A 55,577-nucleotide genomic window follows, 5' to 3' on the forward strand; every position below is an offset into this window, starting at 1 on the left:
GCTGAAATCGCGTGGGGACGACGAACCATCCTACGGGCTCGATTACGACCCGCACACCTTGTCGAGCCCCCAAGTCTTCCTCTTTTCCATGCTGGTGTTTCTGGCGATTGCCGGCTTCGTTGCGGCAATCCTTTACCGGCAGATCGCTTCCGCCTTTCAGACCAATCCGGGGCTGAACGGGCTCATTCTCGGCGTTCTGCTGATCGGCATCCTGCTCGCTTTCATGCAGGTGATCCGCCTGTTCCGCGAGGTACGGTGGGTCAATTCCTTCCGCGCCGGCACGGATGCGGCCGATCCGGTCCTTCTCGCACCGATGAAGGCGCTTTTGAGCCGGGCCTCTTCGATGGCGCTGTCGACCAGCTCCATGCGCTCGATCCTCGATTCCATCGCCACCCGCCTCGACGAGAGCCGCGACATTTCGCGCTACCTGATCGGCCTTCTGGTCTTTCTCGGCCTGCTCGGCACGTTCTGGGGCCTGTTGCAGACCATCGGGTCCATCGGTGACACCATCCAGTCGCTCGACCCCGCATCGGGCAATGCCAACGACATTCTCGACGCGTTGAAATCCGGCCTGTCAGCCCCGCTGGAAGGCATGGGCACGGCGTTCTCCTCCTCGCTGTTCGGTCTTTCAGGCTCGCTGATCCTGGGCTTCCTCGACCTTCAGGCGGGCCGCGCGCAGAACCGTTTCTATACCGAGCTGGAAAACTGGCTTTCGTCCGTCACCGACCTTGGCTCCGACATCGCAGACAGCCGCAGCGGCGCGTCCAGCGAAATGCAGCAGCTGGCCGACAAGCTGCGCGCGGTTCAGGAGGATGGAACCTCCAATCCGCGCCTTGCGGCCTCCATGGCCAATCTGGCCGAGGGCATTTCCGGTCTTGTGAAGAACATGCGCAGTGAACAGCAGATGATGCGCGACTGGGTGGAATCCCAGGCGGAAGAGCAGCGCGCCATGCGCGCCACACTTGAAAAGCTGGCGACGACGCTGAAGAAGCGGGACAGCTGACATGGCGCTTGCCCGTGGACGCCGCAACGACCGCCACGTCGACTACTGGCCGGGTTTCGTGGACGCCATGGCGACGCTTCTGCTCGCCATCATGTTCCTGCTCTCGGTCTTCGTGCTGGCGCAGTATTTTCTGAGCCAGGAGATCACCGGCAAGGACGCCGTGCTCGACCGGCTCAATGCCCAGATCAACGAGCTGACGCAGCTTCTGGCGCTCGAACAGGCCAACAGCCAGGACGCCGAGGACACCATTGCCAGCCTGCGCGCCTCGCTGGAAGACATCCGCGCCGACCGTTCCCGGCTGGAAACGCTGCTGGCCAGTGGCAGCGGCCAGAGCGAGCAGGCGGAAGCCCGCATTGGCGAGCTTTCGGGCGCGCTCGACGAGGAGCGCCTGGTCAGCCAGCGGGCGCTTTCGCAGGTGGAGCTGCTCAACCAGCAGATTTCGGCGCTGCGCAAGCAGATCGGCGCGCTGGAAGCCGCGCTTGAGGTTTCCGAAGCGCGCGACCGGGAGTCCCGCACCAAGATCGCCGATCTTGGCCGCCGCCTGAACGTGGCGCTGGCGCAGCGCGTGCAGGAACTGAACCGCTATCGCTCGGATTTCTTCGGCCGGTTGCGCGAAATCCTCTCCGACCGCGAAAACATCCGCATTGTCGGCGACCGTTTCGTCTTCCAGTCCGAGGTTCTGTTCCCGTCGGGTGCGACGGAGATCAATCCGAACGGGCAGGACGAGATGCGCAAGCTTGCCGACGCCATTCTCGAACTGCAAAAAGAGATCCCGCCGGAGATCAACTGGGTTCTGCGCGTCGACGGCCATACGGATGACGTGCCGCTTTCGGGCACCGGTCGCTTCCGCGACAACTGGGAGCTTTCCACGGCCCGCGCCACGGCGGTCGTCAAGTTTCTGATCGAGAACGGCGTCCCCGCCAACCGGCTCGTTGCGGCCGGTTTCGGCGAGTATCAGCCGCTCGACACGGAAGACACGCGGGAAGCGCGTGCCCGCAATCGCCGCATTGAGCTGAAGCTCACCGAGCGCTGACGACACGGCTTGCGAAGCCGCCCGGCTTCGTGTCCCCTCCTTCAAACAATCGACGCCTGCATCTGCGGGCGTCGTTCCTCCCAATGCCCCGACGAGGTGTTCCATGTCCTTTCAGAAACTCGATGAACTCGGCCACAGGATCGAAGCGCTCAATCACGCGCTGGCGATCCTCGGTGCGGATGAGGCGACGCATATGGCGCCCGGTGGCGGCGAGGCCCGCGCCGAAGCCATGTCTGCCCTTGCCGGCATGGCCCACCGTCAGGCCGCAGCACCCGAGATTGCCGACTGGATCGACGCCGCCGAACAGGAAGACCTGAACGCAGAGCAAAAAGCGGCAATTTCCGAATTTCGCCGAAATTACGTCAACCTGACCTGCCTCCCGGCCGATTTCGTGGAGCGCCAGACGCGCACCCGCATGCGCTGCGAACAGCTGTGGCGCGAGGCCCGTGGCAAGGGCGACTGGGCGGGTTTTCTGCCGGCGCTGGAAGGGGTTATCGAGCTGGCGCGGGAGGAGGCGCAGATGCGCGCCGAGGCGCTTGGCCTTGCGCCCTATGATGCTCTGATGGAGCAATTCGACCCCGGAAACAGAACGGCGGAAATCGCCCCCGTTTTCGAGGATTTGAAATCGTTTCTGGTGGATTTCGTGCCAAATGCGCTGGAAATCCAGAGAACGAAACGCGCGCAAAATCCCCTGCGCCCGCTCTCCGGACACTACGCCGTCGAGAAGCAGCGCGAGCTTGGTCTCGCCATGATGGCGGCGGTCGGTTTCGACCTGACGCGCGGCAGCCTGTCGGTCTCGCATCACCCGTTCTGCGGCGGCGTTCCGACCGATGTGCGGATCACCACGCGCTACCGTTCGGACGAGTTTCTCTCTTCGCTGATGGGCATTCTGCACGAGACCGGCCACGCGCTCTATGAACAGAACCTGCCGCAGGCCTGGGCGCACTGGCCGCTTGGCAAGGCGCGCGGCATGGCAATGCATGAAAGCCAGAGCCTGTTCGTTGAAAAGCAGATCGGCCGCAACCCCGCCTTCTGGGAATGGGCGCTGCCGGTGGTGGCGAAGCATCTGGGCGAAGACTGGTCGATGGACGAGATCCTGCCCCATGTGCACCATGTGGAGCGCGGGCTGATCCGCGTCGATGCCGACGAGGTGACCTATCCGCTGCACGTGATCCTGCGTTTCGAGCTGGAGCAGGACCTGATCGCCGGCAAGCTGGAAGCCGCCGACCTGCCGGAAGCCTGGGACGCGAAGATGAAGGCCTATCTGGGCCTGTCGACCATCGACACGCCGCAGGACGGCCCGATGCAGGACGTGCACTGGCCATCCGCCGCCTTCGGCTATTTCCCCTCCTACACGCTCGGCGCGATGATCGCGGCGCAGCAATGGTCGGCCATCGAGAAGGATATCCCGGACGTGAACGCGCAGTTCGCCAAGGGCCAGTTCGATGCGGTGAACGACTGGCGGCGTGAACGGATCTGGTCGCAGGGCTCGCGCTGGTCGACCCCGGAGCTGATCGAACGGGCCACCGGCGAGTCGCTCAATGCCGCGCATTTCAAGAAGCATCTGGAAGCGCGCTACGGCCAATAGCGCCAAAGGTTCGGTCCTGTCTTGAAAACGAACCGGTGAGGTCGGGCTTGTCAGGACCATTGCCTGCGCACACTCTGACGGACATGGAAGAAACCGATTCCCGATCCACTGTAGAGACCGTGGCCGACGCGCTGACGGAAGCCGTGCGCGACGGGCGGCTGGCGCCAGGCCAGAGACTGACGGAGAACGCCTTCACCAGCCGGCTGGGCGTTTCGCGCTCCTCGGTGCGGGAAGCCTTTCGACGCCTGACGGCAGACGGGCTTTTGACGGCGGAACCGCATCGCGGCGTGATGGTGCGCCAGCTCTCGCGCAACGAGGTGGATAACCTCTTCCAGGTGCGCGGGGCGCTGGAAACGCTGGCGGTGAAGCTCGCCCTGCCAGTGCTTCACCAAGTACCCGAAACGCTTGTCGCGCTGCAGGCGGATCTGGATACCGCAGCCGAACAGGGCGACATGAACCGGTTCTCCGAACTCAACGCCCGTTTCCACCGGCTGTTTCGCGAGACAGCGGACAATCCCCTTCTGAACGAGACGCTGACGCGGCTTTCCAACTCGCTCTACTGGTTGCAGTTTCGCGTGCTGGTGGACCGGCGTGATGTGTTCGACACCAACCGGCAGCACAGGCAGCTGACGGATTGCGTGGTGGCCGATGACACGGCAGGCGCGGAAGCTGCGATGCTCGATCATGTGGAGAATGCGCGGCAGCTCATCCAGTCGCTGCCTGACGATCATTTCGCCGCACCGCCAGCGCCCGCAAAAAGCAAAGCAAAGGGCAACCAGCGCAACGCCAAGGCTTGACGCCGGAACCAGCCCATCTAGATTGTCCGACAATCTTATCGGACAAAATGGAGGAGACGTCCGCATGAGCGAAAAGGCCACACAGGAATACCGTCCGGTTCCACTTCCCGATTACAGGGAGCTTCCGGTCGAGGAGATGCGGGCCCGCGCACAGGCCTTCTATGACGAGATCCGCACACGCCACACCGTGCGCGACTTCTCCACCCGCCCCGTGCCGCGCGACATCATCGAAACCTGCATCAAAGCAGCAGGCACCGCGCCCAATGGCGCAAACCACCAGCCCTGGCACTTCGCGGTGATCGGTGATCCGGCGGTAAAGAAACAGATCCGCGAGGCGGCGGAGGCCGAGGAGAAAGCGTTTTACGAAGGACGCGCGGGTGAAGAATGGCTTCATGCGCTGGCCCCGCTCGGCACCGATGCAAGCAAGCCGTTTCTGGAAGAAGCGCCCTGGCTCATCTGCGTTTTCGGCGAACGCCGCAGCCGCTCGGCCGATGGCGTGAAGCGCAAGAACTACTACGTTCCAGAGTCCGTGAGCATCGCAACCGGCTTTCTGATTACAGCCCTGCACAAGGCAGGTCTGGCAACTCTTACGCACACGCCGAACCCGATGAGCTTTCTAAACGAGCTGTGCGGTCGCGACCCGCATGACAAACCCTATATCCTGATGGTGGTCGGCTATCCAAAGGAGGACGCCACCATTCCCGAACACGCAATGGAGAAGAAGCCGCTGGAGGAAATCGCCACGTTCATCTGAGCGTCGTCTCCAACGCGTACAGGCATCAGACAACAGAGCCATTCGGGGCGTTTCGGCTTTCCCGAAAGGCTCTTAACGAACATGGGTCCTCTCTTTGAGGATGACGAAAAGCGACGTGCAGGCTTCGCATCGAATGGCTGGCAAGGGGCTCGTGCCAGCCGCTCGATGGAACGGTGCACATGCCGCCTTTCGCCATGCCCGGCATGTCCGGGCACCCATGCCCTTCTCCAGAAGCAGGCTGACACCGGAGCCGATTTCCACTTCTTTGCCCGATGCAATAGGGTCAGCCCGTTTCTACGAAGCAATTCTGGAGGGAATGGTTTTGAGCACGACATATCTCGTTAAAAGCAGCGAAATTGCCGAGATGGAGGGTTTGAAGAAGACCCACTTTCTCAACCCCAATGCGCAGCGTCTGAACAAGTCTCTTGGCGACCTCACGGGTCTGAGCGGCTTCGGCTTCCACATCATCGAAGTGGAGCCCGGCTATGAAACGACGGAACACCACTGCCATTACCACGAAGACGAATGCGTGTTCGTGCTGGCGGGTTCCGCCACGGCCTTTATCGGCGATGAAGAGCACGCAATCGGCCCCGGAGACTTCATTGGCTACAGAAAGGGCGGGCTGGCCCATTCAATCAAGAACACGGGAAATGAAATGCTGCGCTGCATCGTCGTTGGCGAGCGGCTTGCGCATGATGTGGGCGATTACCCGAGGCTGGGCAAACGCATTTTCCGCGACAGGCAGATGCCCTGGGGGCTGGCCGACATCGACAGGATCGATGCGGTCGGCGGCAAGGTCGGCAAGAAGTAGAGCCGACCCCGCCCTCCGCGACTATTCCGCAGCGTCTCCGAGAGCCTCTGCGCCCGCCTGGAACTGAAGGCTGGCGAGTTCGGCATAGATGCCGCCCTTTGCCACGAGAGCGGCGTGTGTGCCCTCCTCGACGATGCGCCCCTCTTCCATGACGAGAATGCGGTCGGCTTTCAGAACCGTTGAGAGACGATGTGCGATGACGAGCGTGGTGCGGCCCTTCATCAGGTGCTCAAGCGCCTGCTGCACCAGCGTCTCGCTTTGCGAATCGAGGGCGGAGGTGGCTTCGTCGAGCAACAGGATCGGTGCATCGCGCAGGATCGCGCGCGCAATGGCCATGCGCTGCCGCTGACCGCCCGACAGGGTGACGCCGCGCTCGCCGACCGGCGTGTCGTAGCCTTCCGCCAGATCGGTGATGAAATCATGCGCAAGCGCGGCGCGGGCCGCAGCCTCGATCTCGGCGCGGGAGGCGTCAGGACGGCCAAAGGCGATATTCTCGGCCGCGCTGGCGGCAAAGATCGTCACGTCCTGCGGAACGATGGCCATGCGTCCGCGCAGCGCCAGCGGATCGGCCTCGCGCGCATCGACACCATCGACGCGCACCGCCCCGGAATCGGGATCGTAATAGCGCAGAAGCAGCGAGAAGACGGTGGTTTTGCCCGCGCCCGAAGGACCGACAATGGCGACGGTCTCGCCCGGTTTTACGGTGAAGGACAATCCATGAAGCGCAGAGCGATCCGGCCGCGTCGGATAGGCGAAGGAGACATTGTCGAACGCCACTTCGCCGCGCGCCGGCTGCGGCAGCGCTACGGGGCTGGCGGGCGCGGTGATGGCGGGCTCTTCCGACAGGAGCTCGCTCATGCGCTCGGCAGCGCCGGCGGCCTGCGAAAGCTCGCCCCAGACCTCTGACAGGGCGCCGAGAGCGCCAGCTGCCAGAACCGAGTAGAGCAGGAACTGACCGAGCGTGCCCGGCGTCATCTCGCCGGACAGAACGGCCCGCGAGCCGAACCAGAGAACGGCCACGACCGAACTGAAGGTCATGAAGATGGCGAAGAAGGTGAGGAAGGACCGCGCGAAGATGGATGCGCGTGCAGCAGAGAACGCCGTCTCGATGGCATCGGAGAATTTCTTGCGCACCACGTTCTCGCCGGTGAAGGCCTGAAGCGTGCGCACCGCGCCGATCTGCTCGCCCGCATAGGCGGTGGCATCGGCCAGCGTGTCCTGCGCAAAACGCGAGCGACGGCGCACCGAGCGGCCAAACGCAACCAGCGGCAGAACGATGACGGGGATGGCCGCCACCACGAGCAGGGAAAGACGCGGGCTGGTGACGACCATCATACCGACAGCGCCAAGCCCCATGATGACGTTGCGCAGCGCCTGGGAAATGGTGGCCCCGACAGCCGATTTGACCTGCGTGGCGTCGGCCGAAATGCGCGAAACGATTTCACCGGACTGGACCGTATCGAAGAAGCCGGGGGAAAGGCGCGTGACGTGATCGAAGACATCGCGCCGCAGGTCGCTGACAACACGCTCGCCCAGCGTGATGACGAAGAAATAGCGCCCCGCCGAGGCGGCTGCGAGGACTGCGGCGATGACCACCAGCATCGAGAAGTAATTCGCGATGAAGATGGAATCGGAATGGGAAAACCCGTGATCGATCATGCGGCGCACGGCCAGCGGCAGCGTGAGGGTCGCGATGGCTGCGAGCACCAGGAAAAAGGCCGCGCCAAGCGCCAGACCGCGATAGCGGCCGATATAGGGAAAGAGGCGTTTGAGCGGCTTTAACGACCGCCGCTTCGCCGCCTGTTCCCGCTCTTCGGACGCCCTTTGCCTGCGCGCCATCGCCTGCCCCTTCTCAATTCTCGTTCGGGAGCGGCAAAATGTGCGCCGCTCAAGCCTTGTCTTGTCGTCGTACCTGATGTATAGGCTCGCCAACCAATTCCGAAGCCGTAGCCTTCCTTGGCCGCGGCTTCAAGTTTTCAAGATGGGTGCAATTGCCGCAAGTGCGGATCAGATTGCCATCCCGCCAGAACTCAGGACAAGACGATGAAAGCCGAAATTCATCCCGACTACCACATGATCAAGGTCGTCATGACGGACGGCACCGAGTACGAGACGCGCTCCACCTGGGGCAAGGAAGGCGAGACCCTTCAGCTCGACATCGACCCGTCCACGCACCCGGCATGGACCGGCAACCAGCAGTCCCTGATGGACCGCGGCGGCCGCGTTTCCCGCTTCAAGCAGCGTTACCAGGGCCTCGGCATCTAAGGTATCCTGCGGCCGGATGGCGTCATCCGGCATTTGCGGACACCGAGAGGCAGAGCCGACCGGAACGCAAAAGCGTTTTTACAGAGACCCGTCTCATCAAGGCGGGTTTTTTGTTGTCTGCTTGCCTACTTGTCTATGTGGCCAAGATCGCGCTCGGGGTCGATCACGTCGCGCACACGCTGCTTCAGCGCCTTGGCGTCAGGAAAGCCGCCATCGTGCTTGCGCTCCCAGATGAGGATGCCGTTGCACGTGATCTCGAACACCCCGCCCGTGCCCGGACGCAGCGCGACTTCCGACAGTTCTGTGGAAAAAGTGGAGAGAAGCTCCTGCGCGAGCCATGCGGCGCGCAGGAGCCATTGGCACTGGGTGCAGTAGGTAATCGCGATACGATGCTGTTTCACGAGAACCTGTCCTTTGTTGCCAGACAGCCGAAAACTGCCGGGCCTGAAGCCCGGCAGAAGCGCAATCAGGCTGCGCTGAGTTTCGCGAGCGTTTCGTCGTCCACCTCGAAATTGGCGTAGACGTTCTGCACGTCATCGTCGTCTTCGAGGGTTGCAACGAGCTTGAGGATCGACTGGGCGCGCTCCTCATCGACCGGCGTGCCGGTCTGGGGACGCCAGATCGCCTTGACGGACTCGGCTTCGCCCAGAGCGCCTTCCAGCGCCGTGGTGACATCGCCGATATCTTCGAAGGCGCAGGTGATGACGTGGCCGTTTTCGTCCGACTGGACATCTTCGGCGCCGGCCTCGATGGCGGCTTCCATCACCGTGTCGGCATCGCCCTTGTCAGCCGGGTAGATGATTTCGCCAACGCGGTCGAACATGAAGGAAACGGAACCGGTTTCGCCAAGCGATCCGCCTGCCTTGGTGAAGGCGGCGCGGATGTTGGAAGCGGAACGGTTGCGGTTGTCGGTCAGCGCCTCGACGATGACGGCGACGCCACCGGGACCATAACCCTCGTAACGCACCTCGTCATAGTTCTCCGCATCACCGCCCGACGCCTTCTTGATGGCGCGTTCGATGTTGTCCTTCGGCATGGACTGGGCCTTGGCGTTCTGGATGGCCAGGCGCAGGCGCGGATTCATCGCCGGGTCGGGCATTCCCATCTTGGCAGCGACTGTGATTTCGCGCGCCAGTTTGGAAAACATCTTCGAGCGAACGGCGTCCTGCCGGCCCTTGCGGTGCATGATGTTCTTGAATTGGGAATGACCGGCCATGGGGCTCCTTCTCACGGTCTTTTGAAAGCAATGGAATACCGGGGCCTTATAGTGAAAATGCCGGCCAACGTCCAGAACCCGCGCACTGCAGCGATGGGGGCGGACATGTCGAGAGACATGGGGCCGACATGGGGCGGACATGGCGCAGAGCCGCGCTTTGCCCTACCATGGGCTCTTGCACACACGGGAGATGCCGATGACCGCCTTCCGACTGACCGCAGCCATTCTGACTTTATTGCTCGCTCCGCTGCCTGCAGCCCTTGCACAGACAAACGGGCAGATCGAGCGACCAAGCACCTGCCTCGCCATGGCGCAGGCGCTGCCAGGCGTGATCTACGCCTCGCTGATGATACCGGCCGCCGTGAGGGCCGACCCGGTGACCATCACCTATGCGGGCCATTCCACCTATCTGATCGAGACGCCCGCCGGCGTGACCATCGCCACGGACTTCGCGGGCATTTATGGCGCGAACCCGCCACCGCGCGTCGTGACCATGAACAGGGCGCATGGCACGCATTTCACGCGCAATCCCGACCCCGCCATAGAGCATGTTCTGCCAGGCTGGAACGAAGAGGGCGGGCCGGTGAAACACTCTCTGCTGGTTGAAGACGTCTATATCCGCAATGTGACCACCGACATCCGCCGCTATGGCGCGATGGAGCCGGACGCCAATTCGATCTTCATCTTCGAGGTGGCGGGGCTGTGCATCGGGCATCTGGGCCATCTGCATCACCGGCTGGACGACAGCCATTATGCGGCGATCGGCAGGCTCGACGTGCTGATGGTGCCCGTCGATGGCGGGCTGACGCTGTCGCTTGACGGGATGAGCGAGATTGCGCGCCGGCTTTCCTCGTCGATGATCCTGCCGATGCACCGGCATTCGACACCGCTCAGCGCCTTCACGGGCCGTATGGGCGGTGGGTTCGAACTGGATTTTCGTGAGGGACGGTCGATCACCGTGGCGCTGGATAACCTGCCACGGCGACCGACAATCGTTATTCTCGACGGGGTTTAGGGCTACTTGCCCGCCCCGCCCTGCAGCGCCTTGGCGCGCGCCCGCTTGCGGCGCGCCAGCATGTTGAGCGACTCGACCAGCGCCGAGAAACCCATGGCCGCGTAAATGTAGCCCTTGGGCACGTGGAAGCCCATGCCATCGGCGATCAGCGTCATACCGATCATCAGCAGGAAGGCGAGCGCCAGCATGACCACGGTCGGGTTGGCCGCGATGAAGCGCGACAGCGGCTCGGCGGCGATGAGCATGACGGTCACGGCCGAGATGACGGCGATGAACATGATGGCGAGCTCGTTGGTCATGCCAACGGCGGTGATGATGGAGTCGATGGAGAACACCAGGTCGAGCAGCAGGATCTGGACGATCGCCGCACCGGCGGACATCGTGACCTGACCCATCATGTTTTCCTTGCCATCGTCGGGATCGACCGAATGGTGGATTTCCTTCGTGGCCTTCCATACGAGGAAGAGGCCGCCGGCGATGAGGATAAGGTCGCGCCAGGAGAAGCCATGGCCGAACAGCTCGAACACCGGCTCGGTGAGCTGGACGATGATCGAGATCGTGCCCAGAAGCGCCAGACGCAGGATCAGCGCGGCGCTGATGCCGATGCGCCGCGCACGCGCCTGCTGCTCTTTGGGCAGCTTGTTGGTGAGGATGGAAATGAAGATCAGGTTATCGATGCCGAGAACGATCTCGAGCACCACCAGGGTCACGAGCGCGACCCAGGCTTCCGGGTGGGAGACAAACTCAAAGTGACCGGCAAGCCATTCCATGGCAGCACCCCTCGCTGGCAATTGTTCAAAATATAGCGTTTTGCAGAGTTATGCGCAGCCGCGCCCAGCGTCAACGCCAGAAGGCGGGAACGGTTTCCTCAAGGCGCGCACCAAGCCTGAGCGGGGCGATCTTCTCGCAAAGGCCCGTGCGGTCGGAGATTTCGAGCCCGACGCCGCAGATCGTTGCAGGACCGCTGGCCGCCTCGAACCGCCCTTTGGGCACCTTGGCGGTGAACCGGTTGAGGGGCTCTTCCTTGTCCATGCCAAGGGAAGAATCGTAATCGCCGCACATGCCGGCATCGGACAGATAGCCCGTGCCGCCGTTCAGGATCTGATGATCGGCCGTCGGCTGGTGCGTGTGGGTGCCGACGACAAGGCTCGCGCGGCCATCAACGAAATGGCCAAAGCACATCTTCTCGGACGTGGCCTCGGCATGGAAATCGAGAATGACGGCATCGGCCTGCTCGTCCAGCGGACAGGCGGCCAGCACATCTTCGACACAGGCGAAGGGATCGTCGAGCTCGGGATGCATGAACACCCGGCCCATGATGTTGGACACCAGAACCCGCGCGCCATTGCGCGCGATGTAGACGCCGGAGCCGCGACCGGGCGTGCCTTTCGGGAAATTCGCCGGGCGCAGGAAACGCTCCTCGCGCGGCGCAAAGGCCAGCGCCTCGCGCTGGTCCCACACGTGGTTGCCCGTGGTCACCACATCGGCGCCGGCATCCAGCGTGTTGCGGAAGATCTCTTCGGTGATGCCGAAACCGCCTGCCGCGTTCTCGCCATTCACGACCACGAAATCGAGCCGGAAATCAGAAATAAGGCCGGGAAGCTTTTCCCAGACCGCCGTGCGGCCGGCGCGACCGACCATATCGCCAAGAAACAAAAATCTCATGGGCCGCTTCTAGCGCATCGGTCTGAAAATCGGAATCGATTTTCGGGCCGTTTCGCAGATTCAACAAGGTAGTGCGTCCGAATGGACGCACGGCGCTCTAAATCAATTTTTCTGCGCGTGAAAACCGGAAATCTGCCGCAGGCCGCTTTCGGTGAGCATCTCGGGCAAACGCTCGTCATGCGGCTCGTCGGGCACGCCCCCGACCTCCTGGCAATCGAAGGCGATGCCGATAAGCCGGGGCGAAAGCCCCCGCGCCTTCAGCCGCGCGATTGCCCGGTCGTAATAGCCCGCGCCATAGCCGATGCGGTGGCCCCGCGCGTCGAAGGCTGCAAGCGGCACGAGCATGATTTCGGGGTCAAGGACCGCCGCCCTGTCATCCGGTCCCCATGTGCCGAACCCCATATCGACCAGAGGCGCGTCGGGGCGGTATTCCCGGAAAACTATGGTGGTCCTGTCGAGGATGGCGGGAAGCGCGATCCGCGCCCCGCGCGCAGCCAGCACCGCCATCAGCGGGCGCACATCCATTTCAGAGCGCATTGGCCAGAAGCCCGAGACGACCGTGCCGGACCCGACTGCGATCCGCTGCGCCTGCGAGGCCAGCGCCTCGGCCACTTCCGCACGCCAGTCGGGATCGAGCGCGTTGCGGCGGGCCAGCGCCTCGCGGCGCAACTGCTTCTTCTGTGAGGCCTGATCGTTCATCATGTCGCTCATGCGGCTCAATCACCATGAATGAAGCACGGAAGGAAGCGTGCTGACGACATCTGAAAAAAGAAAGCTGCGATCCACGGCGACCGATGGAATGCACGATCCCGGGAACCTACAACGTAGGTGGGCGCCGTGTAACCAAGCCCACGGGCGAGGTCAGGGACAGCTCCCTTAAGGATCGATAAGGCCCCGGGGAAAAAGATTCCTGTCGGGAAGCGCAGATCGCTGCGCGCAATATAGGGACGAGCCCCGGCCCGCGCCAGAGATATTCTGACGCCGGGCGCACAAGTTTCACAACCAAGTGTGACGTCAGTCGAGCGTGAAATCGAAACGGTAGGTGGAGGACAGACCAATCGTGAACTGATTGCGCGAGCCGCGCTCGCGAACGAGGCTGGAATCGGCTGCCGCGCCCTTCAGGGACGCGTATTCGGCAAAGACGCTGGAGGTGAAGGCGTCGGTCACCTTCCATGTCACCGCACCGCCCACACCAAGCGATTTGAGGCCGCCGCCATCAGGCTGGTACTCGCTCAGTCCGGAGGCCGCAGCCTCTCTGGCGTTAACGCCGTAATAGGTCTCGAAATAGTCCTTGCTGGCGAACGAGGCGCGCGGGCCACCCGAGATGCGGATATGCGGGGTCACATCGTAGAAGGCGTCTGCCGCCACATCGGCAACGAAACCGCTATGGGCGCGGAAACCGTGGCGCAGCTCGCCACGCACCCGCAACCAGTCGGTCGGGTAGACCTCGGCGAAACCGCCGGCTTCCACGCCCCATTTGACCGGGTCGAGGCCCTTCAGGTCATTGGCGTCGTCCGCGTCGCGCTTGAAGAGAAACTTGCCGGTGAGGCCCGCCTCAAAGCCATAGCCCCCGAACAGGGCGAAGGAGCCATTGTCGTTGCGCGAGGAGAAACGCCTGTCATTGCCCTGACGGCCAACGGAGACCAGCGGCACCAGGCTGAAAAGATGACTCCTGGAGCCCTCGAACTCCGGCCGGAAAGCGCCACTTGCGCCAACGGTCACCGACCAGTCGCCCGACCAGAAATTCTTGCCGGACCCGCCTTCCTGTGCGGAAGCGGGGGCGAGAGCGAGGGACGCCGCAACCAGAGGCGCGGACAGAATGGCGGCTAAATGTGGACGCAACGCAGAACTCCGAGAACCGGGAAAGCCGAAATGCCTAAAATACCCTCTTTTCCGTAAAGACCGGCTTAACGCTCTGTGAACCCTTGTCGAAACCGGCGCGTGCAGCCGGTAGAGCGCACAGATTGGCCGGCCGATGCTTGCGCTTGCCATGCCGCGCCAATAGGTTCACTGCGCACGGGAACAGGGAAGAGATTGCATGCGCTTCGAAGGCACGGCGGATTATGTCGCCGACAAGGATCTGATGGTGGCGGTGAACGCGGCGATTGCGCTGGAGCGGCCGCTTTTGGTGAAGGGCGAGCCCGGCACCGGCAAGACCGAGCTTGCCAAGCAGATGGCCGCCGCACTGGGGCTGGACCTGATCGAATGGCATGTGAAATCCACCACACGCGCCCAGCAGGGGCTTTATGAATATGACGCCGTGTCGCGCCTGCGTGACAGCCAGCTCGGCGACGAGCGCTTCAACGACATCAAGAACTACATCAAGCGCGGCAAGCTGTGGGAGGCCTTTGCGGCGGACCGCAGGACCGTTCTTCTGATCGACGAGATCGACAAGGCCGACATCGAGTTCCCCAACGATCTGTTGCAGGAAATCGACAAGATGGAGTTCTATGTCTACGAGACCGGCGAGACGGTGCGGGCGATCCATCGGCCCATCGTGATCATCACCTCGAACAATGAGAAGGAACTGCCGGACGCCTTTCTGCGCCGCTGTTTCTTCCACTATATCCGCTTTCCCGACGCCGAGACGCTGGCCGACATTGTCGAGGTTCACTATCCGGGTATCAAGAAGAAACTGGTGTCTGCCGCGCTCAGCCAGTTTTACGAGATCCGCGACGTGCCGGGGCTGAAGAAAAAGCCCTCGACCTCCGAGGCGCTGGACTGGATCAGGCTTCTCGTTTCCGACGATGTGCAGCCGGAGGATCTGCGCGGGGATGCGAAAAGCGCCCTGCCCCGCCTGCACGGCGCGCTCCTGAAGAACGAACAGGACGTGCACCTCTTTGAAAAGCTCGCCTTCATGGCGCGGCGGCAATAGACGGGCGGCTTTACCAGGCGCAAAGCCTTCATTTTTCTGGCCCTTGCCGGCGAAACCGCTACGCCGAACAGTGCGGGGCCGGACAGTGCGGGAAAGAGGAGGACGAGACCCGAATGACCGAAATCACCATCCGCCCGCTTGCCAGAAGCGACGAGCCCGAATGGCGCAGGCTCTGGACCGCCTATCTGGAGTTCTACAAGACCAGCGTTCCCGAAGAGGTCTATGCGACCACATGGGAGCGGCTTTTCGACGATGGCGACTATGAGCCGAACGGGCTGATTGCCGAGGTGGACGGGAAACCGGTCGGGCTGGTGCACTACATGTTCCACCGCACGTGCTGGACCGTGGGCAACAATTGCTATCTGCAGGATCTCTATGCCGACCCCGCGATACGCGGCAAGGGCATTGGCCGGGCGCTGATCGAGGCGGTTTACGAGAAGGCGGATGCGGCGGGCGCCGCCAATGTCTACTGGATGACGCAGGACTTCAACGAGACCGCCCGCAAGCTCTATGACCGGATCGCGAAACTGACGCCGTTCATCAAGTACCAGCGGGGCTAGGACGCCGCGACTGGTTACGCTCCAACCCATTGAATCTGCGCATCGTGCTTTCCGAAAATCGATTCCGGTTTTCGGGCCGATGCTCTAGCCTGCAACGCGCCTTGAGCCGCGAGCCTTTTGAGCGATCAATTCGCTTTTTCGGAAATAGGCGAGGCCGGCCACAAACCAGAGATGGGCGAGCGGCCACTGGTTGCGGTGCTTCTTCATTCGTTTCTGATTGAAATATGGCCCCGACAGGAACTCCGGCAGCGACTGCTTACCCTTGGCCTGATTGCACTCCAGACAGCAAGGAAGGGTCAGCAGTCCGCTGGCGTGAACACGCGGAACCACATGATCGCGCGTTGCCTTGGTGGGTGGCAAACGGGTACCCGTTGCCGCCCGACGACGCATGGGAATGCCGCAATAGGCACACCAGTTCCTGCGGTCATCCTGCCACCAGAGACCGATAATGGACTCCGCCGAGCGAACGAGGGAATGCAGTTGGTCTGTTTCCATGACATCCCGTATATGAGAGACATTCCAATAGATCCCAAATGCAATCGGTAAGATTCTAAGCAAGATGTTCATCCCCTTCTTCCTTGAACTGAAAGCCGCGCGCGTTCCGGTGTCGCTGCGCGAATATCTTTCGCTGCTGGAGGGGATGGAGAAGGGGCTCGTCGCCTATGACGTGGAGGGATTTTACTATCTCGCGCGGGCGGCGCTGGTGAAGGACGAGCGGCACATCGACCGTTTCGATCAGGTTTTCTCGCAGGTCTTCAAGGGCGTGGAGGCGGTGTCGGGCGGCGATGGCGTCGACCCGCAGGCGATCCCCGGGGAATGGCTGAGGAGGCTGGCGGAAAAACACCTCAGCGACGAGGAGAAGAAGCTGGTCGAGGCCATGGGCGGTTTCGAGAAGCTGATGGAGACGCTGAAGGAGCGGCTGGCCGAACAGAAGGACCGCCACCAGGGCGGCAACAAGTGGATCGGCACTGCCGGCACCTCTCCCTTCGGGGCCTATGGCTACAACCCGGAAGGCGTGCGCATCGGTCAACACGAATCGCGCCACCGGCGGGCGGTGAAAGTCTGGGACAAGCGCGACTTCAAGAATTTCGATGATGCGGTGGAGCTGGGCACGCGCAACATCAAGGTTGCGCTGAAGCGGCTGCGCCGCTGGGTGCGCGAGGGCGCGGTGGAGGAATTCGACCTGCCCGGCACGGTGCAGGCGACGGCCGAGCACGGCTATCTGGACGTGAAAACGCGGCCCGAACGGCGCAATGCGGTGAAGCTTCTGATGTTCTTCGACGTGGGCGGCTCGATGGACGACCATATCCGCATTGTGGAGGAGCTGTTTTCGGCGGCGCGCGCCGAGTTCAAGCACATGGAGTATTTCTACTTCCACAATTGCCTCTATGAAGGCGTGTGGAAGGACAATCGGCGGCGCTATTCCGAGGTGACGCCGACCTTCGACGTGCTGCACAAATACGGGCCTGACTACAAGGTGATCTTCGTCGGCGACGCCTCGATGAGCCCTTACGAGATTGCCTATGCAGGCGGTTCGGTGGAGCACTGGAACGAGGAAGCCGGCCATGTGTGGCTGAACCGCGTGCTCCAGCAATGGCCGAACGCGGTGTGGCTCAACCCCGTGCCGGAAAAGCACTGGCGTTACACGCACTCGGTCCAGATGCTTCAGGAGATCTTTTCCGGGCGCATGTACCCGATGACGCTGGCCGGGCTTGAAGCCGCCACGCGGGAACTTTCACGCAAGCACTGAGGTGGCGCGGCGTCGGTTAGGCGAGGCCCAGCGCATCGGCCCGAAAATCGGAATCGATTTTCGGAAAGCACGATGCGTAGATTCAATAGGTTAGAGCGTCCTTTGTGCGTCCGAATGGACGCACGGCGTTCTAAGCCAAGCCACGACGCCCCACCATGCGGCGGCCGGCGGGGTGCTGGCCCGTGGCCTCGTCGCCGCTGTGCAGAGCGCCTTTGCATTCGCAATCGAAGATCAGTTCCAGAAAATCGACCAGCCAGGCTTTCAGGTGCCGGTCCCAGATGAGACGGCCACCCAGATGATCGCGGCCCTGCTGTGCGCCGGGCATGACGAAACGCTGCGCGCCGCGCACCACCCAGCGCTGCATCATGGCGCGGGTCAGCTCGGCGTGGAACTGCACGCCCCAGGCGTTTTCGCCATAGCGGAAGGCCTGATTGGGATAGTGTTCGGCAGTGGCCAGAAGGGTTGCGTCCTTCGGCAGCGAAAAACCTTCGCGGTGAAACTGGTAGACCATCTCGGGCCAGTGCAGGAGCTTGCGCCCGGCCTCGGTGGCGCGCAGCGGATACCAGCCGATCTCGACCAGCCCGTCATCATGGCTTCTCACCTGCCCGCCCAGATGCCTGACAAGCAATTGCGCGCCGAGGCAGATGCCGAGAAAGGGCTTGTTCTCCCGCAGGGGAACGGACAGCCAGTCCGTCTCGCGCCGCACGAACTCATCATGGTCGTTGGCGCTCATCGGGCCGCCGAACATGACGACGCCGGCGTGATTTTCCAGCGTTTCCGGTAAGGGATGACCGAGCGGCGGGCGGCGAATGTCGAGCGAAAAGCCGCTCGCCTGCAAAACCTGACCAACACGCCCGGCGCTGGACGTTTCCTGATGCAGGACAATGAGGATCTTGCGGCTCGGGTCTGTCTCCATGGGGCTAGGACTTGCTGTACTTCTCTTGCATTTCCTGGCGCAGAACCACCCGGTCGCGATTGTCGACGCCGATCAGCTCCGCAACGCGCCAGACGAGATTGTCTTCCAGCTCGTGCATCTCGCCATCGGCGAAGACGATGCCCCACATGAGACCGATGAAGGACTTGCGCGCATCGGCATCGAGATGCCGCTTCAAAACGCTGGTGAAGGCGTAGAGGTCGATGGCCTCCTGCTCGGCCTTTTCACCGGCTTCAAGGAGGTTTTCCAGCTCCGCGCCCGTGACATTGTAGGTCTGGGAGAGGGTCTCCTTGAGCTTCTCGACTTCGGAAGCCTCGCGGATGCCGTCGGCATCGAGCACGTGGAAGAGCAGCGCGGCAGCGGCGACGCGCGGGTCGTCCTCGGGCCTGAGGGTGGTCTGCCGGCTACCGCCGGGAAGGTCTTTGAGAAAGGACAGAATGCTGTCGAACATGAGCGTGATTGCGATCCGGTGCCTGGGAGAAGCGCGATCCGCCCCGCAAGGGCGAATCGCAGTGCATGATCATTAGAATAGGCGGAAGCGGCCCGACGTCGAGGCGTCCTTGTCATCCGGCTCCACACCGGGGTCATCCGGGATGGGCGGTTTGACGGGCTCTTCGGCCTCCTCCGGCGCAGCTTTCTGCCCGTTGACCGGCGCTGGATTTGCAGGCGGTTCGGGGGGCTGCGGCGGGGTTTTTGCCGTTTCCGGGGAAGGTTCCGAGGGCTTTTCCGGTTCCTGAGGCTTTGCGGCGGGTTCCGGCTTTACCGTTTCGGCCTCGATCACCACGGTTTCGGCTTCTGCCGTTTCAGGCTCTTCCTTCGGCGCGGGAATGGAGGGAGCGGGCGAGAAATCCTCCTCGCTCTCCACGACCTGCGCCAGCCGCTCCATCGGCATGCGCCATTCGAACGCGTCGAGCTTGCCGGTGACGGGCGAGATGGGCGCCCAGCGTTCGGCCACATAGCCATCGGCCACCCAGGCGGGATCGCGCGGCGCGCGCAGGGCCTTGGCGAGCCACTGGCGCACACGCCCCTGATCGCCGGTCTCGGCCTCTTCGATGTCGGCCATCAGCAGATAGACGCTCTCGCGCGGGCCGAGACGGGCTGCGGCCTCGCAGGATTCGCGCGCAAGCTGGAACTCACCGGCATCAAGCGCAGCGCGGCCAACGATCAGCGCCGATTCGACATTGTTGCGCTTCAGCGACTGGAGTTTTTTGGCGCGGGCAAGACGGTCATGCGTGGAATCGCCGGGGCGCGCATGGATATAGACATCCGCGATTTCGGGATGCGCCTCCTTCTTCCAGACGGTCTCCAGAACCTTGGAGCCCTTGCGCAGCTCGTTCTGGCGGAACAGGGCCCTTGCCGCAGTGACAGCCGCCGGCACGAAATCGGGCCGAAGCTTGTGCGCTTCGAGAGCGGCGGTGCGGGCGGTCTGCGGATCGGCGTCAAGCACGTCCATCGCCTTGGCGGTGAGGAGTACGGCGCGGCGGCTGGCGACGCTCTCGCGCTCGTCCTTGCCGGTCGCCTTGCGGCTGTCGAGCAGCTTCAGCGCGCCATCCCATTCGCCCTCGCCGGTCTTGCCCTCAAGCGCAGCATTGACGGCCCATTCGAGCTGCGGCGCGGCCTCGACGGCGCGCTCGGCATAGTGGCGCGCGGCATCGCGCTCGCCCAGCCGCTCGGCCTCAAGATAAAGCCCGCGCAGGCCCAGAAGGCGCATTTCGGGATCGTCCAGCATTGCGGTGAACTTGTCGCGCGCCGCCTGACGGTCGCCATCAAGGAGGGCTGCCTGCGCATCGAGCAGGTGGATGAGCGGTTCCTGATCGGCGGAAATGAGCTTGGCGGCCTGCTGGCTCATGCGACGGGCCAGACCGCCATCGCCGGCGCCTGCGGCGATCATGCCGGTGGAAAGCGCCTGATAGCCGCGGTCGCGACGGCGCACCCGGAAATAACGGGCGACGGTGTAAGGGCTCGTCCAGATGCTGCGGATCAGCCACCACAGGATCATCACCGCAGCGACGATGGCCACGATGCCGACCGCCGCCACCATGAGCGAAACCTCATAGCGGTAGCCGGAGAAGGTGATTGCCAGGTCGCCCGGACGCTCGGCCAGCCAGGCAAAACCCAGCCCCAGAACGAAGACAACGACGAGGTAGAAGAGAATACGGAACATCTGCGCTTATGCTCCCTTCAGCGCATCGGCGAGCGCCTTGTTCAAGATCTGGTCGGCGGCCTGACGCGCCTGAAGCTTGTTGGCGAAATCCGCCGCAGCCTGCTTGCCGGCCTCCGGCAGCGTCTCGTATTCGGCGAGCGCCTTCGCATAATCATTGGCGACGACCGCCGCCTCCATGCGTGCGGCGATGGCGTCCGGGCCTTCGCCTTCAACGCTGCCCACCGGGCGCACCACTACGAGCGAGCGGGCGCTGGCCATCAGATTGTCGATGATGCCGCCTCCGCCATCTCCGGCCTCGCGGGTGACGGCGGCGACGATGCTGCTCGCCACCGCAGGCGCTTCTGCGGCAAGCGTGGCGCGGCTCGGCACGCCGGATGCGGCGTTCGCCTCAAGCGGCGCAAGCGCCTCGGCCTCGCCCGCCGGCGCAATGGCGGTGTAGGTTTCAAGCTCGCTGGCATAGGGCGTGCCGCGCTCGACCGCCGATTTGAGCGTGGTCGCAGCGATGACGAGCGCCATGCGTGGCGCAGCGTCCGCCTCCTGAACCTGCGCCTTCAGCGCATCAAGCTCGCTCTTGAGCGTGGATAGGGTCGTCGCATTGCCGGACGCCGACTGGTTTGCGGCGCGCGCCGCCTCGGTCGCGCCCTGAACGGCGGTTTCCATGGTGGAAAGCTGCGCGGTCACGCCCTCCAGCGCCGCACCGGCATCGCCGGACGCCGACAGGCTGGCCGTCTGCTCTTCAAGCGCTGCAAGGCGCTGCGAAAGCGCTTCGAGCCCCGGCCCCTCGCCTGCCGCACCGGACGACATCGATTCGCGCAGGGTGGTGATCTCATCGCCCAGCTCGGCAAGGCGCTGCTCGGTCGCACCGGCGCGCGCACTGGCCTCGCTCAAAGCGGCAGTGACGGCTTCGCTTTCGCCTCCGGCGGCGGGCTGTTCGTTCAGCTTGCTCTCAAGTGCTGCAACCTGCTGGCGCAGCACCTCGACCGCCGGGTCGGGCGCATTGCTCTTCGTGTCCAGCGCGGGCAGAACGCCAGCCCATTGAAGGCCACCGGCAATGGCGAGCGCAACGACGCCACCGACAACGCCGCCGGCAAGGGCGCGACCCGCGCCGCCGCCGCTCTTGGCCGGGGCGGGAGTGGCGGGGGTGGAGGCTTCAGGCTTTGCGGACTTCGCTGCCTGATCGTCTTGCCGTGCACCGGCATTGCCGGTTTTCGCGTCTCGACCGAAACCGGCATCCTTCGACGCGGGCTTGTCTTTGGGCGAAGTGGAGGCCTTGTCGTCCTTCGCAGCAGCAGAAGAAGCCGGCTTTGCGGCAGCTTCGGCCTTCGCGGCCTCAGGCTTTGCGCTGTCCCTGGCGGCGTCAGAAGGCTTCTGCGCTTCCGGCTTGGCTTCCTGCTTGCTGGTATCGCCGGGCGCGTCGGGCGTTTCCACCTTCTCCCGCTTTACCTGATCGGGATCCAGATCGATGGTCACCGGCTCCTTCTGGGTTTTGGAATGACGCGTTCTCGGCGTTTTGACCATCAGGCAACTCCGCTGCAAAAGGCTGTTCCTGCACTATGTGCAGTGCATATAAGTTCCTATCACACCCGCATGTGGTGAAAACAGGGGCGAGCGCAATTGACGTTACGTCTTTAGCAGAAGCAGCAAACGGTCTTCCGCCGGAAAATCCGCAATTCGGGCGGTTTTTGCGACATCAGGCCCCAAAGCTTCGGCAATGCGCTCGGAGAGGCAATAATATGTCGCAGCCGCTAATTTTTTCCCAACGCCCGACCGCACCATGAGACGCGCAAGCTGGACGGCCCCATTGGCCGAATAAAGCAGCACATCATCGACCGGACGGTCGCCGATGAGCGACTGGACGGCGGCGTCGGAAGGCTCAAGCGGCAGCGTGTCGTAGATCTCGATCAGGCGCGGCCTGTGGCCGGCTTCCATCAGCCGCGTTTCGAGTACGTCACGGCGCACTCGGCCGCAAAGCACCGTCACATGACAGGGGGCGGCAAAGGCGGCGTCGATGCGTCGGGAAAGCCGTTCGGCGTCACCCGCCTCGTCATCCACCACATGGAGCCCGGCAGCACGTGCGGCATCGCCCGTGCGGCGGCCAACGGCGTAGACGGGCTTGCCCTTCAGCGCGTCGAAAACGGATTGCGGCGCATGGCGGATGGCATTGGGGCTGGTGACGGCCACCACATCCACCGCCTCGGCGTGTATGGCGGCAGGAAGCGGCACGGTTTCGGTGAGCGGCAGGACGAGCGGCTCGAACCCCATTTCGGCAAGCCGTCTGGCTGTTTCCGATGCGCCCGGTTCAGGGCGCGTGACCAGCACCCGCCGCATGCTAGAGCCAGCTGTCGAAGAACCGCGTGCCCGCCTTTTCGCGCACGGCGGCGCCGGCTTCCGCGCCGAGACGAACGGCATCCGCTGCCCGGCCTTCGGTCTCGATGTCATGCACCTCGCGCCCGTCGGGCGTCAGCACCAGACCGGAAAAGCGCAGCATGTCACCCTCGATGCGGGCAAGGCCGGCAATGGGGGTGCGGCAGGAACCGTCCAGCGCGCCGAGAAAAGCGCGTTCGCAAAGAAGCGCATCGCCCGTTTGGGGATGATGGATCGCGGCGATCATCGGCCCGATGCGCGCATCGCCGATGCGGCTTTCAATGCAGATTGCACCCTGCCCGAGTGCGGGCGGGAAACGTTCGGGGTCCATGATTTCGGTGGCGATGTGCGGCACGCCCAGCCGGTTGAGCCCGGCAAGTGCGAGAAGCGTGCCCTCGGCAACGCCTTCATCCAGCTTGCGCAGGCGCGTCTGCACATTGCCGCGGAACATGCCGACTTCGAGATCGGGGCGCAGCCGCAGGACCAGCGCCTGACGGCGCAGCGAGGAGGTGCCAAGCTTCGCGCCCTGCGGCAGATCCTCAAGCCTGGCGATGGAGCGGCCGATGAAAACATCGCGCACATCTTCGCGTTCGAGAAAGGCGGAAATTTCGAGCCCGTCGGGCAGAACGGTGGGCATGTCCTTGGAGGAATGCACGGCAAGGTCGATCCGGCCATCGAGCATGGCTTCCTCGATCTCCTTGGTGAAAAGCCCCTTGCCGCCGGCCTGCGAGAGCGGGCGGTCCTGAATCTGGTCGCCCGAAGTGGAAATGACGACGATCTCAAACGCATCTTCGGGCAGGCCATGCGCCGCCATGAGGCGCGCGCGCACCTCTGCCGCCTGAGCCACTGCCAGAGCGCTTCCGCGCGTGCCGATCTTCACCACATCAGTTTGCATGCCGTCATGTCCGTGCTAACCCGCATCCGAACCGGATGCACCACACCCCTAACGGGGATTGGCGGCGACGGCAACATGAGCAGGTAAGGCTGAATGACGCGCATCCTTGGCATCGAGACGAGTTGCGACGAGACGGCAGCCGCCGTGATCGATGATCGTGGCGGCAAGACCGAGATACTTTCCAATGTGGTTTTTAGCCAGATTGCCGACCATGCAGCCTTTGGCGGCGTGGTGCCGGAGATCGCCGCGCGCGCCCATGTGGAAGCGCTGGACGGGGTGATCAAGGCGGCGCTTGATGAAGCAGGCGTGTCGCTCACCGAGATCGACGCCATCGCGGCAACGGCGGGGCCGGGCCTGATCGGCGGGCTGATCGTGGGCCTGACCACCGCCAAGGCGATTGCGGCGGCAAGCGGCAAGCGCCTTGTTCCCGTCAATCACCTGGAAGGCCATGCGCTGACGGCGCGGCTGACGGACGGGATCGAATTTCCCTATCTGCTTCTGCTCGTTTCAGGCGGGCACACGCAGATCGTTCATGTGGAGGGCGTGGGGCGCTATCAGCGCTGGGCATCCACCATCGACGATGCGCTGGGCGAGGCGTTCGACAAGACGGCGAAACTGCTTGGCCTGCCCTATCCCGGCGGCCCCAGCGTGGAAAAGGCGGCAGAAGGTGGCAACCCGAAGCGCTTTGCCTTTCCGCGTCCGCTCAAGGGCGAAGCGCGGCCCGACTTTTCGTTCTCCGGTCTCAAGACGGCCGTGCGGCGCGAGGCCTCTGCGCTGGCCCCGCTCGGCGAGGACGACATTGCCGATATCTGCGCTTCCTTCCAGCAGGCGGTGACGGAAACGCTGAGCGACCGGGTGAAGCGAAGTCTGGAACGCTTCCGTGAAACCCATCCCGACATCGAAACGCCGGCGCTTGTGGTGGCGGGCGGCGTGGCTGCCAATCAGGCAATCCGCACCGCGCTTGACACGCTGTGTGACAAAACCGGTTTCCGCCTCATCGCACCGCCGATCCGGCTGTGCGGCGACAATGCGGCGATGATCGCCTGGGCGGGTCTGGAGCGGCTCAAAGCAGAGCTTGGCGAGGACGATGCGCTCGGCTTCGCGCCACGCCCGCGCTGGCCGCTGGATCAGGCAGCGACACCACTTTTCGGCACCGGAAAACGAGGAGCCAAGGCATGAGCGAGACATCGTCCCAGACGTCATCCAAGTCATCGGCCCAGAAATGGACCATCGCCGTTCTGGGCGCAGGCGCATGGGGCACGGCACTCGGCGCGACCATGCTGACCAGCGGTCACCAAACGCGGCTCTGGGCCCGTGACGAAGCGCTGGCGCGCTCGATCAATGACGATCACGTCAACAGAAGGTATCTGCCGGGGATCACGCTCGATGCCCGGCTTAAGGCGACAAGCGAAATGCAGAGCGCGCTTGAGGGCGCTGACTGCGTGCTGGCGGTGACGCCGGCGCAGACGCTGCGCACGGTTCTCGCCGACGCCGCCCCGCATGTGGCAAAGGGTGTCCCGATCGTGCTTTGCGCCAAGGGCATTGAGCGCGAGACGGGCAGGCTGATGTCCGAAATCGCCGCCGAGGCGCTGCCGGAGAACCCGGTGGCCGCCCTCTCCGGCCCAAGCTTTGCCAGCGATCTGGCAAGCGGCCTGCCGACCGCCGTGACAGTTGCGGCGCAGAATGCCGATCTGGCGGTGACGCTCGCCGAACGGCTCTCCGCGCCGCGCCTTCGCTGCTATTCGACCGACGACCTGACCGGCGTGGAGATTGGCGGCGCGTTGAAGAACGTTCTGGCCATCGCCGCCGGCGCGACCCATGGCGCTGGCCTTGGCGCGAGCGCATCGGCGGCGCTGATCACTCGTGGATTCGTGGAGCTGCGGCGGATCGGCGAGGCTTTTGGGGCGCGGCCCGACACGCTGATGGGGCTTTCGGGCCTCGGCGACCTGATCCTGACCTGCGGCTCGGAACAATCGCGCAATTTTGCCTTTGGGGCAGCGCTCGGACGCGGGGAAAGCCTTGAGGGCCGACCGCTGGCGGAAGGCGCGCATACGGCGGGGATTGCCGCGCGCATCGTGCGCGAACGCGGCCTCGAGGCACCCATTATCGAAAGCGTGACAGAGCTTCTCAAAGGCAGGCTGACCGTGCAGGCCGCCATGGAAGCCCTGCTTTCACGCCCGCTCAAAAGCGAAACATGACACGGAGGGAAACACCATGATCTTCGCCATTATCTGCAAGGACAAGCCAGGCCATCTCGAAACGAGACTGGGTACACGACCCGACCATGTGGCGTATCTGAACGGGCTCAATGAAAACGGCGCGCTGAAGTTTGCCGGCCCCTTCCTCGACGCCGAGGGCAAGCCCTGCGGCAGCCTTGTGGCCGTGGAAGCCGAAGACGAAGCGGCGGCGGAGCTGATCGCCGCAGCCGATCCTTACGCCCTTGCGGGCCTGTTCGAATCCGTTGAAATACGGGCCTGGAACTGGGTCTTCAACAATCCGGAGAACGCATGATGGCCTATTGGCTGTTCAAGTCCGAGCCTTCCACCTGGTCGTGGGAGATGCAGAAGAAAAAAGGCGATGAGGGCGAGCAGTGGGACGGCGTGCGCAACTATCAGGCACGCAACAACATGCGCGAGATGAAGCTCGGCGACCGCGGCTTCTTCTACCACTCGGTCAAGGAAACCTCCGTGGTGGGCATCGTGGAAGTGTGTGCGCTGGCGCATCCCGACACGACGACCGATGACCCGCGCTGGGAATGCGTGGACATTCGCGCCGTGGAAGAGATGCCCCGCCCGGTGACACTGGCGGAGATCAAGGCCAATCCGATGCTTTCGGAAATGGTTCTGGTCAACAATTCCAGGCTTTCCGTGCAGCCGGTGCGGCCGGACGAATGGGCCGAGATCTGCCGCATGGGTGGCCTCAAGAAAATCCCCTGAGAACGCGCATGAGGCGAATCACTGCGGACAATGCGGCGGCGTTCATCCGCGCCAACACGGCGCTGACGCGGCCGCCGCATGTGCCCGAGATCGCCCTTCACCTGGCCGACGAGGCGCACGACCTCTGGCAACGCACCGAAGAGGAGCTTGCCGAAATCGGTCTGCCGCCGCCCTTCTGGGCCTTTGCCTGGGCGGGCGGACAGGGGCTTGCGCGGTATGTGCTCGACCATCCCGAAACCGTGCGCGACCGCACCGTGCTGGACTTCGCCACCGGCTCGGGACTGGTCGCCATCGCCGCGGCAATGGCGGGCGCGAAACGCGTGATGGCGGCGGATATCGATCCGTTCAGTGCACCGGCCTGCGCGCTGAACATGGCGGAAAACCACGTATTGTTCGAAACCACGCAGGACGATCTCGTCGGACTGACGGACGGATGGGACGTGGTGCTGGCGGGCGACGTTTTCTACGACAGGGCCATGACCGAGACGCTGACGCCATGGTTCGAACGGCTTTCACGGGCCGGCTCCACCGTGATTGTCGGCGATCCCGGCCGCAGCTACCTGCCGCGCGAGCGCCTTTCCGAACTCGCCGTCTACACCGTGCCGGTGACGCGCGCGCTGGAAGATGCCGAAGTGAAACGCACCACAGTCTGGCAATTCACTTGACCACTCCGGGGGGCATGGGTTCAATCCCGGCTCAAGACATCGGAGGAGGAGGACACGATGGATTTTGCGGGGCTCAATTTTCTTGCCATTTTTGTGGCGGCGGTGGCCGCCTGCCTGTTCGGAGCGCTCTATTATCGCGCGCTGGGAACGGCATGGATGAAGGCCGCACGCATCAAGCCCGAAGAGGCAAAGATGACGCCCCCACTCGTCATTGCCGCGTTTGTAGCGGAGCTGATCATGGCGTGGGTGCTGGCCGGGGTGATCGGCCATCTGGGCCTGGGCCAGGTAACATTCTGGAACGGCATTATCTCGGGCGCATTCCTGTGGCTCGGCTTCATGGCGACGACCGTGGTCGTCAACCAGCGCTATCAGGGCTTCGGATGGACGCTGAGCGTGATCGACGCCGGCCACTGGCTGGGCGTTGCGCTGATCATGGGCGGCATTATCGGGTTATCGGGTGCCTAGAGCCAGGGCTCAAAACATCATTAATTGATTTCAGAGCATCAAAAGTGATGTACTAGACATCAATAGTGAAAGATATTATATGCATCCTAAGACGGAGCGCCAATGATTACCGCCGCACAAATGCGCGCCGCCCGCGCCCTTCTGGGCATCGACCAGAAACAGCTGGCCGAGTTAGCGGGCGTTTCCCTGCCCACCATTCAGAGAATGGAGGCCAGCGAAGGCAATGTGCGCGGCGTGGTCGACACGCTGTCCAAGGTGGTCGAGGCGCTGGGCGCCGCCGGCATCGAGCTGATCGGTGACCATGCGCCCAGCCTCGGCACCGGCCGCGGCGTACGCTTCAGGGAGCCGACCCCGGCAAAGGTGAAATCCGTCTGAGACGAAATGCAACGGCGACCGCCTGCAAGACGCCGACGGCCTTCCGCTGCCGATGGTATGAGGCTTTCCCATGCAGGCGAGCGCCACGCGCCCCGGTTTCACTGCTCTTTTCACGCCCAAACTGCTGACCGTGCTGCGCGAGGGCTATGGCCCTGCCGCGCTCAAGGCCGACATTGTTGCCGGCCTGACGGTTGCGATCATCGCGCTGCCGCTGTCGATGGCCATCGCCATCGCTTCGGGCGTGCCGCCGGAGCGCGGACTCTACACGGCCATTGTCGGCGGCTTTCTGGTTTCAGCGCTTGGCGGCAGCCGGTTTCAGATCGGCGGACCGGCGGGCGCGTTCATCGTGCTCGTTTTCGCAACGGTGCAGGCGCACGGCATAGACGGGCTGATCCTCGCCACCTTCCTCTCCGGTTTCATCCTGCTTGCCATCGGCTTTCTGCGGCTAGGAACCTTCATCAAATACGTGCCCTACCCGGTCACGGTCGGCTTCACCTCCGGCATCGCCGTCATCATCCTGACGAGCCAGCTCAAGGATTTCTTCGGCCTGACACTGTCGGGCGCGGAGCCCGGGCCCTTCATCCCCAAATTGCAGGCGCTGGCGGAAGCCGCGCCGACGGTGAACGCCGCAGCACTTTTGCTGGCGCTTGGCTCGGTGGCCGTGATCGTCGGGCTGCGCCGCTGGCGGCCGCACTGGCCGGGCTTTCTGATCGCCGTGGTGGCGGCCACGCTGGTCGCCTGGGCGCTGGGTCTGCCGGTGGAAACCATCGGCTCACGGTTCGGCGGCATTCCGCAAATGCTGCCCGCCCCGCATCTGCCGGACCTGAGCACCGAAAAGATCATGGCGGTTCTGCCCGCCGCTTTCTCGTTTGCGCTTCTGGGCGGTATTGAGAGCCTGCTTTCGGCGGTGGTGGCCGATTCCATGACCGGCCGGCGGCACCGCTCCAACAGCGAACTGGTGGCGCAGGGCGCGGCCAATATCGGTTCGGCGCTGTTTGGCGGCTTCTGTGTGACGGGCACCATTGCGCGCACGGCCGCCAATGTGCGGGCCGGCGCACGCGGGCCTGTTTCGGGCATGCTGCATTCGCTGTTTCTTCTGGCGTTCATGCTGGTGGCCGCGCCGCTGGCGCGCTTCATCCCGCTTGCAGCCCTTGCTGCCATTCTGGCCGTGGTGGCGTGGAACATGGCGGAGAAGCACCAGTTTGCAGCACTGCTGCGCTCATCGTGGGGCGACGCGGTGGTGCTTCTGGTGACGTTCCTGCTGGTGGTGTTCCGCGACCTGACAGAGGGCATTCTGGTGGGCTTCGGCCTCGGCGCGCTGCTCTTTCTGCACCGCATGTCGGAAGCGGTGCGCGTGGAGCATGGCGTTTCATCGCTGAGCGACCAGCCAGACAGCGGCGAAGGCCCCTATTCGGCGGCGAACGCGACGGATGACGATGTGGTGGTCTACCGCATTGCCGGCGCGTTCTTCTTCGGCGCGGCGGCTGCGGTGGGGGCGGCGCTCGACCGGATTGGCGGCCAGCCGAAAGCCTATGTCATCGATATCGGCTCGGTGAGCTTTCTCGATTCCACGGCGGCCGCGACCATTGAAGGTTTCGTGCGCAAGGCGCGCCAGCAGGGAACCAATGTCTATCTCGCGGGGGCGAGCCAGCCGGTGCGCAAATTGCTGCGCACCCACGGGATGCGGCCACCCGCACTCCGGTTCTACAGCCGGCTGGACGACGCCATCAGCGCCGCAAGGCGGGATGCCGCCGGCTAGAGCGCCGTGCGTCCATTCGGACGCACAAAGGACGCTCTAACCGTTGAACCTGCGCATCGCGCTTTCCGAAAATCGATCCCGATTTCCGGGCCGATGCGGCTAGAGCGCCGTGCGTCCATTCGGACGCACAAAGGACGCTCTAACCTGTTGAATCTGCGCATCGTGCTTACTTGGTGGGCTCTTCCAGCGAGTGCTTCATGATGAGCGGCATCTGGCTCATCGTGAAGAGAATGGTGATCGGCATGATGCCCCACACCTTGAAGGCGACCCAGGTGTCGGTGGAGAACATCCGCCACACCACTTCGTTGACCACCGCCAGGAAGATGAAGAACAGGCCCCAGCGCAGGGTGAGTTTGCGCCAGCCTTCCGCATCCAACTTGAAAGCGGAATCGAACACATAGCCGAGCAGCGACTTGCCGAAGGCGAGACCGCCCAGAAGCACCACGCCGAACAGCGTGTTGACGATGGTCGGCTTCATCTTGATGAAGATTTCGCTGTGCAGGTAGAGCGTCAGCGCGCCGAACACGAACACCACCACGCCCGAAACGAGCGGCATGATGGGAAGGGTGCGCGTGAGGACCCAGGAAACGGCGAGCGCAATGGCCGTGGCGGCCATGAAGAGCGCGGTTGCAACGAACAACGGGCCACCGAGCTCCGCCAGCGCGGGAAAGCGCCCGACCAGCCACTCGCCGCGCGAATTGGCGAAGAAGAACACCATGAGCGGCCCCAGTTCCAGCGCCAGCTTGAGGATCGGGTTGATCTCCTTGCGCTTGGGATCGGCGGGGTCGCGTTCAAAGATGTGTTTCTCGCTCACGCTTATGCAACTCCTGCAATCGCCTTGGCGAAATCACTCGCCGAGAAGGGTTCGAGATCGTCGACCTGCTCGCCGACGCCGATGAAATAGACCGGCAGCTTGTGCTTGGCGGCGATGGAAACAAGGATACCGCCGCGCGCCGTGCCGTCGAGCTTGGTCATGACCAGACCGTTCACGCCCGCAACATTGCGGAAGATTTCGACCTGATTAAGGGCGTTCTGCCCGGTGGTCGCGTCGACCGTCTGGAGGACGGTGTGCGGCGCATCGGGATCATGCTTGCCGAGCACGCGCACGATCTTCTCAAGCTCCGCCATCAGCTCCGCCTTGTTCTGAAGACGGCCGGCGGTGTCGATGATCAGCACGTCGGAGCCGGCTTCCTTCGCCTTTTCATAGGCATCGAAGGCAAGCCCCGCCGCATCCGCGCCGAGTTTTGAGGAAACGACCGGCGAGCCGGTGCGTTCGCCCCAGATCTTGAGCTGCTCGATGGCGGCGGCGCGGAACGTGTCGCCAGCGCCCAGCGTGACCTTGAGCCCGCCCTCGGTGAGCTTTGCAGCCAGTTTGCCGATGGTGGTCGTCTTGCCGGTGCCGTTGACGCCAACCACGAGAATGACATGCGGCTTGTGCGAGAGGTCGAGTTCGAGCGGCATGGCGACCGGCGCCAGCACCTTCTCGATTTCCTCGGCCATGACGGCCTGCACTTCCTCGCCCGACACATCCTTGCCGTAGCGGCCCGACGCCAGCGCATCGGTCACGCGCATGGCGGTCTCAAGGCCGAGATCGGCGCGCAGCAGAACGTCTTCGAGATCCTGAAGCGTGTCTTCGTCCAGCTTGCGCTTGGTGAAGACGCCGGCAATGGAATCGCGCAGCTCGCGCGACGAGCGCGACAGCCCCTCGCGCAGACGCTGGAACCATGGCTTGCGCGGCTGCAACGTTTCCTGTTCGGGAGCCTTCTCTTCCACGCGCTCGACGGCTTTGGAGACGGCGACCTTGCCGGCGGCAGCGGCTTGCGCGGGCGTCGCGTCCAGTTCTTCGGCCTTCGGTTCCGGGGCTTCGTCGGCAACGGTCTCTTCCGTGACCTCAATGACGGGCTCCGCTTCCTTCTCCCCGCCTGCGGGGAGAAGGTGGTCCGAAGGACCGGATGAGGGGCGGGCGTCATCGGTCGAGGGTGTCGGCGCGGCTTCTACTGCAGGCGTGTTATCGTCGGCGTCGCACTGCCCCTCATCCTCACCTTCTCCCCGTCCCTTCGACGGGCTCAGGAGGGGAGAAGGGGGCGCGAGCGTTGCGTCTGAAACTTCGACCTTTGGCTCTGGCTCTGGCTCTGGCTCTGGCTCTGGCTCTGGCTCTGGCTCTGGCTCTGGCTCTGGCTCTGGCTCTGGCTCTGGCTCTGGCTCTGGCTCTGGCTCTGGCTCTGGCTCTGGCTCTGGCTCTGGCTCTGGCTCTGGCTCTGGAACGACCTCCGACGCAGCCGGCGCTTCCGTCAAGGGTTCGGACGGTTCGGAAGCCGGGGCGGCGTCAGCCGGTTGCGCCGCAGCGGCGGCGTCCGGCGTTTCGGTCTCGGTGACCTCTTCGGGTGGTGTCTCCCCGGCCTCTTTCTTGCCGAACGAGAAGACCTTCTTGATAAATCCGAATGCCATGCCTGCTACGCCGCTTCCTGTGTGACAGCGACCGCAGTGAGCCGCTCCCCGTCGTGGCCGGTGATCCGCGCCTCGACAATCTGCCCCGGCTGACCGCCTTCAAGCGCGGCCAGCGTGAAACCCTCTGTGCGGCCAAGCCCTGGCCGCTCGATCAAAATGCGCTGACGGGTGCCGTCAAGCGATGCGAGATGCCGCGCATAGGCGGCATCGCCCACGGCGCGCAGACGCGCGGCGCGCTCCTTCACCAGCGCGCGGTCGAGCTGCGGCATGCGCGCCGCCGGCGTGCCCTCGCGCGGGCTGAAGGGGAACACGTGGAGATGCGTGAGCCCGCATTCCTCGACGATCTTCAGCGAATTCTCAAACATGGCGTCGGTCTCGGTCGGGAAACCGGCGATGATGTCCGCGCCGAACACGGCGTCGGGCCGGAGCGTGCGCACACGCTCGCAAAATGCGATCGCGTCGGCGCGCAGGTGGCGGCGCTTCATGCGCTTCAGGATCATGTCGTCGCCATGCTGAAGCGAAAGGTGGAGATGCGGCATCAGTCGCTCCTCTTCCGCCAGGGCGCGCAGCAGCTCGTCATCCGCTTCGATGGAATCGATGGAGGAGAGACGCAGGCGCTCAAGCTCCGGCACTTCACGCAGAAGCGTGGAGACAAGCCGCCCGAGGCGCGGGCTGCCCGGCAGATCGGCCCCGAAACTGGTCAGGTCCACGCCGGTGAGCACCACTTCGCCATAGCCATTGCCGACGAGCTGGCGCACCTGATCGACCACCGCGCCCATGGGCACCGAGCGGGAATTGCCCCGGCCATAGGGAATGATGCAGAAGGTGCAGCGGTGATCGCAGCCATTCTGCACCTGAACGAAGGCGCGGGCGCGGCCCTCGATGGATTCGACCATGTGCGAGGCGGTCTCGCGCACTTCCATGATGTCGTTGACGCGAACCTTCTCGAACTGGTTCACGCCGAAATCCGGCAGGGCGCGGTAATTGTGGGCCTTGAGCTTTTCCTCGTTGCCGAGAACGAGATCAACCTCATCCATGGCGTCGAAAGTGCCCGGCTCCGTCTGTGCGGCGCAGCCGGTGACGATGATGCGGGCATCGGGGTTTTCACGCCGCGCCTTGCGGATCGCCTGGCGGGCCTGACGCACCGCCTCGCCGGTCACGGCGCAGGTGTTGATGACGACCGCGCCGCCCGCCAGCTCCTCAAGCCCGGCGTCTTTCGCCTCGCGCTTGATGACCTCGGACTCATAGGCGTTCAACCGGCACCCGAATGTCAGTACATCCACCGCCATTCAGGCTGCTCCCTCGGTCTCGCGCTCCCAGGCCCCGGTGGCGGGGTCGAAACGGCCGGAGAATTCCCATTCGGCAGGGCCGGTCATGATGACGTGATCGTCTTCGCGCCACAGAATATCGAGCGGCCCGCCCGGCACGGTGACGGTGACATGGCGACCGGTGCGTCCGGTGCGCGCGGCGGACACGGCGGCAGCGCAGGCGGCCGAGCCGCAGGCGCGCGTGAGCCCTGCGCCCCGCTCCCAGGTGCGCAGCGTCAGCGCGTCATCGGCGGTGACCTGAGCGATGGAGATGTTGGCGCGCTCCGGGAAGATCGGGTGATTTTCAAGAAGCGGGCCGAAACGCGGCAGGTCGTAATCATTGACGTCGCCCTCGACCCAGAAGATCGCATGCGGGTTGCCCATGGAGGCAACGGAGGGCGAATGCAGCACCGGCGCATCGATGGGGCCGACCTGCAGCTCGATCATGCGCGTGTCGCGAAACTCTTCGGCGAGCGGAATGTCCTGCCAGCCGAAGCGTGGCTTGCCCATGTCGACCGAGATCAGGCCGTCCTCATGTTCCTCGGCGTTGAGGATGCCGGCAACGGTCTGGAAGGTGAAGACCTTCTGTCCCGTTTCGGCGGCGAGCGCCTGCACGACACAGCGTGTGCCATTGCCGCAGGCCTGCGCCTGACTGCCGTCGGAATTGAGAATTTCGATGTAATTGTGCGTGCCGGCGACGCGCGGATCATGGATGGCCATGATCTGGTCGAACCGGGTCGCGGGATCGGCGTTGAGGGCGCGGGCGGCCTCGGGCGAAACCCGGTCCGCGCGCCCGCGCATGTCGGCAACGATGATTGCGTTGCCGAGGCCGTTCATCTTCGCGAATGCTGCCTCAAGCGCCATAGTGGCTCCAAAACCCTGTGTCTCAGGCGCCTATATGGCTGATGACAGGCAAAATTACCAGACGAACGGCCCATCATTCGGCCCATCAATCGCACGCGGCGTCAGGCTATGACGACAATGCCCAACACGGCGAGAAGGAAGAGGATCAGCACCACGGCGATCAAGAGTTTTGCGCCGATCATGGCCGCGCCCGCCAGGCTGTTCATTCCCAGCAGACCCGCGACGGCGGCAACGATCAAGAGAATGAGAATCCATTTCAGCATTTTCGGCCCTCCTTTTGCAGCGCCGGGCGGCCGCTTTTCTTCATGCGACACCCGGCCTTCTGGCATGGTGACCGGCATGCAAAACGCTCCAGCGCCTGTTGAGCTGCATCAACGCGGGAAGGCCGGGCTGGTTCCCGGGGGGTTGAAAGAGGCCCGCGGATACTGTTGCCAATAAGAAACAGTTACAAACAGACATGCTCGAAACCGGTTCTTAACCATGGGTGGGCTGTTATAATCGCCAAACTTTGCCACGATCGGGCATTTAGATGGAACCGGTGTGGATGCTCGTGCATTGGTCGCGCAAACGGAGAAACGGAATGCCGCATAACAAAACCGCAATTCTGGCAGTATCGCTGATGGCGCTGGCGCTTGCCGGCTGTCAGAGCGACCGCTTCTCATCCATGAACAGCCCCGCGCCGCAGCCGCTGCCGTCCGCGCCGTCCGGCGTCGTGACGTCGAACCAGCTGCCGCCGCCCTCCGCCACGCAGACGGATCCGTCGCAGTTCCCCGAAGCGCCGCAGCAGACGCAGATGGCCGCGATCGACCCGAACACGGCCGCGGAAGTTTCCACCGGCAGCGTTGCCGGCGTGTGGAGCGTGAATGTGGCCGGCCAGTCCTGCCGCGTGGCCACGCCGCAGACCAAGTTCGGCGCCGGCTACCGCGCCGGCCCGCTGCGCTGCCCCGCACCGATGGACGGTGTGAAATCGTGGAATGTCGAGGGCAAGCAGCTCGCTTTCTACGACGCCAATGGCAGCGTGCTAGCAACGCTCTATTCGTCGGGCGCAGGCCGTTTCGATGGTCAGACCAGCAACGGTCAGCCGATTTCGCTGTCGCGCTAAAGCAAGACCGCCAACACATTTCGGCCGAAAGGCCAAGCTTGAAAGTCTGACATGACATTGCGTGACGGTCTCGTGACCCATCCCTCCGTCACAAAGCGCTACGACCATCTGGTCGAGACCGGTGCGATTGCGCGCGACCCCGCGCAGGAAACCATCGCAGCCGCGCTCGACCAGCTGATCGGCGAAATCAGCGACAAAAGACTGGCGCGCAAATCGAGCGCGCTTGGCTGGCTGTTCGCCAAACGCCGCAAGGTGCAGGAGCCCGTGCGCGGGCTCTATGTCTATGGCGGCGTCGGGCGCGGCAAGACCATGCTCATGGACCTTTTCCATGAACTCGTGCCCGTGGAACACAAGCGACGCGCGCATTTCAACGACTTCATGGCCGATGTGCATGACCGCATCGGCCGGCACCGCGAGGCGCTAAAGGCCGGCGAGACGCAGGAAACGGATCCCATCCCGCCCGTTGCAGCCGCCCTTGCGAAGGAAGCATGGGTTCTGTGCTTCGACGAATTCACGGTGACCGACATTGCCGACGCGATGATCCTGTCGCGGCTTTTCTCGGCGTTGTTCGAGCGCGGCGTGGTGCTGGTCGCGACTTCCAATGTCGCACCTGACAACCTCTATCGCGACGGGCTCAATCGCGGCCTTTTCCTGCCCTTCATCGGCATTCTCAAGGATCACACCCGCGTTCTCGAACTCGACATCGATACCGATTACCGGATGCAGAAGCTGAACCGCATTCCCGTCTACATGACGCCCGACGACGCGGCGGCCCGGGAGCAGATGGATGAAGCGTGGCAAACGGTGGTGGACGGGCAGCCCGTCGAGCCGGCGACGCTGACGGTGAAGGGACGCGCGGTGGCGGTGCCGCAGGCTTCCGGATCGGCGGCGCGCTTTGCCTTTGCCGATCTCTGCGAAAAGCCGCTGGGCGCGCGCGACTATCTGGCCATTGCCGGGGCGTTCGACACGGTCTTCATCGACAATGTGCCGACCATGGACATGAAGCGCCGCAACGAGGCCAAGCGCTTCATCCTGCTGATCGACACGCTCTATGACGCCGAAGCGCGGCTCTTTGTCTCTGCCGAAGCCGCGCCGGAGGCTCTATATACGGCTAGCAACGGCACGGAAGCCTTCGAGTTCGACCGCACGGCCTCGCGCCTGATCGAAATGCAGAGCCGGGACTGGCTTGAGCGGACCACCGCGAAAAGCCGTGACCGGACTGACACGGACGACGATCAGGCCGGAAAGAAAGACTGACGACCGGTCAGCGCGAAAAAGCAGCCAGAAGATCGGCCAGAACACCGGAGAGTCTGCAGATATGCACATTAATCGGGCAAAATTTTTACGTTTACGTAACTCCCAAACTGTCTAAACGATTGAAATTTCTGGCCATGTAAGAACCGGTTGAATTTTCCTGCCAGTATGCTTATTCCAGAGAGGCTTACAGAGCGGGCCACGCCACGAATTTGCCGCGCCTTTGAACAAAGGTCCGTGGCGGGACGTAGGCCCGAATGCATCGGTGTGACACGGCACAGGCAAAACGCGACGCGCGCATTTTCTCTTTAGACAAATCTCACCACCTATCCTTTCGACACAAGGGGGAATTCTATCCACATGGCACGCGACAAGATCGCTCTAATCGGCTCCGGCATGATCGGTGGAACGCTCGCACATCTGGCGGGCTTGAAAGAACTGGGCGACGTTGTCCTGTTCGACATTGCCGAGGGCATTCCCCAGGGCAAGGGACTGGACATCGCCGAGTCGGCTCCGGTCGAAGGCTTTGACGCAAAGATGGTTGGCGCCAACGACTATTCCGCCATTGAAGGCGCGGATGTCTGCATCGTCACCGCCGGCGTCGCCCGCAAGCCGGGCATGAGCCGCGATGACCTTCTGGGCATCAACCTCAAGGTCATGGAGCAGGTTGGCGCGGGCATCAAGAAATACGCCCCCAACGCTTTCGTGATCTGCATCACCAACCCGCTCGACGCCATGGTCTGGGCGCTGCAGAAGTTCTCCGGCCTGCCGAAGAGCCACGTGGTTGGCATGGCCGGCGTGCTGGACTCGGCCCGTTTCCGCCACTTCCTGTCGGAAGAGTTCAAGGTCTCCGTCGAAGACGTGACGGCCTTCGTGCTGGGCGGCCACGGCGATTCGATGGTTCCGCTGACGCGCTACTCCACCGTTGCCGGCATCCCGATCCCGGATCTGGTGAAGATGGGCTGGACCTCCAACGAAAAGATCGACCAGATCGTACAGCGCACCCGTGACGGCGGCGCAGAGATCGTCGGCCTGCTGAAGACCGGCTCCGCCTATTACGCTCCGGCTTCCTCGGCAATTCTCATGGCCGAGAGCTACCTGAAGGACAAGAAGCGCGTCCTGCCCTGCGCAGCGCATCTTGCCGGCCAGTATGGCGTCAAGGACATGTATGTCGGTGTTCCGACGGTGATCGGCGCCGGCGGCGTCGAGCGCGTCATCGAGATCGACCTGAACAAGAACGAGCAGAAGATGTTCGACCAGTCCGTCGAGGCCGTCGCCGGTCTTTGCGAGGCCTGCGCCAACATCGCGCCCAACCTGAAAAAGTAGGAGTAGGCCGCGCCATGAACATTCACGAGTATCAAGCCAAGCAGCTTCTGAAGAGCTATGGCGCACCGGTGGCCGATGGCGTGCCGGTGTTCGAGAAGGGCGAAGCCGAAGCTGCTGCAAAGCAGCTTCCCGGTCCGCTCTATGTGGTGAAGAGCCAGATCCACGCCGGTGGACGCGGCAAGGGCAAGTTCACCGAACTCGGCGCTGACGCAAAGGGCGGCGTGCGCCTTGCGAAGAGCGTCGAGGAAGTTGTCGCTCACACCAATGAGATGCTGGGCAACACGCTCGTCACCAAGCAGACCGGCCCGGCCGGCAAGCAGGTGAACCGCCTCTACATCGAGGACGGTGCGGACATCGACCGCGAGCTCTACCTCTCGATCCTCATCGACCGCACGGTCGGCCGTCCGGCTTTCGTCGTTTCGACGGAAGGCGGCATGGACATCGAGGCCGTTGCAGAAGAGACGCCTGAGAAGATCCTCACGCTCCCCATCGACCCGGATACGGGCGTGACGGCTGACGACGTGAAGAAGCTCAACGAGGCGCTGAAGCTCGAGGGCGACGCGGCGAAGGACGGCGAGACGCTGTTCCCGATCCTCTACAAGGCGTTCACCGAGAAGGACATGAGCCTTCTGGAAGTGAACCCGCTGATCGTCATGGACAATGGCCGTCTGCGCGTTCTCGATGCCAAGGTCTCCTTCGACGGCAACGCGCTGTTCCGTCACGAGGACGTGGTTGCCCTGCGCGACACGACCGAGGAAGACGCGAAGGAAATCGAGGCTTCCAAATACGACCTCGCCTATGTGGCGCTGGACGGCAATATCGGCTGCATGGTCAACGGCGCCGGTCTTGCGATGGCCACGATGGACATCATCAAGCTCTACGGGGCCGAGCCTGCCAACTTCCTCGACGTTGGTGGCGGCGCCACCAAGGAGAAGGTGACGGCAGCGTTCAAGATCATCACCGCCGATCCGGCAGTGGAAGGCATTCTGGTCAACATCTTCGGCGGCATCATGCGCTGCGACGTCATCGCTGAAGGCGTTGTCGCTGCCGTCAAGGAAGTGGGCCTGAAGGTTCCGCTGGTGGTTCGCCTCGAAGGCACCAATGTCGATCTTGGCAAGAAGATCATCAACGAAAGCGGTCTCAACGTGATCGCCGCCGATGATCTCGACGACGCCGCCAAGAAGATCGTTGCAGCCGTTAAGGGAAGCTGAGCCAAGATGTCCATTCTCGTCAACAAAGACACCAAGGTCCTGGTGCAGGGCCTGACCGGCAAGACCGGCACCTTCCACACCGAACAGGCGCTCGCCTATCACGGCACGCAGATGGTCGGCGGCATTCACCCCAAGAAGGGCGGCTCCACCTGGACCGGCCAGGGCGGTGAAGAGCTCCCGATCTTCGCATCCGTTGCCGAAGGCAAGGACAAGACCGGCGCAAACGCGTCCGTGATCTACGTTCCGCCGGCAGGCGCAGGCGCGGCCATCATCGAGGCCATCGAGGCGGAAATCCCGCTCATCGTCTGCATCACGGAAGGCATTCCGGTGATGGACATGGTCCATGTGAAGGCGAAGCTCGAGAAGTCCAACTCGCGCCTGATCGGCCCGAACTGCCCCGGCGTCCTGACGCCGAACGAGTGCAAGATCGGCATCATGCCGGGCAACATCTTCCAGAAGGGTTCCGTTGGCGTCGTGTCGCGCTCGGGCACGCTCACCTATGAGGCCGTGTTCCAGACGACCAATGCCGGCCTCGGCCAGACGACGGCCGTTGGCATCGGCGGCGACCCGGTGAAGGGCACCGAGTTCATCGACGTGCTGGAGATGTTCCTTGCCGACGACGCGACCGAATCCATCATCATGATCGGTGAGATCGGCGGTTCGGCAGAAGAAGAAGCAGCCCAGTTCCTGCGCGACGAGGCCAAGAAGGGCCGCAAGAAGCCGATGGCCGGCTTCATCGCGGGCCGTACGGCTCCTCCCGGACGCACCATGGGCCACGCAGGCGCCGTGATTTCCGGCGGCAAGGGTGGCGCAGAAGACAAGATTGCAGCGATGGAAGCTGCTGGCATCAAGGTATCGCCCTCCCCGGCGCGCCTTGGCCAGACGCTCGTCGAAGCGATCAAGGGTTGAGGACGATCAATCCCGGCTTGCCACACAAGTGGCAGCCGGGAACAATGTGACTGTCCGGCTTTTATTGCCGGCGACCAAGGAGCCGGAACCGTCGTTCCGGGAAGTGATATGGCACGGCAAGATCAGGCCAACGACCAAATGTCGCTCACCTCGTTCCTGTATGGCGGCAATGCCGCCTACATCGAGGAGCTTTACGCCAGCTATCAGGACAATCCAGCCTCGGTCAGCGAGGACTGGCGGGACTTCTTCGGCGCGCTCAAGGACGACGCAGCCGATGTGAAGAAGAACGCCGCCGGCGCGTCCTGGAAGAAGAAGGGCTGGCCGCAGGCCGCCAATGGCGAACTCGTCTCGGCGCTTGATGGCGACTGGGGCGCGGTCGAAAAACACTTCGACGGCAAAATCAAGGACAAGGCTGCGAAGGCCGGGGCCAAGCTCTCTCCCGAAGAGACGCTGCAGGCGACCCGCGATTCCGTGCGCGCCATCATGATGATCCGCGCCTATCGCATGCGCGGCCATCTGCATGCCGATCTCGACCCGCTTGGCATTGCCAAGCCGCTGGAAGATTACAACGAACTGTCGCCCGCGGCCTATGGCTTCACCGAGGCAGACTACGACCGTCCGATCTTTATAGACCATGTGCTTGGTCTGGAGACGGCGACCATCCGCGAGATGCTCGACATCCTCAAGCGGACCTATTGCTCGACACTGGGCGTCGAGTTCATGCACATCTCCAACCCCGCCGAAAAGGCCTGGATTCAGGAGCGCATAGAGGGTCCGGACAAGGGCGTCGAATTCACCGCCAACGGCAAGAAGGCGATCCTGCAGAAGCTGATCGAGGCCGAAGGCTTCGAGCAGTTCATCGACGTCAAGTACAAGGGCACCAAGCGCTTTGGCCTCGACGGCGGTGAAGCGCTGATCCCGGCGCTCGAGCAGATCATCAAGCGCGGCGGCCAGATGGGCCTGAAGGAAATCGTTCTCGGCATGGCCCACCGTGGTCGCCTGAACGTGCTCGCACAGGTCATGGAAAAGCCACACCGCGCCATCTTCCACGAGTTCAAGGGCGGCTCCTTCGCACCTGACGACGTGGAAGGTTCGGGCGATGTGAAGTACCATCTCGGCGCTTCCTCCGACCGTGCGTTCGACGGCAACAATGTTCACCTGTCGCTGACCGCCAACCCGTCTCACCTGGAAATCGTGAACCCGGTGGTGATGGGCAAGGCCCGCGCCAAACAGGACCAGGTGTTTGGCCGCAAGCGCGAAGAGATCGTGCCGCCGGAAGAGCGCGCGCGCGTCATGCCGCTGCTCCTGCACGGCGACGCCGCCTTTGCCGGCCAGGGTGTGGTGGCGGAGTGTTTCGGTCTTTCGGGCCTTCGCGGACACCGCGTTGCGGGCACCGTGCACTTCATCATCAACAACCAGATCGGCTTCACGACCAATCCGCGCTTCTCGCGCTCCTCGCCCTATCCTTCGGATGTGGCGAAGATGATCGAAGCGCCGATCTTCCACGTGAACGGCGACGACCCGGAAGCGGTGGTCTATGCGGCAAAGGTTGCGACCGAATTCCGCATGACCTTCCACAAGCCCGTGGTCATCGACATGTTCTGCTACCGCCGCTACGGCCACAATGAGGGCGACGAGCCGGCGTTCACGCAGCCGCTGATGTACAGCAACATCCGCAAGCACCCCACGACCAGCGAAATCTACGCGAAGAAGATGCTGGCCGAAGGCCTCGTTACCGAAGCCGACATCGAGGAGATGCGTGCTGGATGGCGCTCGAACCTGGAGACGGAGTTCGATGCGGGCCAGGCCTACAAGCCGAACAAGGCCGACTGGCTGGACGGCGTGTGGTCGGGTCTGAAGAAGGCCGACCATGCGGACGAGCAGCGCCGGGGCAAGACCGCCGTGCCGGTGAAGACGCTGAAGGAGATCGGCAAGAAGCTGACCGAAGTGCCGGAGGACTTTGAAGCCCACCGCACGATCCAGCGCTTCATGAAGAACCGCAAGGGCATGATCGACGAGGGCGCGGGCATCGACTGGGCGACGGCCGAGGCGCTTGCCTTCGGCTCGATCCTGCTCGAAGGCAACCCGGTTCGCCTTTCCGGTCAGGACTCCGAGCGCGGCACCTTCTCGCAGCGCCACTCGGTGCTTTACGACCAGCGCGACGAGAACCGCTACATCCCGCTCAACAATATGGGACCGCAGCAGGCCTATTACGAAGTCATCAACTCGATGCTTTCGGAAGAAGCCGTGCTCGGCTTCGAATATGGCTTCTCGCTTGCAGAACCGCGGGCGCTGACGCTGTGGGAAGCCCAGTTCGGCGACTTCGCCAACGGCGCGCAGGTGGTGTTCGACCAGTTCATCTCTTCTGGTGAGCGCAAGTGGCTGCGCATGTCGGGTCTCGTGTGCCTGCTGCCGCACGGCTATGAGGGCCAGGGTCCGGAGCACTCCTCCGCCCGCCTCGAACGCTGGTTGCAGATGTGCGCCGAGGACAACATGCAGGTCGCATACTGCTCGACGCCGGCGAACTACTTCCACATCCTGCGCCGTCAGCTGAAGCGTGACTTCCGCAAGCCGCTGATCCTGATGACGCCGAAGTCGCTGCTGCGCCACAAGCGCTGCGTCTCGACGCTGGCCGAACTCTCCGGAGAGAGCGCGTTCCACCGTCTGCTGTGGGACGATGCGGAGCATCAGGATGCGAACAGCGTCAAGCTGGTGAAGGATTCGAAGATCCGCCGCGTCGTGCTGTGCACGGGCAAGGTCTATTACGACCTCTATGAAGAGCGCGAGAAGCGCGGGCTGGACGATGTCTACCTGCTGCGCGTCGAGCAGCTCTACCCGTTCCCGGCCAAGGCTCTGATCAACGAGCTTTCGCGCTTCAAGAACGCGGAAATGGTGTGGTGTCAGGAAGAGCCCAAGAACATGGGCGCCTGGTCCTTCATCGAGCCGTATCTTGAGTGGGTTCTGCAGCACATCGAGGCAAAGAACACCCGCGTTCGCTACACGGGCCGTCCGGCCGCCGCATCGCCGGCGACGGGCCTCATGTCGAAACACCTGGCGCAGCTCGAGGCATTCCTCGAAGATGCGCTTGGCGAATAGCAAGCGACGGAGAAAAACGACATGGCGACCGAGATTCGGGTTCCCACTCTGGGCGAGTCCGTAACCGAGGCAACCATCGCCCGCTGGATGAAATCGGTGGGCGACACCATCGCCACCGACGAAGCGATCGTCGAACTGGAAACCGACAAGGTTTCCATCGAGGTGCCGGCTCCCGCAGCCGGCACGCTTGACGAGATCGTGGTCAAGGAAGGCGAAACCGTCGAAGTCGGCGCGCTGCTCGGCATGATTGCCGCAGGCGGTAGCGCCAGCAAAGCAAAAGCAGAAACCAAACAGTCCGGCGAAGCTTCGTCCGGCAGCTCTGAAAATCAGGAGGCAACCATGGCCGGCGGAAAAATCGTCGAGGTGAATGTTCCATCGGCGGGCGAGTCCGTCACCGAGGCCGAGGTCGGCGAGATCTTCAAGAAGGTCGGCGACGCGGTGAAGACCGACGAGGCGCTTCTCGAGCTCGAGACCGACAAGGCAGCACAGGAAGTGATGTCTCCGGTCGACGGCGTGATCACCGAAATGGTGGTTACCACGGGTGATGAAGTTGCAGTCGGCGCACTGCTGCTGCGCATCGAGCAGGGCGCAACCGCTTCTGCCGCCGCTCCCAAGGCCGACAAGCCGGCCGAGGCAGCGCCTGCTGCGAAGAAGGACGAAGACGGCGGCCGCCCGGCAGCACCTTCGGCCCAGAAGATGATGACCGAAAAGGGCATCAAGGCGTCCGACGTTGCCGGCTCCGGCAAGGGTGGCCAGGTGCTCAAGGGCGACGTGATCGCCGCCATTGAAGGCGGATCGTCCAGCGCCCGCACCGAAGCGCCCAAGGCAGCCCGCCCGGCCTCCCCGGCCGAGGACGAGGTTCGCGAAGAGCGCGTGAAGATGACGCGTCTGCGCCAGACCATTGCGCGCCGCCTGAAGGACGCGCAGGACTCAGCCGCCATGCTGACCACCTTCAACGAGGTGGACATGACGGCCGTGATGGAGCTGCGCAAGAAGTACAAGGAGCTCTTCGAGAAGAAGCACGGCGTCAAGCTTGGCTTCATGGGCTTCTTCACCAAGGCGGTGACCCATGCGCTGAAGGAAATCCCGGCCGTTAACGCCGAGATCGACGGCACGGACATCATCTACAAGAACTTCTGCCATATCGGCGTTGCCGTCGGCACCGACCGCGGCCTCGTCGTGCCGGTGGTGCGCGATGCCGACCAGATGTCGATTGCCGAGGTGGAGAAGGAAATCGGTCGTCTGGGTCTCGCTGCCCGCGACGGCAAGCTTTCCATGGCCGACATGCAGGGCGGCACCTTCACCATCTCCAATGGCGGTGTGTACGGCTCGCTGATGTCGACCCCGATCCTGAACGCCCCGCAGTCGGGTATTCTGGGCATGCACAAGATCCAGGAGCGGCCGATGGTGGTCGGCGGCCAGATCGTCGTCCGTCCGATGATGTATCTCGCCCTCTCCTACGATCACCGCATCGTGGACGGCAAGGAAGCCGTGACCTTCCTCGTGCGCATCAAGGACGTGCTTGAGGATCCCGAGCGTCTGGTTCTCGACCTCTAGGCGATCACCGAGCAGAAAAAGGCAAAAGACCCATGTCCAACACCTATGATCTCGTCGTGATCGGCACCGGCCCCGGCGGCTATGTCTGCGCCATCAAGGCGGCGCAGCTTGGCCTCAAGACGGCCGTGGTCGAGAAGCTGCCCACCCATGGCGGCACCTGCGTCAATGTGGGCTGCATCCCTTCCAAGGCGCTGCTGCACGCCACGGAGATGTTCGAGGAGGCAGGACATGGTCTTGCCGATCTCGGCGTCGAGGTGAGCAAGCCCAAGCTCAACCTCAAGAAGATGATGGAGCACCGCGTCAAGACAGTCGAGCAGAACACCAAGGGTCTCGACTTCCTGATGAAGAAGAACAAGATCGACATCTATCGCGGCTTCGGAAGCATTGCCGGCAAAGGCAAGGTGACCGTGAAGGCCGATGACGGCAAGGAAGAGACCGTGGAGGCGAAGAACATCGTCATCGCCACGGGCTCGGCCGTGGCCGGCATTCCGGGCGTAGATGTGACGTTCGACGAGAAGGTGATCGTCTCCTCCACCGGTGCGCTGGAACTCTCCAAGGTGCCGGAGCGCATGATCGTTGTCGGCGGCGGCGTGATCGGTCTCGAGCTTGGCTCCGTCTGGGCGCGTCTGGGCGCCAAGGTGACGGTGGTCGAGTATCTCGACACGATCCTCGGCGGCATGGACGGCGAAGTGGCCAAACAGTTTCAGCGCATGCTGGGCAAGCAGGGCTTCGAGTTCAAGCTCGGCGCGAAGGTCACGGATGTGGCCAAGGCCGGCAAGGGCGCGAAGGTGACCTTCGAGCCGGCAAAGGGCGGCGACGCCGAAACGCTGGAAGCCGACGTCGTTCTGGTGGCGACGGGCCGCAAGCCCTACACCGATGGTCTCGGCCTCGACACGGTTGGCGTCGAGCTGGACGAGCGCGGCCGCGTGAAGACCGATGGTCACTTCCGCACCAATGTCGAGGGCGTCTACGCCATCGGCGACGTGATTGCCGGACCGATGCTTGCGCACAAGGCCGAGGATGAAGGCGTTGCCGTGGCCGAGATCCTGGCGGGTCAGGCCGGACACGTGAACTATGACGTGATCCCCGGCGTGGTCTACACGAGCCCTGAAGTCGCTTCCGTCGGCAAGACCGAGGAAGAGCTGAAGAAGGCAGGCGTGGACTACAACGCCGGCAAATTCCCCTTCTCGGCCAATGGACGCGCGCGCTCCATGCTGAAGACGGACGGCTTCGTGAAGGTGCTTGCCGACAAGAAGACGGACCGTGTTCTGGGTGTTCACATCGTCGGCTTTGGTGCTGGCGAAATGATCCACGAGGCTGCTGTCCTCATGGAGTTCGGTGGTTCGTCGGAAGACCTGGCGCGCACCTGCCACGCCCACCCGACCATGTCGGAAACGGTCAAGGAAGCGGCTCTCGCGACCTTCGCCAAGCCGATCCACATGTGATCCGATCCCGCGCATTTGCGTGAGACAAAGGCCCCGTGGCGCAAGCTGCGGGGCTTTTTCGTTTCAGGTCGGATTTACGAGCTTTGATGTGTGCCGTGTCAGGCATCTCGCCGGACAGAAAGCCCCTTAGCCGCCATCGCCCAAGGGCACGACACCCGCATCTTCCGCAGGCGGGGCGTCTTCCCCGCCGAAGAAGCCGGTGCCGGAAAACGCCATGATGACGAGGATGATGATCGCGGCGCCCACGGCACCGAGCACGAAGCCGCGCGTTCCTTCCGATCTCACCGCGCCGGCCGACCCGGCGGAATGACGCCCGGGTTTTTCATTATCCCCGTTTTTTTCATTATCATTGTCGTCGCGCATGATCGCACTCCAGATGGCGCTCCCCAGCGCTGGCCAGACGATAACATGCAATTAGTTAGCCGGAACCCCGGAATTACAGAACGGGTTCGACCGCATAGCCCTCGGCGCGGAGCAACTCGATGAGGCCTTCCTCACCGGGCAGATGCAGTGCGCCGACGGCGATGAACGCCCTGCCCCGGTCGAGGATCGGCGCGGCGCGCTCGGCCATGGTTCCATTGCGCACCCTGATCATCGCCTCATCGAACGCGGCATAGTCGTCGCCGGCGCTTTCCTCCTGAGGAATGGCGACGCGGATGAGCGGCCAGAACATGCCCGTCTCACCCTGCGCATAGAGCGCGACCATGGTCTCCATCACGTCATCAAGGCCATCGCCGAGCGCCAGCGTTTCCACCAGACCGCGCATATGCAGGTCGAGCGGCAGCGAAGCCATGGCGTCGAGCTGTTCGACAGCGGATTCGAGACCAAGCACTTCCTTGCCGGAGGCTTCCGCATCGGCGGCAAGCTTGATGTCGAGGATCGGCATGCCCGCTTCCTTGCGCTCAAGCTCACAGCCCGGCAGGGCGACCAGCGAAATCAGCATCCAGGGTTTCATCTTCTGGACGCTGGAAAAGGGCACGCCGCGCTCGGCCAGCGCCTCTGAAACCGCTTTGCGGTCTTCCTCGCTCAGATGATCGGCCAGCGTTTCGTCGCCGGTGAACATCATCAGTTCGGGCCGCTTGAACATGGCGGCCGCCATTTTGGACTGGTCGAGAATGTCGGTCGTCTCGATCACGACACGCTCGGAGGCATCGAAGGCTGCCTGCGCGTCTTCCGTCAGCGTCACGACACGCGGATCGCTCATATGCATGGTGCCGAAAAGATAAGAGGGCTCCACGCCCTCCTTTTCGACCCGCCACAGAAGCCCACTGCCATTGGGCGTTTCGGCCGCCTGCCGCTGCACCTCTTCGAGCGCTGCGGGATCGTCCGTTGCGAGTTCGGTCAGAAGGTTCTTGCCCGCGCAGACAATCTCTCTGGACTTCGCCGGGGTGGCCGTGACGAGGCCGACGACAAGCGCGAGAAGGAGAAGCAACGGAAAGGCAGCCGCCAGCTGGAAGAGGCGATCTGCGAACCGTTCGGCCATGGGAATGGCGGTGGCTTTGACGTGCGTTTTCATGCGGCCACGCTAGACGCAAATCACGGCCAAAGCGTTAATCGAACCGCGCGGTTTCGTGGGAACCCAGTGGTTGCGGGGGAATGTTTCAGGCGCGCGGGTGGGCCGCATCGTAGATTTCCAGAAGCCGCGCCGTGTCCACACCGGTATAGACCTGCGTGGTGGAGAGGCTGGCGTGACCGAGCAGTTCCTGGATTGCGCGCAGATCGCCGCCACGCCCCAGAAGATGGGTGGCAAAGGAATGCCGCAGCGCATGCGGCGTCGCCGTTTCCGGCAGATTGAGCGCCGAGCGCATGCGCTTCATCTCGCGCTGAATGATGGCCGGTTGCAACGCGCCGCCCCGCGCGCCGCGAAAGAGCGGCTTGTCGGCCTCACCATGCCAGGGGCAGAGACGCTGGTATTCGGCGACCGCCTCGACCGTGACGGGCAGGACGGGCACGAGCCGCGTCTTGCCGCCCTTGCCGGTGATGCGCAGCGCACCCTGGCGCATGTCGGCAACCTGACTGCACAGAAGCCCCAGCGCCTCGGAAATGCGCAGCCCCGCGCCGTAAAGCAGCGTGAAGACGGCTGCGTTGCGCGCGGCGATCCACGGCTCTTCGGCCAGTTGGCCGCTGCCGGAAGCGACCTTGCGGGCATCGACCGCCGTCAGCGGCTTGGGCAATGCACGGGGTGCGCGCGGCGCTTTGAGCGCTGCTGCGGCGGCCGCATTCACAAGCCCGCGGCGCTCAAGGTAGCGCAGGAAGGAGCGGACCCCGGCAAGGCCGCGACCGAGCGTGCGCGCGCCGGCTCCATTGCCACGCCGAAAGGCGAGGAAGGCGCGCAGATCCGCCGGGCGCAGTTCGGCAATATCGGAGAGGCCCGGCGCATCGCCGCAATGGCCGGTCAGGAATTGCAGAAACTGCCGCGTATCGCGCTCATAGGCATCGACGGTGAGCGCAGAGAGACGCCGCTCACCGGCAAGCGTGGCAAGCCATGCGGTGCGGGCCTTTTGAAGGTCGGGCTTTGCGGAAACGAGAAATTCCTGGTTCATGGGAAGCATTGTGAACCAGTCTGGTTAGCAGCCGGTGAAGGCGTGCGGGATGACAGCTTCCTTCTCCCCGCATGCGGGGAGAAGGTCCCGGCAGGGGGATGAGGGGCTGACGCTGCGCTTGACAAGCTCGCAGGGTGTTGGGTTCGGAAAGGTTGGCGCTCGCCCCTCATCCTCACCTTCTCCCCGCATGCGGGGAGAAGGTGGCCTTGAAGTTGGTGCTTCAGCAAAAACCGCTAAGCGCCTTCGATTTCCTCGCGCAGCATTTCGAGTTCCAGCCACTCTTCTTCCATCTTCTCGCTGCTGGCGCGCGCGTCGTCCAGCTCCTTGGAAAAGCGCTGAAAGGCGGCGGCATCGCGCGTGTAGAGGTTGGGATCGGCGAGCTTTTTCTCCAGAGCCGCGATTTCGTCAGCCAGCTCATCGATCTTCTTCGGCAGGGTCTCCAGTGCGAATTTCTGCTTGTAGGAGAGCTTCTTCGAAGCTGCCCTCGGCGCACCTGCATTGCCGGCTGACCTGGTCTTCTGCTGCTCTGCCGTGCGCGCCTTGCGCCGCTCCAGCTCCTCGCCCTTGCGCTGCGCCATCATGTCGGCATAGCCGCCGGCATATTCGATCCAGCGGCCATCGCCGGCCGGCGCAATGGTGCTCGTGACCGTGCGGTCGAGGAAGTCGCGGTCATGGCTGACGAGCAGCACGGTGCCGGGGAAGCCCTCGACAAGCTCCTGCAGGAGATCGAGCGTTTCCATGTCGAGATCGTTGGTCGGCTCATCGAGCACGAGAAGATTGGCCGGGCGGGCCAGAAGGCGGGCGAGCACAAGCCGCGCGCGCTCGCCACCGGAAAGCTCGCGGATGGGCGTGCGGGCCTGCTCGGGCTTGAACAGGAAGTCCTTCATGTAGGAGACGACATGCCGCTCCTGCCCGTTGACCACGACGCTGTCGCCACGGCCATCGGTGAGGAAATGAGACAGGGTCTCCAGCGGGTCCAGTGCACGTTTCTGGTCCAGAATTGCGATTTCCAGATTTGCGCCCAGCCGCAGCGAGCCTTCGTCCGGCTCGAGCTTGCCGGTCAGAAGATTGATCAGCGTCGTCTTGCCGGCTCCATTGGGGCCGACAAGGCCAACACGGTCGCCGCGCAGGATGCGCGTGGAGAAATCCTTCACCACCTGAAGCCCGTCATAGGACTTGGCGAGGCCCTTTGCCTCGATGACCAGCTTGCCGGATTCGGCGGCGTCGCTGGCCGTCATGGTCGCCACGCCTTCCGCACCGCGATGGCTGCGGTGCTTTTCGCGCAGCGCATGCAGCTCGCCCAGACGCCGCACATTGCGCTTGCGGCGCGCGGTGACGCCATAGCGCAGCCAGTGCTCCTCGCGCTCGATCTTGCGGGCAAGCTTGTGCTGGTCGCGCTCTTCCTCTTCGAGCACCTGATCGCGCCAGTCCTCGAAATGGGCAAAGCCCTTGTCGAGCCTGCGCGTCACGCCACGGTCGAGCCAGACGGTTGCGCGGCTCACGCGTTCGAGAAAACGACGGTCATGCGAGATGGTGACAAGGGCTGAAGACGTGCGCTGCAGCTCTTCTTCCAGCCATTCGATGGTGGCGAGGTCGAGATGGTTGGTCGGCTCGTCCAGCAACAGCAGATCCGGCTCGGGCGCAAGCACCCGGGCGAGCGCGGCACGGCGCGCCTCGCCGCCCGACAGCGTTGCCGGGTCTTCATCGCCGGACAGGCCCAGCCGGTCGATGACCAGCGCCACGCGGTTGATGTCGTCCGCCGGGCCGAGACCGGCCTCCACATAGGCGCGCACGGTCGAAAAACCCTGCCAGTCGGGCGACTGGGGCAGATAGCGCACGGTCGCCGTCGGCTGGCGGAACACCTCGCCATCCTGCGGCTCCACGAGGCCGGCGGCGATCTTCAGAAGTGTCGACTTGCCGGAGCCGTTGCGCCCGACCAGAGCCAGCCGCTCGCCGGGGCCGACCATCAGCGATGCGCCATCGAGCAGCGGCGTGCCGCCGAAGGTCAGGCGAATGCCATCAAGCTTTAAAAGAGGCGGCGCCATGGATCAGTGTTCTCCGTCGTTGGAAAGATGGGCGACCAGAAGCGCCCTGCCCTCTTTGAGGGTAACCGCGAGTTCGCCATCGACCACATTGGAAAGGGTCAGCGACGAACCGAAAGGAACCTCGACCGCATCGAGCGGCCATTTGGCCCCTTCCACGGTGAGGCCGGAAAGGGCCGAAAAGCCGAGGATCGAAAACAGCGTTTTCTGCGGATAGTCGAAGCGATGGCGTTTGCCGGGCAGCAGCGGCACGCCTTCCTGCACGCCGCTTGTCAGCCGCGTCTTAATGCCCTGTTCTGAAAGCTGAAGCGCCTGCGCGAGATGCAGGAACATGTGATCGGGCCGCGCGCCGCCGAAAGCACCCACGAGAACGAGGCTCGTCGCGCCCGCTTCCAGCGCTGCGGCGATGGCGAGTTCCCCGTCCGTCTTGTCCTTGTCGGCGGGAAAGGCGCGGCGCGGCACCCGGGCATAGGCCTCGGCCATGCCGTCCGGCTCGGAATCGAAATCGCCGACCCACAGCTCCGGCATAACGCCCAGAAGCGCTGCGTGGCGCATGCCTGAATCAGCCGCGATGATGCGGCTGTCGGCGATTTCGGCATCCAGTGCCGGCGTGCGTGTGAGATCTCCGCCCAGGAGAAGGGTAAACAGGCTCATGGTCGAGGCCCATATCATGCCGGCGGGCAAGCGCCAACGGCGTTCGCGCCATTCCGCCTCTTGCGCCGGCCCCTGCCGCGCCCTATTTTCCCGGTCGCTCTAACGGGGTGCCGGCGGATTGCCGGCTGAGAGGCCCAGTGGTTGAAACGGATGCAGCTTTGCCTTGATCAAGGGAAAGCCGCATCAGTGGAACCCGGCCAACCCGCTGAACCTGATCCGGTTTGCACCGGCGGAGGGATTAGACGCTTTTCGCACAGCGCCTCATTCCCCAACCAAACGAGAGGAGGCGCAGATGCGCGCGACCACCCTGCTTTCCACCATGGCGCTTGGCACGCTGGCCATGGCCGGCCATGCGGCGGCCGAAGACAAGCTCACCGTCTACACCTATGAGAGCTTCACCTCCGACTGGGGCCCCGGACCGGCGGTGGAGAAGGCGTTCGAGGCGGAATGCGGCTGCGACGTGGATTTCGTTTCCGTGGCCGATGGCGTGGCGCTTCTGAACCGCGTGAAACTCGAAGGCAAATCGACCAAGGCCGACATCGTGCTCGGTCTCGACAACAACCTCGTGCACGAGGCCCGCGAGACCGGCCTGTTTGCGCCGCATGGCGTCGACATGGGCAGGGTGAACGTGCCGGGCGGCTTCGAGGACGACACGTTCGTTCCGTTCGACTACGGCTATTTCGCCTTTGTCTATGACACCGAGGCCATCGAGACCCCGCCGGCAAGCCTGAAGGAGCTGGTGGAGAGCGACAGCAATCTGAAGATCGCCATTCAGGACCCGCGCACCTCCACGCCGGGCCTTGGTCTGCTGCTCTGGATGAAGGCCGTCTATGGCGACGACGCAGCGGACGCCTGGGGCAAACTGCAGGACAAGGTGCTGACGGTGACGCCGGGCTGGAGCGAGGCCTATGGCCTGTTCACCAGCGGCGAAGCGCCGATGGTGCTGTCCTACACCACCTCGCCCGCCTATCACCAGATTGCCGAAGATTCCGAGCGCTACAAGGCGGCGGGCTTTGAAGAAGGGCATTATCTTCAGGTGGAAGTGGCAGCACAGACCGTGAAGGGTGCGGAAAACCCGCTGGCGCAGAAATTCCTCGCCTTCATGACCGGTCCCGGCTTTCAGGACGCGATTCCGGAGACCAACTGGATGTTCCCGGCCGGCGAGACATCGGAGCCGCTCAACCCGGTGTTCGACACTCTGGTGAAGCCGGGCGAGACGCTCGAATTCTCATCGAAAGAGGTGGCGGAAAACCGCAAGGCCTGGGTCGATGAGTGGCTCTCGGTGATGAGCCGCTGACCGTTTCGCGCGCGCCCGACATGGAAAGACGCCCCCTGATGGACAGGCGTGTCGCTGCGGGACGGCTTGCGCTGGCCGCTGTCGGCCTGCTGATCGGCGGGGCCTTTGCGGGCCTTGCCGTGGAGGCCCTGCAACAGGGTACGGGCGCGTTTGCAGCTTTCGACGCCTATCTGCTGCGGATCGCCCGCTTCACGCTCTGGCAGGCGCTGTTATCGACGCTTTTATCAGTCGTGCCGGCGATCCTTCTGGCGCGCGCGCTGGCGCGCCATCCCGCATTTATGGGGCGCGCCTTCATTCTGCGCCTGTTTGCCGTGCCACTTGCGCTTCCCGCCATTGTGGCGGCGCTCGGCATTCTGGCGCTTCTGGGAAGAGCGGGGATTTTCGCGCCTTTCCTGTCCGTGCTCTTCAATGAGCACTGGCCCGGCATTTACGGGCTTTCGGGCATTCTGGTCGCCCATGTCTTCTTCAATCTGCCGCTGGCCACGCGCCTGTTCCTGAACGCGCTGGAAAGCGTGCCCGCCGACCAGTGGCGTCTTGCGGCCCAGCTCGGCATGGGCGCGCGCGCCTCGTTCCGGTTTCTCGAATGGCCGGCCATGCGCGCGGCCCTTCCCGGCATTGCCGGTCTCGTCTTCATGCTGTGCGTGACCTCGTTCACCATCGTCCTGCTGCTTGGTGGCGGACCGCGCGCGACAACGCTGGAAGTGGCGATCTATCAGGCGCTGCGGTTCGACTTCGATCCGGCGCGCGCACTGGTGCTGACGCTGGTGCAGCTGGCGCTGGCCGGCGGCGTTGTTCTGGCGTTAAGCCGGCTCGGCGCGTCGCTCAGCGGCGATGCCAACCTGCCCGTCGCACCGCGCCGCATTGTCTGGCACACGCCATTGGAGACGGTTCTCAACACCGTCATCATCGTCGCGGGGCTGCTCTTCGTCGCCGGACCGATGGCCGCGACCGTGATCGCCGGTCTGAAGGCGGATCTGGCGCGGCTTGCCACCGAGAGCGCGGTGCTCTCGGCCACAACAACCAGCCTGCTATTCGCCAGCCTCTCCGCGCTTTTATGCCTCGTTCTTTCGCTGGCGCTGGTGGCGGCACGCCGGGCGCTCGAAATGAAGCGCGGCGCGCTGCCTGCGGGCCTGCTTGAACGCGCCACCGACAGCGGGGCGGCGATGGTGCTCATCATTCCGCCGCTGGTGATCGGGGCCGGTTGGTTCATTCTGCTGCGGCATGTGGGCGATGTGTTCGCCTTCGCACCGGCGATGGTCGTCACCGTCAACGCGGTGATGGCGATGCCGTTTGCAATCCGCGCAATCCGCCCGGCCTATGACGCTGCCAGCGCCCGCCATGAGCGGCTCTGCCTGTCGCTGGGCATCACTGGCTGGACACGACTACGCCTCGTCGACTGGCCGGCGCTGCGCCGCCCTGCCGCGACCGCGCTCGCCTTCGCCGCCGCTCTTTCGCTCGGCGACCTCGGCGTGATCGCGCTGTTCGGCTCCGATCAGGTGCAGACGCTGCCCTATCTTCTGTTGCAGCGCATGGGCAGCTATCGCACGGCGGATGCCGCAGGCATTGCCCTTTTCCTGGGGCTTCTTTGTCTGGCATTGATGTTCGTGGCCGACCGTCTCGGCAAGGAGAAGACATGACCAAGGCTGACGCCGCACACGGCGCGGGGATCACACTCGAAAAGCTGCGCTTTGCCTATCCGGGCGGGAGCGAAATGGCGTTCGACCTGACCATCTCCCCGTCCGACATCGTCGCCGTGATGGGCCCGAGCGGCTCTGGCAAATCGACGCTTCTCAGCCTGATCGCCGGCTTCGAGACACCGACCTCCGGCCGCATCATGATCGACGGAAAGGATGTTTCCGGGCTGACGCCGCATCGCCGGCCCGTCTCCATGGTGTTTCAGGAAAACAATCTCTTCGCGCATCTCACGGTCGCGCAGAATGTGGGGCTGGGGCGCTCGCCTGCGCTGAAGCTGACGGAGGAAGACCGCGCGGCGATCTCCGACGCGCTTGCCAGAACCGGGCTTGCCGGCAAGGAAGACCGGCTGCCACGGGCGCTTTCGGGCGGTGAACGCCAGCGGGTGGCGCTGGCGCGTGTTTTAATCCGCAAGCGTCCGGTGCTCCTGATGGACGAACCCTTCGCCTCGCTCGGACCGGCGCTGCGCGACGAGATGCTGGACCTGATCCGCGCCCTGCATGCGGAACAGCAGATGACGGTGCTGATGGCAACGCATGACCCGCGCGACGCGGAACGGCTTTGCAGGACGATGATCTTTGTTGAAGAGGGGCAGGTCGCCGCGAGCGGCACAACCGCAGCGTTCATCGCCGGCGATGCCTCAGAAGCCTTCAATCGCTACATAGGCGCACGGCGGGAAATAAATTACTCTACAACAAATTGATTCCACTGTTGCAGCTTATGCGCTAGACCGTGGCTCGGACGGGACATCACGCCATGTTGAGGGAACCAAGTGCGTGACTTGGGCATTAATGACGGTCATGCTTTGGACAAAATCAACCGGAAGGACACGACCCTGTCCAATGAAGCGCCCGCTACCATGAATTTCCAGCCATCAGCGCGAGCCATACCGCGCAAAGCCATTCTCGCCGTAGCGCTCACAGTCCTCCTGTCGGGCTGCC

General features: G+C 63.6%; 55 protein-coding genes, 1 other RNA gene and 1 riboswitch (2 of these 57 cut by a window edge). Of the genes, 31 read left to right on the top strand and 25 right to left on the bottom strand.

Annotated features, from left to right (window positions below):
* The 6 genes from JYP46_RS13600 to JYP46_RS13625 form a co-directional block, all read left to right on the top strand.
* Positions 1 to 1,003, top strand: the 3' portion of a protein-coding gene (locus JYP46_RS13600; RefSeq protein WP_206546131.1) for a MotA/TolQ/ExbB proton channel family protein. Its footprint begins 8 nt before the window's first position; the window shows 1,003 of its 1,011 coding nt (coding positions 9-1,011); the start codon falls outside the window, past its left edge; it ends in the stop codon at positions 1,001 to 1,003.
* A gap of 1 nt (position 1,004) precedes the next feature.
* Positions 1,005 to 2,036, top strand: coding sequence for a peptidoglycan -binding protein (locus JYP46_RS13605; RefSeq protein WP_113153246.1), 1,032 nt, complete (start codon positions 1,005 to 1,007; stop codon positions 2,034 to 2,036).
* Between the two features lie 103 nt (positions 2,037 to 2,139).
* Positions 2,140 to 3,624, top strand: coding sequence for a carboxypeptidase M32 (locus JYP46_RS13610; RefSeq protein WP_206548385.1), 1,485 nt, complete (start codon positions 2,140 to 2,142; stop codon positions 3,622 to 3,624).
* Between the two features lie 83 nt (positions 3,625 to 3,707).
* Complete coding sequence (locus JYP46_RS13615; protein WP_206548386.1) at positions 3,708 to 4,421, top strand: GntR family transcriptional regulator; 714 nt, start codon at positions 3,708 to 3,710, stop codon at positions 4,419 to 4,421.
* A 64-nt stretch (positions 4,422 to 4,485) separates the two neighbouring features.
* Complete coding sequence (locus JYP46_RS13620; protein WP_206548387.1) at positions 4,486 to 5,175, top strand: nitroreductase family protein; 690 nt, start codon at positions 4,486 to 4,488, stop codon at positions 5,173 to 5,175.
* Between the two features lie 322 nt (positions 5,176 to 5,497).
* Positions 5,498 to 5,986, top strand: coding sequence for a cupin domain-containing protein (locus JYP46_RS13625; protein WP_206548388.1), 489 nt, complete (start codon positions 5,498 to 5,500; stop codon positions 5,984 to 5,986).
* 21 nt (positions 5,987 to 6,007) lie between these two features.
* On the opposite strand, the gene JYP46_RS13630 is transcribed toward JYP46_RS13625, so the two are convergent.
* Entirely contained in the window at positions 6,008 to 7,825 is a 1,818-nt protein-coding gene (locus JYP46_RS13630; protein ID WP_113153251.1) for an ABC transporter transmembrane domain-containing protein, read from the bottom strand.
* 204 nt (positions 7,826 to 8,029) lie between these two features.
* Between JYP46_RS13630 and rpmE the strand changes: the two genes are divergently transcribed.
* Positions 8,030 to 8,251, top strand: a complete 222-nt coding sequence (gene rpmE, locus JYP46_RS13635; RefSeq protein ID WP_113153252.1) for a 50S ribosomal protein L31 — start codon at positions 8,030 to 8,032, stop codon at positions 8,249 to 8,251.
* A gap of 125 nt (positions 8,252 to 8,376) precedes the next feature.
* On the opposite strand, the gene JYP46_RS13640 is transcribed toward rpmE, so the two are convergent.
* Complete coding sequence (locus JYP46_RS13640) at positions 8,377 to 8,652, bottom strand: Rdx family protein (RefSeq protein ID WP_206548389.1); 276 nt, start codon at positions 8,650 to 8,652, stop codon at positions 8,377 to 8,379.
* A 65-nt stretch (positions 8,653 to 8,717) separates the two neighbouring features.
* Entirely contained in the window at positions 8,718 to 9,467 is a 750-nt protein-coding gene (locus JYP46_RS13645; RefSeq protein WP_113153254.1) for a YebC/PmpR family DNA-binding transcriptional regulator, read from the bottom strand.
* A 196-nt stretch (positions 9,468 to 9,663) separates the two neighbouring features.
* Here JYP46_RS13645 and JYP46_RS13650 point away from each other — a divergent pair, with 196 nt between their 5' ends.
* On the top strand, positions 9,664 to 10,482 hold the full coding sequence (locus JYP46_RS13650) for an MBL fold metallo-hydrolase (RefSeq protein ID WP_206548390.1): 819 nt from the start codon (positions 9,664 to 9,666) through the stop codon (positions 10,480 to 10,482).
* 2 nt (positions 10,483 to 10,484) lie between these two features.
* Here the strand turns inward: JYP46_RS13650 and JYP46_RS13655 are convergent, their stop codons facing one another.
* From JYP46_RS13655 to JYP46_RS13675, 5 genes are all read right to left on the bottom strand, one after another.
* Positions 10,485 to 11,252, bottom strand: a complete 768-nt coding sequence (locus JYP46_RS13655) for a TerC family protein (RefSeq protein ID WP_113153255.1) — start codon at positions 11,250 to 11,252, stop codon at positions 10,485 to 10,487.
* A gap of 70 nt (positions 11,253 to 11,322) precedes the next feature.
* Entirely contained in the window at positions 11,323 to 12,147 is an 825-nt protein-coding gene (locus JYP46_RS13660) for a TIGR00282 family metallophosphoesterase (RefSeq protein ID WP_206548391.1), read from the bottom strand.
* Positions 12,148 to 12,249: 102 nt separating this feature from the next.
* Positions 12,250 to 12,858: a 5-formyltetrahydrofolate cyclo-ligase gene (locus tag JYP46_RS13665; protein ID WP_222474118.1), complete on the bottom strand. Its 609-nt coding sequence runs from the start codon at positions 12,856 to 12,858 to the stop codon at positions 12,250 to 12,252.
* A gap of 64 nt (positions 12,859 to 12,922) precedes the next feature.
* Positions 12,923 to 13,079, bottom strand: a non-coding RNA gene (gene ssrS / locus JYP46_RS13670) — 6S RNA.
* Between the two features lie 82 nt (positions 13,080 to 13,161).
* Positions 13,162 to 13,989 carry a MipA/OmpV family protein gene (locus JYP46_RS13675; RefSeq protein ID WP_222474119.1) on the bottom strand — a complete coding sequence of 276 codons (828 nt, stop codon included), beginning with the start codon at positions 13,987 to 13,989 and terminating at the stop codon, positions 13,162 to 13,164.
* 196 nt (positions 13,990 to 14,185) lie between these two features.
* Between JYP46_RS13675 and JYP46_RS13680 the strand changes: the two genes are divergently transcribed.
* On the top strand, positions 14,186 to 15,022 hold the full coding sequence (locus tag JYP46_RS13680; protein WP_206548392.1) for an AAA family ATPase: 837 nt from the start codon (positions 14,186 to 14,188) through the stop codon (positions 15,020 to 15,022).
* A 113-nt stretch (positions 15,023 to 15,135) separates the two neighbouring features.
* Positions 15,136 to 15,582 (top strand): GNAT family N-acetyltransferase, encoded by a 447-nt coding sequence (locus tag JYP46_RS13685; protein ID WP_113153259.1) that lies wholly within the window; start codon positions 15,136 to 15,138, stop codon positions 15,580 to 15,582.
* An 84-nt stretch (positions 15,583 to 15,666) separates the two neighbouring features.
* Here JYP46_RS13685 and JYP46_RS13690 read toward each other — a convergent pair whose 3' ends face one another.
* Positions 15,667 to 16,149 carry a hypothetical protein gene (locus tag JYP46_RS13690; RefSeq protein WP_113153260.1) on the bottom strand — a complete coding sequence of 161 codons (483 nt, stop codon included), beginning with the start codon at positions 16,147 to 16,149 and terminating at the stop codon, positions 15,667 to 15,669.
* Between JYP46_RS13690 and JYP46_RS13695 the strand changes: the two genes are divergently transcribed.
* Positions 16,142 to 17,332: a vWA domain-containing protein gene (locus JYP46_RS13695; protein WP_206548393.1), complete on the top strand. Its 1,191-nt coding sequence runs from the start codon at positions 16,142 to 16,144 to the stop codon at positions 17,330 to 17,332. The genes JYP46_RS13690 and JYP46_RS13695 overlap by 8 nt on opposite strands.
* A 130-nt stretch (positions 17,333 to 17,462) precedes the next feature.
* On the opposite strand, the gene JYP46_RS13700 is transcribed toward JYP46_RS13695, so the two are convergent.
* From JYP46_RS13700 to hemC, 6 genes are all read right to left on the bottom strand, one after another.
* Positions 17,463 to 18,248, bottom strand: coding sequence for a glutamine amidotransferase (locus JYP46_RS13700; protein WP_206548394.1), 786 nt, complete (start codon positions 18,246 to 18,248; stop codon positions 17,463 to 17,465).
* A 4-nt stretch (positions 18,249 to 18,252) separates the two neighbouring features.
* Positions 18,253 to 18,717: a tellurite resistance TerB family protein gene (locus JYP46_RS13705; RefSeq protein ID WP_113153263.1), complete on the bottom strand. Its 465-nt coding sequence runs from the start codon at positions 18,715 to 18,717 to the stop codon at positions 18,253 to 18,255.
* Positions 18,718 to 18,789: 72 nt separating this feature from the next.
* Positions 18,790 to 20,430, bottom strand: coding sequence for a heme biosynthesis protein HemY (locus JYP46_RS13710; protein WP_206548395.1), 1,641 nt, complete (start codon positions 20,428 to 20,430; stop codon positions 18,790 to 18,792).
* A gap of 6 nt (positions 20,431 to 20,436) precedes the next feature.
* Complete coding sequence (locus JYP46_RS13715; protein WP_206548396.1) at positions 20,437 to 21,948, bottom strand: phage tail protein; 1,512 nt, start codon at positions 21,946 to 21,948, stop codon at positions 20,437 to 20,439.
* A gap of 102 nt (positions 21,949 to 22,050) precedes the next feature.
* Entirely contained in the window at positions 22,051 to 22,758 is a 708-nt protein-coding gene (locus JYP46_RS13720; protein WP_206548397.1) for a uroporphyrinogen-III synthase, read from the bottom strand.
* A gap of 1 nt (position 22,759) precedes the next feature.
* Positions 22,760 to 23,689, bottom strand: coding sequence for a hydroxymethylbilane synthase (gene hemC / locus JYP46_RS13725; protein ID WP_113153266.1), 930 nt, complete (start codon positions 23,687 to 23,689; stop codon positions 22,760 to 22,762).
* A gap of 93 nt (positions 23,690 to 23,782) precedes the next feature.
* Here hemC and tsaD point away from each other — a divergent pair, with 93 nt between their 5' ends.
* From tsaD to JYP46_RS13765, 8 genes are all read left to right on the top strand, one after another.
* Positions 23,783 to 24,868 (top strand): tRNA (adenosine(37)-N6)-threonylcarbamoyltransferase complex transferase subunit TsaD, encoded by a 1,086-nt coding sequence (tsaD, locus tag JYP46_RS13730; RefSeq protein ID WP_206548398.1) that lies wholly within the window; start codon positions 23,783 to 23,785, stop codon positions 24,866 to 24,868.
* Positions 24,865 to 25,887: an NAD(P)H-dependent glycerol-3-phosphate dehydrogenase gene (locus tag JYP46_RS13735; RefSeq protein ID WP_206548399.1), complete on the top strand. Its 1,023-nt coding sequence runs from the start codon at positions 24,865 to 24,867 to the stop codon at positions 25,885 to 25,887. The genes tsaD and JYP46_RS13735 overlap by 4 nt, the downstream gene beginning before the upstream one ends.
* A gap of 16 nt (positions 25,888 to 25,903) precedes the next feature.
* Positions 25,904 to 26,200 carry a YciI-like protein gene (locus JYP46_RS13740; RefSeq protein WP_113153269.1) on the top strand — a complete coding sequence of 99 codons (297 nt, stop codon included), beginning with the start codon at positions 25,904 to 25,906 and terminating at the stop codon, positions 26,198 to 26,200.
* A complete protein-coding gene (locus tag JYP46_RS13745) occupies positions 26,200 to 26,625 on the top strand; it encodes an EVE domain-containing protein (RefSeq protein WP_206548468.1) in 426 nt (141 codons plus the stop codon). The genes JYP46_RS13740 and JYP46_RS13745 overlap by 1 nt, the downstream gene beginning before the upstream one ends.
* 8 nt (positions 26,626 to 26,633) lie before the next feature.
* Positions 26,634 to 27,290, top strand: coding sequence for a class I SAM-dependent methyltransferase (locus JYP46_RS13750; RefSeq protein WP_206548400.1), 657 nt, complete (start codon positions 26,634 to 26,636; stop codon positions 27,288 to 27,290).
* 57 nt (positions 27,291 to 27,347) lie between these two features.
* Positions 27,348 to 27,755 carry a DUF1761 domain-containing protein gene (locus JYP46_RS13755; RefSeq protein WP_206546117.1) on the top strand — a complete coding sequence of 136 codons (408 nt, stop codon included), beginning with the start codon at positions 27,348 to 27,350 and terminating at the stop codon, positions 27,753 to 27,755.
* A gap of 102 nt (positions 27,756 to 27,857) precedes the next feature.
* The gene (locus JYP46_RS13760) at positions 27,858 to 28,130 is read left to right on the top strand and encodes a helix-turn-helix domain-containing protein (RefSeq protein ID WP_113153272.1); all 273 of its coding nucleotides are present in this window, start codon (positions 27,858 to 27,860) and stop codon (positions 28,128 to 28,130) included.
* Between the two features lie 70 nt (positions 28,131 to 28,200).
* Complete coding sequence (locus tag JYP46_RS13765) at positions 28,201 to 29,889, top strand: SulP family inorganic anion transporter (RefSeq protein ID WP_206548401.1); 1,689 nt, start codon at positions 28,201 to 28,203, stop codon at positions 29,887 to 29,889.
* A gap of 166 nt (positions 29,890 to 30,055) precedes the next feature.
* Here the strand turns inward: JYP46_RS13765 and JYP46_RS13770 are convergent, their stop codons facing one another.
* The 5 genes from JYP46_RS13770 to JYP46_RS13790 form a co-directional block, all read right to left on the bottom strand.
* Positions 30,056 to 30,703 (bottom strand): septation protein A, encoded by a 648-nt coding sequence (locus tag JYP46_RS13770; protein ID WP_162742206.1) that lies wholly within the window; start codon positions 30,701 to 30,703, stop codon positions 30,056 to 30,058.
* A gap of 2 nt (positions 30,704 to 30,705) precedes the next feature.
* A complete protein-coding gene (gene ftsY, locus JYP46_RS13775; protein WP_206548402.1) occupies positions 30,706 to 32,337 on the bottom strand; it encodes a signal recognition particle-docking protein FtsY in 1,632 nt (543 codons plus the stop codon).
* 5 nt (positions 32,338 to 32,342) lie between these two features.
* Positions 32,343 to 33,626, bottom strand: a complete 1,284-nt coding sequence (gene mtaB, locus JYP46_RS13780; protein WP_113153275.1) for a tRNA (N(6)-L-threonylcarbamoyladenosine(37)-C(2))-methylthiotransferase MtaB — start codon at positions 33,624 to 33,626, stop codon at positions 32,343 to 32,345.
* Positions 33,627 to 34,508 (bottom strand): diaminopimelate epimerase, encoded by an 882-nt coding sequence (gene dapF / locus JYP46_RS13785; protein ID WP_206548403.1) that lies wholly within the window; start codon positions 34,506 to 34,508, stop codon positions 33,627 to 33,629.
* A gap of 101 nt (positions 34,509 to 34,609) precedes the next feature.
* Positions 34,610 to 34,771, bottom strand: a complete 162-nt coding sequence (locus JYP46_RS13790) for a DUF1328 family protein (protein WP_206548404.1) — start codon at positions 34,769 to 34,771, stop codon at positions 34,610 to 34,612.
* Between the two features lie 317 nt (positions 34,772 to 35,088).
* Between JYP46_RS13790 and JYP46_RS13795 the strand changes: the two genes are divergently transcribed.
* The 8 genes from JYP46_RS13795 to lpdA all read left to right on the top strand — a co-directional run bounded on the left by JYP46_RS13795 (position 35,089) and on the right by lpdA (position 46,408).
* Positions 35,089 to 35,610 (top strand): protease inhibitor Inh/omp19 family protein, encoded by a 522-nt coding sequence (locus JYP46_RS13795; protein WP_113153277.1) that lies wholly within the window; start codon positions 35,089 to 35,091, stop codon positions 35,608 to 35,610.
* A gap of 51 nt (positions 35,611 to 35,661) precedes the next feature.
* A complete protein-coding gene (zapE, locus tag JYP46_RS13800) occupies positions 35,662 to 36,867 on the top strand; it encodes a cell division protein ZapE (RefSeq protein ID WP_206548405.1) in 1,206 nt (401 codons plus the stop codon).
* A 357-nt stretch (positions 36,868 to 37,224) separates the two neighbouring features.
* Entirely contained in the window at positions 37,225 to 38,190 is a 966-nt protein-coding gene (gene mdh / locus JYP46_RS13805; RefSeq protein ID WP_113153279.1) for a malate dehydrogenase, read from the top strand.
* A 14-nt stretch (positions 38,191 to 38,204) separates the two neighbouring features.
* Positions 38,205 to 39,401 (top strand): ADP-forming succinate--CoA ligase subunit beta, encoded by a 1,197-nt coding sequence (gene sucC, locus JYP46_RS13810; protein WP_206548406.1) that lies wholly within the window; start codon positions 38,205 to 38,207, stop codon positions 39,399 to 39,401.
* A gap of 6 nt (positions 39,402 to 39,407) precedes the next feature.
* Complete coding sequence (gene sucD, locus JYP46_RS13815; protein ID WP_113153281.1) at positions 39,408 to 40,310, top strand: succinate--CoA ligase subunit alpha; 903 nt, start codon at positions 39,408 to 39,410, stop codon at positions 40,308 to 40,310.
* Between the two features lie 108 nt (positions 40,311 to 40,418).
* Entirely contained in the window at positions 40,419 to 43,406 is a 2,988-nt protein-coding gene (locus JYP46_RS13820; RefSeq protein WP_206548407.1) for a 2-oxoglutarate dehydrogenase E1 component, read from the top strand.
* A gap of 21 nt (positions 43,407 to 43,427) precedes the next feature.
* On the top strand, positions 43,428 to 44,963 hold the full coding sequence (odhB, locus tag JYP46_RS13825; protein ID WP_113153283.1) for a 2-oxoglutarate dehydrogenase complex dihydrolipoyllysine-residue succinyltransferase: 1,536 nt from the start codon (positions 43,428 to 43,430) through the stop codon (positions 44,961 to 44,963).
* A gap of 32 nt (positions 44,964 to 44,995) precedes the next feature.
* Positions 44,996 to 46,408: a dihydrolipoyl dehydrogenase gene (lpdA, locus tag JYP46_RS13830; protein ID WP_206548408.1), complete on the top strand. Its 1,413-nt coding sequence runs from the start codon at positions 44,996 to 44,998 to the stop codon at positions 46,406 to 46,408.
* A gap of 126 nt (positions 46,409 to 46,534) precedes the next feature.
* On the opposite strand, the gene JYP46_RS13835 is transcribed toward lpdA, so the two are convergent.
* The 5 genes from JYP46_RS13835 to JYP46_RS13855 form a co-directional block, all read right to left on the bottom strand.
* On the bottom strand, positions 46,535 to 46,771 hold the full coding sequence (locus JYP46_RS13835; protein WP_206548409.1) for a hypothetical protein: 237 nt from the start codon (positions 46,769 to 46,771) through the stop codon (positions 46,535 to 46,537).
* A gap of 73 nt (positions 46,772 to 46,844) precedes the next feature.
* Complete coding sequence (locus JYP46_RS13840; protein ID WP_222474120.1) at positions 46,845 to 47,924, bottom strand: TraB/GumN family protein; 1,080 nt, start codon at positions 47,922 to 47,924, stop codon at positions 46,845 to 46,847.
* A gap of 85 nt (positions 47,925 to 48,009) precedes the next feature.
* The gene (locus JYP46_RS13845) at positions 48,010 to 48,951 is read right to left on the bottom strand and encodes a tyrosine recombinase XerC (RefSeq protein WP_206548410.1); all 942 of its coding nucleotides are present in this window, start codon (positions 48,949 to 48,951) and stop codon (positions 48,010 to 48,012) included.
* Between the two features lie 233 nt (positions 48,952 to 49,184).
* Complete coding sequence (locus JYP46_RS13850) at positions 49,185 to 50,996, bottom strand: ABC-F family ATP-binding cassette domain-containing protein (RefSeq protein ID WP_206548411.1); 1,812 nt, start codon at positions 50,994 to 50,996, stop codon at positions 49,185 to 49,187.
* Between the two features lie 3 nt (positions 50,997 to 50,999).
* On the bottom strand, positions 51,000 to 51,647 hold the full coding sequence (locus JYP46_RS13855) for a thiamine diphosphokinase (protein ID WP_206548412.1): 648 nt from the start codon (positions 51,645 to 51,647) through the stop codon (positions 51,000 to 51,002).
* A 93-nt stretch (positions 51,648 to 51,740) separates the two neighbouring features.
* Positions 51,741 to 51,902, top strand: a riboswitch (TPP riboswitch).
* A 37-nt stretch (positions 51,903 to 51,939) separates the two neighbouring features.
* Here JYP46_RS13855 and thiB point away from each other — a divergent pair.
* The 4 genes from thiB to JYP46_RS13875 all read left to right on the top strand — a co-directional run.
* Positions 51,940 to 52,944 carry a thiamine ABC transporter substrate binding subunit gene (gene thiB, locus JYP46_RS13860; RefSeq protein ID WP_206548413.1) on the top strand — a complete coding sequence of 335 codons (1,005 nt, stop codon included), beginning with the start codon at positions 51,940 to 51,942 and terminating at the stop codon, positions 52,942 to 52,944.
* A 20-nt stretch (positions 52,945 to 52,964) separates the two neighbouring features.
* A complete protein-coding gene (thiP, locus tag JYP46_RS13865; RefSeq protein ID WP_206548470.1) occupies positions 52,965 to 54,581 on the top strand; it encodes a thiamine/thiamine pyrophosphate ABC transporter permease in 1,617 nt (538 codons plus the stop codon).
* Positions 54,578 to 55,339 (top strand): thiamine ABC transporter ATP-binding protein, encoded by a 762-nt coding sequence (thiQ, locus tag JYP46_RS13870; protein ID WP_206548414.1) that lies wholly within the window; start codon positions 54,578 to 54,580, stop codon positions 55,337 to 55,339. Before thiP ends, thiQ begins: the two co-directional genes overlap by 4 nt.
* 156 nt (positions 55,340 to 55,495) lie before the next feature.
* Positions 55,496 to 55,577 carry the 5' end (the start) of a M48 family metalloprotease gene (locus JYP46_RS13875; protein WP_206548415.1) on the top strand. The gene runs 1,406 nt beyond the window's last position, so the window shows 82 of its 1,488 coding nt (coding positions 1-82); it begins with the start codon at positions 55,496 to 55,498; the stop codon falls past the right edge of the window.

Origin of the sequence: Nitratireductor aquimarinus, from assembly GCF_017255295.1 — a bacterium.
In the GTDB taxonomy this organism is placed as follows: domain Bacteria; phylum Pseudomonadota; class Alphaproteobacteria; order Rhizobiales; family Rhizobiaceae; genus Nitratireductor; species Nitratireductor aquimarinus.

What these genes read in the sequence shown, in the direction of transcription:
- JYP46_RS13605 (WP_113153246.1), top strand. Translation starts at nt 1,005, where the DNA reads ATGGCGCTTGCCCGTGGACGCCGCAACGACCGCCACGTCGACTACTGG.
- JYP46_RS13610 (WP_206548385.1), top strand. Translation starts at nt 2,140, where the DNA reads ATGTCCTTTCAGAAACTCGATGAACTCGGCCACAGGATCGAAGCGCTC.
- JYP46_RS13615 (WP_206548386.1), top strand. Translation starts at nt 3,708, where the DNA reads ATGGAAGAAACCGATTCCCGATCCACTGTAGAGACCGTGGCCGACGCG.
- JYP46_RS13620 (WP_206548387.1), top strand. Translation starts at nt 4,486, where the DNA reads ATGAGCGAAAAGGCCACACAGGAATACCGTCCGGTTCCACTTCCCGAT.
- JYP46_RS13630 (WP_113153251.1), bottom strand. Translation starts at nt 7,825, where the DNA reads ATGGCGCGCAGGCAAAGGGCGTCCGAAGAGCGGGAACAGGCGGCGAAG.
- rpmE (WP_113153252.1), top strand. Translation starts at nt 8,030, where the DNA reads ATGAAAGCCGAAATTCATCCCGACTACCACATGATCAAGGTCGTCATG.
- JYP46_RS13645 (WP_113153254.1), bottom strand. Translation starts at nt 9,467, where the DNA reads ATGGCCGGTCATTCCCAATTCAAGAACATCATGCACCGCAAGGGCCGG.
- JYP46_RS13650 (WP_206548390.1), top strand. Translation starts at nt 9,664, where the DNA reads ATGACCGCCTTCCGACTGACCGCAGCCATTCTGACTTTATTGCTCGCT.
- JYP46_RS13655 (WP_113153255.1), bottom strand. Translation starts at nt 11,252, where the DNA reads ATGGAATGGCTTGCCGGTCACTTTGAGTTTGTCTCCCACCCGGAAGCC.
- JYP46_RS13660 (WP_206548391.1), bottom strand. Translation starts at nt 12,147, where the DNA reads ATGAGATTTTTGTTTCTTGGCGATATGGTCGGTCGCGCCGGCCGCACG.
- JYP46_RS13665 (WP_222474118.1), bottom strand. Translation starts at nt 12,858, where the DNA reads ATGAGCGACATGATGAACGATCAGGCCTCACAGAAGAAGCAGTTGCGC.
- JYP46_RS13680 (WP_206548392.1), top strand. Translation starts at nt 14,186, where the DNA reads ATGCGCTTCGAAGGCACGGCGGATTATGTCGCCGACAAGGATCTGATG.
- JYP46_RS13685 (WP_113153259.1), top strand. Translation starts at nt 15,136, where the DNA reads ATGACCGAAATCACCATCCGCCCGCTTGCCAGAAGCGACGAGCCCGAA.
- JYP46_RS13695 (WP_206548393.1), top strand. Translation starts at nt 16,142, where the DNA reads ATGTTCATCCCCTTCTTCCTTGAACTGAAAGCCGCGCGCGTTCCGGTG.
- JYP46_RS13690 (WP_113153260.1), bottom strand. Translation starts at nt 16,149, where the DNA reads ATGAACATCTTGCTTAGAATCTTACCGATTGCATTTGGGATCTATTGG.
- JYP46_RS13700 (WP_206548394.1), bottom strand. Translation starts at nt 18,248, where the DNA reads ATGGAGACAGACCCGAGCCGCAAGATCCTCATTGTCCTGCATCAGGAA.
- JYP46_RS13705 (WP_113153263.1), bottom strand. Translation starts at nt 18,717, where the DNA reads ATGTTCGACAGCATTCTGTCCTTTCTCAAAGACCTTCCCGGCGGTAGC.
- JYP46_RS13710 (WP_206548395.1), bottom strand. Translation starts at nt 20,430, where the DNA reads ATGTTCCGTATTCTCTTCTACCTCGTCGTTGTCTTCGTTCTGGGGCTG.
- JYP46_RS13715 (WP_206548396.1), bottom strand. Translation starts at nt 21,948, where the DNA reads ATGGTCAAAACGCCGAGAACGCGTCATTCCAAAACCCAGAAGGAGCCG.
- JYP46_RS13720 (WP_206548397.1), bottom strand. Translation starts at nt 22,758, where the DNA reads ATGCGGCGGGTGCTGGTCACGCGCCCTGAACCGGGCGCATCGGAAACA.
- hemC (WP_113153266.1), bottom strand. Translation starts at nt 23,689, where the DNA reads ATGCAAACTGATGTGGTGAAGATCGGCACGCGCGGAAGCGCTCTGGCA.
- tsaD (WP_206548398.1), top strand. Translation starts at nt 23,783, where the DNA reads ATGACGCGCATCCTTGGCATCGAGACGAGTTGCGACGAGACGGCAGCC.
- JYP46_RS13735 (WP_206548399.1), top strand. Translation starts at nt 24,865, where the DNA reads ATGAGCGAGACATCGTCCCAGACGTCATCCAAGTCATCGGCCCAGAAA.
- JYP46_RS13740 (WP_113153269.1), top strand. Translation starts at nt 25,904, where the DNA reads ATGATCTTCGCCATTATCTGCAAGGACAAGCCAGGCCATCTCGAAACG.
- JYP46_RS13745 (WP_206548468.1), top strand. Translation starts at nt 26,200, where the DNA reads ATGGCCTATTGGCTGTTCAAGTCCGAGCCTTCCACCTGGTCGTGGGAG.
- JYP46_RS13750 (WP_206548400.1), top strand. Translation starts at nt 26,634, where the DNA reads ATGAGGCGAATCACTGCGGACAATGCGGCGGCGTTCATCCGCGCCAAC.
- JYP46_RS13755 (WP_206546117.1), top strand. Translation starts at nt 27,348, where the DNA reads ATGGATTTTGCGGGGCTCAATTTTCTTGCCATTTTTGTGGCGGCGGTG.
- JYP46_RS13760 (WP_113153272.1), top strand. Translation starts at nt 27,858, where the DNA reads ATGATTACCGCCGCACAAATGCGCGCCGCCCGCGCCCTTCTGGGCATC.
- JYP46_RS13765 (WP_206548401.1), top strand. Translation starts at nt 28,201, where the DNA reads ATGCAGGCGAGCGCCACGCGCCCCGGTTTCACTGCTCTTTTCACGCCC.
- ftsY (WP_206548402.1), bottom strand. Translation starts at nt 32,337, where the DNA reads ATGGCATTCGGATTTATCAAGAAGGTCTTCTCGTTCGGCAAGAAAGAG.
- mtaB (WP_113153275.1), bottom strand. Translation starts at nt 33,626, where the DNA reads ATGGCGGTGGATGTACTGACATTCGGGTGCCGGTTGAACGCCTATGAG.
- dapF (WP_206548403.1), bottom strand. Translation starts at nt 34,508, where the DNA reads ATGGCGCTTGAGGCAGCATTCGCGAAGATGAACGGCCTCGGCAACGCA.
- JYP46_RS13790 (WP_206548404.1), bottom strand. Translation starts at nt 34,771, where the DNA reads ATGCTGAAATGGATTCTCATTCTCTTGATCGTTGCCGCCGTCGCGGGT.
- JYP46_RS13795 (WP_113153277.1), top strand. Translation starts at nt 35,089, where the DNA reads ATGCCGCATAACAAAACCGCAATTCTGGCAGTATCGCTGATGGCGCTG.
- zapE (WP_206548405.1), top strand. Translation starts at nt 35,662, where the DNA reads ATGACATTGCGTGACGGTCTCGTGACCCATCCCTCCGTCACAAAGCGC.
- mdh (WP_113153279.1), top strand. Translation starts at nt 37,225, where the DNA reads ATGGCACGCGACAAGATCGCTCTAATCGGCTCCGGCATGATCGGTGGA.
- sucC (WP_206548406.1), top strand. Translation starts at nt 38,205, where the DNA reads ATGAACATTCACGAGTATCAAGCCAAGCAGCTTCTGAAGAGCTATGGC.
- sucD (WP_113153281.1), top strand. Translation starts at nt 39,408, where the DNA reads ATGTCCATTCTCGTCAACAAAGACACCAAGGTCCTGGTGCAGGGCCTG.
- JYP46_RS13820 (WP_206548407.1), top strand. Translation starts at nt 40,419, where the DNA reads ATGGCACGGCAAGATCAGGCCAACGACCAAATGTCGCTCACCTCGTTC.
- odhB (WP_113153283.1), top strand. Translation starts at nt 43,428, where the DNA reads ATGGCGACCGAGATTCGGGTTCCCACTCTGGGCGAGTCCGTAACCGAG.
- lpdA (WP_206548408.1), top strand. Translation starts at nt 44,996, where the DNA reads ATGTCCAACACCTATGATCTCGTCGTGATCGGCACCGGCCCCGGCGGC.
- JYP46_RS13835 (WP_206548409.1), bottom strand. Translation starts at nt 46,771, where the DNA reads ATGCGCGACGACAATGATAATGAAAAAAACGGGGATAATGAAAAACCC.
- JYP46_RS13840 (WP_222474120.1), bottom strand. Translation starts at nt 47,924, where the DNA reads ATGAAAACGCACGTCAAAGCCACCGCCATTCCCATGGCCGAACGGTTC.
- JYP46_RS13845 (WP_206548410.1), bottom strand. Translation starts at nt 48,951, where the DNA reads ATGAACCAGGAATTTCTCGTTTCCGCAAAGCCCGACCTTCAAAAGGCC.
- JYP46_RS13850 (WP_206548411.1), bottom strand. Translation starts at nt 50,996, where the DNA reads ATGGCGCCGCCTCTTTTAAAGCTTGATGGCATTCGCCTGACCTTCGGC.
- JYP46_RS13855 (WP_206548412.1), bottom strand. Translation starts at nt 51,647, where the DNA reads ATGAGCCTGTTTACCCTTCTCCTGGGCGGAGATCTCACACGCACGCCG.
- thiB (WP_206548413.1), top strand. Translation starts at nt 51,940, where the DNA reads ATGCGCGCGACCACCCTGCTTTCCACCATGGCGCTTGGCACGCTGGCC.
- thiP (WP_206548470.1), top strand. Translation starts at nt 52,965, where the DNA reads ATGGAAAGACGCCCCCTGATGGACAGGCGTGTCGCTGCGGGACGGCTT.
- thiQ (WP_206548414.1), top strand. Translation starts at nt 54,578, where the DNA reads ATGACCAAGGCTGACGCCGCACACGGCGCGGGGATCACACTCGAAAAG.